Origin of the sequence: Nocardia implantans (genome assembly GCF_035544775.1) — a bacterium.
Taxonomy (GTDB): Bacteria; Actinomycetota; Actinomycetes; order Mycobacteriales; family Mycobacteriaceae; genus Nocardia; species Nocardia implantans.
Window position 1 is genome coordinate 111,257 of the sequence record NZ_JAYKYQ010000012.1, and the last position, 57,355, is coordinate 168,611.

Sequence of the window (57,355 nt, forward strand, 5' to 3'; positions counted from 1 at the left end):
CGCCGAGGATTTCCTCGCCGCCATCGACGCCACGATCAAGTACTTCAACGACGGCGACATCGTCGAAGGAACCATCGTCAAGGTCGATCGCGACGAGGTCCTGCTCGACATCGGTTACAAGACCGAAGGCGTCATCCCCTCTCGTGAACTCTCCATCAAGCACGACGTCGACCCCAACGAGGTCGTTTCCGTGGGCGATGAGGTCGAGGCCCTTGTTCTCACCAAGGAGGACAAGGAAGGCCGCCTGATCCTGTCGAAGAAGCGGGCGCAGTACGAGCGTGCGTGGGGCACCATCGAGGAGCTCAAGGAGAAGGACGAGGCCGTCAAGGGCACCGTCATCGAGGTCGTCAAGGGCGGCCTGATCCTCGACATCGGCCTGCGCGGCTTCCTGCCCGCGTCGCTGGTCGAGATGCGGCGCGTCCGCGATCTCCAGCCGTACGTCGGCAAGGAGATCGAGGCCAAGATCATCGAGCTGGACAAGAACCGCAACAACGTCGTGCTCTCCCGCCGCGCCTGGCTGGAGCAGACCCAGTCCGAGGTGCGCAGCGAGTTCCTGCACCAGCTGCAGAAGGGCCAGGTCCGCAAGGGTGTGGTCTCCTCGATCGTCAACTTCGGCGCCTTCGTCGACCTCGGCGGCGTCGACGGTCTGGTGCACGTCTCCGAGCTGTCCTGGAAGCACATCGACCACCCGTCCGAGGTCGTCGAGGTCGGCAACGAGGTCACCGTCGAGGTGCTCGACGTCGATCTGGACCGCGAGCGCGTCTCGCTGTCGCTGAAGGCGACCCAGGAAGACCCGTGGCGTCAGTTCGCCCGCACCCACGCGATCGGCCAGATCGTGCCGGGCAAGGTCACCAAGCTCGTTCCGTTCGGCGCGTTCGTCCGCGTCGAGGAGGGCATCGAGGGCCTGGTGCACATCTCCGAGCTGGCCGAGCGCCACGTGGAGGTCCCGGACCAGGTCGTGACCGTCGGCGACGACGCGATGGTCAAGGTCATCGACATCGACCTGGAGCGTCGCCGGATCTCGCTGAGCCTCAAGCAGGCCAACGAGGACTACCACGCCGAGTTCGACCCGTCGAAGTACGGCATGGCCGACAGCTACGACGAGCAGGGCAACTACATCTTCCCCGAGGGCTTCGACCCCGACACCAACGAGTGGCTCGAGGGCTTCGACAAGCAGCGCGAGGAGTGGGAAGGCCGCTACGCCGAGGCGGAGCGTCGCCACAAGATGCACACCGCGCAGATGGAGAAGATGGCGGCCGACGCCGCGGCCGAGGCCGCGAACGGCGGCGGCGCGTCGAACTACTCATCGGAGAGCGGTTCGCAGTCCTCCGCCGGCCAGGCCGAGCCCGCCGGCGGTTCGCTGGCCAGCGACGCCCAGCTGGCGGCTCTGCGCGAGAAGCTGTCCGGCAACGCCTGATCGGCACCAGCTGAACGACTGTGCCCCAACCGATTCCCGGTTGGGGCACAGTCGTTTTCGGTGAGCCCCCTTCAGGCGTTCCCGTGCCGCGACGCTTTCGTCGTGCCGCGTTGTACGCGTGGCGCGGGAGCGGGCGGCCGGGTCGCTTCGTGTGGCGCCACCATCTGAGCCGTGGTGAGCGCGACGACCTGGATCTGCTCGAGCCGCAACCCGAGCGAGGCCAGCCGGGCGACGACGCCCAGCCGATGTTCCGCCATACCGGGGCGGATCACCAGCGGTTCCCTCTCCGGTCGAGGCAGGACGTAGGCGCGACGTTCGGCGTCGAACCGCACGGGGGCGCCGTCCCGGATCGCCCGATAGGCGTCCAGATCCAGTGTGCTGTCCCGGATCGGGTCGATCAGCAGCGACATGACGGATTGCTCCGCCTGCCGCAGGAACGGCTCTTGGTCCGACGGATCCAAATGCTCGATCCGCTGGGCCACGCGGGCGCGGTAGTCCTCCGCGGCGGGACGCAGCAGAGAACGGTGCCGCTCGACCTCGGCCGCAAAGGCCACGAGTTCTTCGTGATCCACGGCGAGACGGTCGGATGTCGAAGCGAGGGCGTCGGGCATGGTGACCCCTATCTCTCGGGTTGCGGGTTTACATTGCGTCGCAACCGGATCGACGTCCGACATCCTCTATTGTGCCGGAGGGGTACGACAGAAATCGCGCCGTGCCTGCTCCTTCGGCCGCGCACCGACCTTGTTCGGCGCGACCGGTTGTCTAGTAGCCCACGGTGAAGCGGTGCTGCACGAAACGGGGCAATTCGGCCTCATCGATGAGGGCGACCGCCGCGTCCTCGGCGGAGATGTCCCCGCCGCCGGCCGGGAGCTGATCGCCGCCGATCCGGAAGCGGCCGGTGCGCTCGCCGGGGTTGATCCGCCCCGAGAAGGGCTCAGGTAGGTCCAATCGCGGTTGGACGGCCGGTCGGTGTTCAACGCGTCGCGTAGGGCACGTACCACCCGCGGGTAGTCCGCGGGAACGTCGAGGACTCCGGTGAGGGTGCGGTTCCGCGCCGCGATGCGCGACTTGGTTCGTCCGCTCGGTTTCTAGCCCGGGGTTCGGCGCGTCCCCGAAGCGGCGTCGGAGCTCAGTCATCGCCGCTCTCGCGTGCCGGTGGTGTGCTCGCGGCAGAGCCCGGCTCGGCGGGGCCGTGTGCGATGTCGTGGAAGGCGTTGCGGAGCAAGGCGGTGATGCGCTGCGGCGGCGCGTCGCGCAGACCTTCGAGTTCGAGCAGATGGCGGCCGATCACCACGCCGATGGTGAGGGCGCCGAGCAGTCCGGCGCGCAGGTCCGCCTCGTCGTCGGGGAGTTGCCCGGCCGCTTCCCGTTGCCGCGCCGTCATGGCGGCGCGTACCTCGTCGGCGGCATCGGGGTGGGTGAGCATCGAGCGGATCGCCGCCAGCGTGTTGACCGGCCGGTCCGCCAGCTTGATGGCGAGCGCGTCGAGCAGGAGTTCGGTCACCTGCTCAGGCGTCCCGGTGATCGGGTGGTCGTCGGCGAAGACCGCCACGCGCGCGAACAGGTTCTCTTTCGAGCCGAAGTACCGCATCACCAAGCTGGGGTCGGTGTCCGCCTCCGTCGCGACGGCCCGGATGGTGGTTCGGTCGTAGCCGATCTCCGCGAACAACCGGCCCGCTGCCGCCAGGATCCGGTTCTCGGTATTACGGCGTTGCTGGGCTCGGCTGGTCGGGGCATCCATAAGTGGCTCGCCGAAGCCGCTCCGTGCCGCTCAGCTCGCCGGAATCCCTGGCGCAGTGCGGATTCGGCGGAACTCCCTGACTCGAGCAGCGCGGTGCTCCGGCTGATGGCGACGGTGCCGAGCACGCCGAGCCCGAACGCGCCGCCGAGCTGTTGGGTCGTCGTCACCAGTCCGGTGGCCATCAGGCCGTTCTGCGTGAGGCCGGTGGTCGGCGACGAGACCGCGAATACCGCCGGTATGGTCGACCGCTTGGAGGCGTTGGGCTTGGTGCGCGGGGAAGTTCACCTCACCGATGGCCGCGCGCGTCTGCTGACCCTGACCGCTCGTGGGAAGAGCTTCGGGAAGCCCTGGATCGAGAGGTCTTCGGCAGCGTTCCCGCGCTGGCCGTGCTGGACGAGCCGGAGCGCAGGCAACTGTACGGGCTGCTGCGACGAGTGGCATCGGCCTGAGCGGCGACCGAGGCCTGCGAGGCAGGCTCGATCGGACGGTTAGCCGGAAGTGCGCCATGGCCGAGAATCCAAAGGCGTCGGCCGACGATGAATCGCGATGTTCCTTCGGCCGCAATGGTGGGAATCGGTTCTGGAAGCTGCATGGCTCTTTTGGCGGGAGTCGTGCGGGAATGCGGCGGTATCGCAAGCGGTATCGCTGCTGTGTTTCTCTTGTTTCGTTGGCGGTCAGGAAATGGAAACCCGGCGCGGATTGTCTGCCGTGGACGAGGCGGGAGTCGCCGGCGATCAGACGGAGTGCTCTGGTGAATATTCCCGGAGTCGCCGGGTGATGCGGACCGCTTCGAGTTCGCGTTCTCGGAAGTGGCGCTGTTTCGCGTACGGCCGACGCCGAGTTCCGGCGAAACCGATCCCACTGGCGCGCTGCGAACGATCTTGCAACTGTACTTACATTCGGCTCGGCGGATTGCCGTGCCGAGCACCGCGTCCCCCGGTGGGTACGCAAAACAGTGGCCCAGCCTTGGCTAGAGGCTGGGCCACGTCGAGCTCGGGTTCAGCTTGCGGTAGCAGGTACCCACCGGACCGCGGGTGCGGCCGGACGGTTCCGCATGGCAGCGAAACTGTGCCGCGCGGGACTGATGAACGCGGTGAACCAAGAGCGACGGTGCTCCGCGAGCGCCGCCGCGACAGCAGGGATCTGAATGCAGTGCACTCGCCCCGCCATGCCCAGGCGGTGGCGACCCGTCTGGTTGATTCTGGTGCCCAATGGTGTTCCTTTGCTTCGCTGGTGTCGGCCTGGATCGCCACGGCGAAGATTAGCGGAACGAAACTGCTCGGCAGAGTATTTTGCCCGAGTAATTGCCTCGGCGTGTCGGAAAGTTGCCGCCGACGAACCGTAAACATCCGAAATTGTTGCGAATCGGTCTCGGCGCTGTCACGGAACGGGCAAATGGCTTCCCGGGCGGTGGAATACGCGAGCGCATCGGGTAATCGGTCGGATTGCCCGGCGCCGGCCGCGGCGGCCGGTCGGGTCGGCCTGCGACGCGCTCGGGGCGGCGCGGGCCCGCGGGCGGCGCGGATGCGAGACTGGGCGAATGTTACGAATCGGCCTCACCGGAGGCATGGGAGCGGGGAAGTCGACGGTGGCTCGGGCCCTGGCCGACCTGGGCGCGGTGGTCATCGATTCCGACCTCATCGCCAGGGAGGTGGTCGAGCCGGGCACCGAAGGGCTGGCCGCGCTGGTGGAGGCGTTCGGCGCCGACATCCTCGCCGCGGACGGCAGCCTCGACCGGCCCGCCCTCGCGGCCAAGGCCTTCGGCGACGACGCGGCGCGCGCGAAGCTCAATTCGATCACCCACCCGCTCGTCGGAAAACGCACCGCGGAATTGATCGCCGCGGCGCCCGCGGACGCGATTGTGGTGCAGGATATTCCGCTTCTGGTGGAAAACGGCCTGGCGCCGTTGATGAATCTCGTGCTGATCGTCGATGTGGACGCCGAAACGCGCATTCGCCGTTTGGTGGAATTTCGCGGCGTCGCGGAAGCGGATGCGCGGGCGCGTATCTCGGCGCAGGCGACCGACGACCAGCGCCGAGCCGTCGCCGATGTGTTGCTGGACAACAGTGGAGCGCCGGGTGCGGTGGAAGCGGAGGTGCGCAGGCTGTGGACAGAGCGTCTGGTGCCGTTCGAGCGCAACCTGCGTGCGGGCACCCCCGCCCGCCGCGGTGACATCCGGCTGGTGCCCGCGGATCCCGAGTGGTCCGCGCAGGCGCAGCGGCTGATCGCCCGGCTGTGGGTGGCCTGCGGCGCCGCCGCCGCGCGGATCGACCACGTCGGTTCCACCTCCGTGCCGGGGCTGCCCGCCAAGGATGTGATCGATCTGCAGATCACGGTCGCCGACCTCGCCGCCGCCGACGGCTTGCGCGATGCCATCGCCGCCGCCGGGTTCCCGGCGCGGCCGGAGGCCACCCAGGACAACCCCAAGCCGACGCCGCAGGACCCGGCCGGCGTGAACACCGCGCTGTGGAGCAAGCGCTTCCACCAGAGCGCCGACCCCGGGCGGTTGGCCAACGTGCACGTGCGCGTCGATGGCTCCCCCGGCCAGCAGTACGCGCTGCTGCTGCGCGACTGGCTGCGCGCCGACGCCGGAGCCCGCGCGGAGTACCTCGCCGTCAAGCGCGAGGGTGAGGCCAAGGCGGCGGGGCTGACGGGCGCGGAGGCGACCGTGGCCTATCTCGGCGTCAAGGAACCCTGGTTCGATGCCGCGTATCCACGGGCGCTCGCCTGGCGGGAATCCTCGGCCGGCTAGCCGGCCGTCCTCCGCGCCGACCCGGCCCGGTGCGCGCCGATGCGGACTACAGCCACGTCAAGGTGATGTCCATCGTCTCGAGCCAGCCCTCGAAGGTGTGGCCGTTGGCGGCGATGCCGTCGATGGCGGCCGTCGCGTGCTGCACGGCCGCCTCGGCGTCGGCGAGACCGATCAGGCCCGCGGCATGCGCGGCGATCAGCTCGTCGACGTCGAGCAGCTGGGTCTCGCGTGCGGAGCGCACCACGATGTCGAGGTAGTGATCGACGGACTTCCACTTCTTCGGTGCGACCGGTGTGAAATCACCGATGTCGAGGTAGTAGTCCTGGTCGCGCCGATGCGCGGGCAGGTAGTGGAAGATGGTCGCGCGCAGGTGCAGCTTCGGCAGCAACCAGGACTCGATGTAGTGGAACTGCGGGTGATCCGAGGTGCGCGCCATGTACAGACCCCATGGCTCGACGTGGTACTTCTCGACCGGGCGCACGAAACCCTTCGGATCGGTGTTCGTCAGATCCGCGAGATTGAAGTACTCGACTTTGGGCCGGTGCACGTCGACGATGGGTGCCTGCGTCATGCATCAAGAATCTACCGCCGTCGCCGACGCGTCGAGCCGGAGGCAGTAATCCGCGGGCTACATCCAGGTGAGGATGATGCCGTTGGCGGCGAGCCAGCTCTCCACGCGGTGATCGTGGGCGGCCAGCCCGTCCAGCACGGCCGTGGCCCGTTCGAACGCGCGGTGCGCCTGCGCCGTGTCGACCAGTCCCGCGGCATGTGCCGCGAGCAGCTCGTCGACGCCGAGGAGTTCGGCGGTGCCGCCGCGGCGCACGGCGATGGACAGATACTGGTCCACCGCCTTCCAGCGCTTCTGGCCGACCCGGGTGAACTCGCCGACGTCGAGCCGGTAGACCGGTTCCCTGTGGTGTGCCGGGTTGGTCCTCGCCAGCGTCGCGCGCAACGAGAGTCCGGGCAGCAACCAGGATTCGAGGTAGTGCGAATCCGGTCCGCCGACCCGGCGTGCCATGTAGAGGCCCCACGGCTCGACGTGGAAGCGTTCGACCGGGCGGACGAAGCCCTTGGCGTCGGTGTTGCTGAGTTCGGCCAGATTGAAGAACTCCACTCTCGGCCGGTGCGGCGCCGGTCTACCGAGCGCGGCGATCGGCCCGGGTGGGGCGGCCGTGGCGGCGCCCGCGACGGAGGGAACCGCCGCGCGGATGTCCCTGGCGACGTACCCGGCGAGGCCGGTCACGGCAGGCACGGCGACGAGTAATGGAATCAGACCGCTCATGGCTCTTGTCCTTCACGTCCGAACAACCAGATCAGGGTACACCTGGGTCCGGGCGCTCGCGCGGTTCGCGATAAGCTGTTCGCCGACACGAAACCTGTTGCCGCAACGGACATTTCGGACATGTAACCGTTCGCGCCGAGCGGGCGTGACGCGACTGTGAGGACCCGGTTGCGCGTGGGCGGGCCGCCGAACTCCCTGCCGCCGAGAGCGATCGGAGCCGGCTCGGGCCGTTTGGGTCGAAAGTGATTGCGAAGGCTCGCATTCGGTGTACCCACCGAGCGGCGTCGCCTATCCCATGCCTTCTCGAAGACGTACTGGTTGCTCGTCATCTCCGGGCGGTTTCGCGTCGGCGTGAACTGCTGGCGCTCGATGACCGATCGGTAGCGGACCGTCCGTGCTGTGATCGGTTTCACATAGCTGATGTGGGTGGCATCGGCCTGCTCGTACGGGCCCGTCGTCCCCGCCGAACCTGTCGGTGGGTGGGCCTACGCTGGTGAGCATGGCATTCGCAACCGAGATTCCGGCGGAGGGCTTCGAGGACCGGGCCGCCGAGCAGCCGCTCGCGCACTCGGAGTTCCGCCCGGTCGGCGAGATCGAGCGCGTCGGCGGTCGGTTCGAGGTGGTCAGCGAGCACAAGCCCGCGGGCGACCAGCCCGCCGCGATCGCCGAGCTGGAGCGCAGGATCAAAGCGGGGGAGCGCGACGTGGTGCTGCTCGGCGCCACCGGTACGGGCAAGTCGGCCACCACGGCCTGGCTGATCGAGCGGTTGCAGCGGCCGACGCTGGTGATGGCGCCGAACAAGACGCTCGCCGCCCAGCTGGCCAACGAACTGCGCGAGATGCTGCCGAACAACGCCGTCGAGTACTTCGTCTCCTACTACGACTACTACCAACCCGAGGCGTACATCGCGCAGACCGACACCTATATCGAGAAGGACAGCTCGATCAACGACGACGTCGAGCGGTTGCGCCATTCGGCGACCTCGAGCCTGCTGTCCCGGCGCGACGTGGTGGTGGTCGCGTCGGTGTCGTGCATCTACGGCCTCGGCACGCCGCAGTCGTACCTCGATCGGTCGGTGCAGCTGCAGGTCGGCACCGAGATAGATCGGGACGCGCTGCTGCGGCTGCTGGTCGACGTGCAATACACCCGCAACGACATGGCGTTCACCCGCGGTTCGTTCCGGGTGCGCGGCGACACCGTGGAGATCATCCCGTCCTACGAGGAACTCGCCGTCCGCATCGAGTTCTTCGGCGACGAGATCGAGGCGCTGTACTACCTGCACCCGCTCACCGGCGACGTGGTCCGCCAAGTGGACATGCTGCGCATCTTCCCCGCCACTCACTACGTGGCGGGTCCGGAGCGGCTGGAGCGCGCGGTGCGCGACATCGAGGCCGAGCTGGAGGAGCGGCTCGCCGAGCTGGAGCGCCAGGGCAAGTTGCTCGAGGCGCAACGGCTGCGCATGCGCACCCAGTACGACCTGGAGATGATCCGTCAGGTCGGGTTCTGCTCCGGCATCGAGAACTACTCGCGCCACATCGACGGCCGCCCGCCCGGTTCGGCGCCCGCGACGCTGCTGGACTACTTCCCGGAGGACTTCCTGCTCGTCATCGACGAGTCGCACAACACCGTGCCGCAGATCGGCGGCATGTACGAGGGCGACATGTCGCGCAAGCGCAACCTGGTGGAATACGGCTTCCGGTTGCCGTCCGCGGTGGACAACCGGCCGCTGACCTGGGAGGAATTCGCCGACCGGATCGGGCAGACGGTGTACCTGTCGGCCACCCCGGGTCCGTACGAACTCGGGCAGACCGGCGGCGAGGTGGTCGAGCAGGTCATCCGGCCGACCGGCTTGGTCGACCCGAAGGTCGTGGTGAAGCCGACGAAGGGGCAGATCGACGATCTGATCCACGAGATCAGGCAGCGCACCGAGCGCGACGAGCGGGTGCTGGTCACCACGCTGACGAAGAAGATGGCCGAGGACCTCACCGACTACCTGCTCGGGCTCGGCGTCCGGGTGCGCTACCTGCACTCAGAGATCGACACATTGCGCCGCGTCGAGCTGCTGCGGCAGCTGCGGCTCGGCGAATACGACGTTCTGGTGGGCATCAACCTGCTGCGTGAGGGTCTCGACCTGCCCGAAGTCTCGCTGGTGGCGATCCTGGACGCGGACAAGGAAGGCTTCCTCCGCAGCACCACCGCGCTGATCCAGACGATCGGCCGCGCGGCGCGCAACGTCTCCGGCGAAGTGCACATGTACGCGGACAAGATCACCGACTCGATGCAGTTCGCCATCGACGAGACCGAGCGCCGCCGCGCGAAGCAGATCGCCTACAACGAGGAAATGGGCATCGATCCCAAGCCGCTGCGCAAGAAGATCGCCGACATCCTCGATCAGGTGTACCGCGAGGCCGACGAGACCGAGGTGGAGGTCGGCGGCTCCGGTCGCAACGCCAGCCGCGGCAGGCGCGCGCAAGGCGAGCCGGGACGGGCGGTGAGCGCGGGTGTGTACGAGGGCCGCGACGTCAAGTCGATGCCGCGCGCCGAACTCGCCGATCTGGTCAAAGAACTCACCGCGCAGATGATGAACGCGGCGCGGGAATTGCAGTTCGAGCTCGCCGGTCGGTTGCGCGACGAGATCGCGGATCTGAAGAAGGAACTGCGCGGCATGGACGCCGCCGGGTTGAGTTGACCCGGCGCGCGGCGCCACCGCCTCCGCGGGCCGTTGCTCGAACGGCCGCGGAGGCAGCCGGGCCGTCAGGCTTGGGTGGCCAGCCATTCGTTCACCCGGCGCTCGGCCTCTTCGCGCGAGACGTCCTCCACCTTGGTGAGCACCGCCCAGCGGTGACCGAAGGGATCGATGACCACGCCGAACCGGTCGCCGGTCACGAAAGTCTGCGGCTGTTCGACCTTGCGGGCGCCGTGCTCGACCGCGCGCCGCACCACCGCGTCGACGTCGGGGCAGTAGTGCACGATCGAGGTGTGCACCCACTCGCCGTTCGGCGCCAGCACGCCGTTGTCCGGGATGGGCATCCCCAACTGCAGGGTGGAGTCGCCGATCTTCAGTTCGGCGTGCGCGGGCTGGCCGTCGGGCAGGTCGTTGCGAGTGATCACCTCGGCCTCGAAAACGGCGGTGTAGAAATCGATGGCTTTGTTGCCGTCGCCGACCGCGAGGAAACAGGTGATCGAGTGGTAGCCGTCGGCGATGGGATTCACTGTGTTCGTCATGGCCACCACTTTCGCCGGTTCATGCCGCTGGGTCTTGTAAGAAAGCGACACCGTGCCCAGTAGCGCCGAACCATCCGCCGAGCCGCCGCAGGCCCGCAATCCGCCCGCGCCCGCGGACACGAAGGGCATCCTGCACCCGGACGAGCAGGCGCGGCATCGCTGGCTAGTCCGCTTACCGCCGGGCCCCGCGGTCGACCGCTACGTCGAGTGGTACTGGGCGGTGGGCTGGGATCTGCGCGGCAGGCCGCCGTACCGGGCGGAGGTCCTGTCCTATCCGAGTGTGAACGTCACCTTCGAGCGATCCGAGACGCGCACCGGCGGCTTCGTCAACGGCGTGACCACCACGAAATTCATCCGCGAACTCAGCGGCCTCGGCGAGACGTTCGGCATCCGCTTCCGCGCGGGCGGGTTCGGCGCGTTCACCGGCCTGGATGTCGGCTCGTTCCGCGATCGCGCCGTACCCGTCGCCGAGGTGCTGCCCGGCGCGGAAAGCTTGACCGAACGGGTGCTGGACGCGCCGACCGTCGAGGAGCGGCGCCGCGTCGTCGAGGAGTACCTCGCGGATCGTCCCGCGGTCGAGGACCCGACCTATCGGCTGGTGCTGCGCGTCATCGACGCGATGGCCGCCGACCAGGAACTCACCAGGGTCGACCAGATCGCCGAGCGGTTCGACGTGCCCGCCCGCACGCTGCAGCGCATGTTCCGCCGCTACGTCGGAGCCGGGCCGAAATGGGTGCTGCGGCGTTATCGGTTGCAGGACGGCGCCGATCTGCTCGCGAAAGGCCGCACCGAGGATCTCGCCGCGCTGGCCGCGGAACTGGGCTATTTCGACCAAGCCCACTTCTCCCGTGAGTTCACCGCGGAAGTGGGTATGGCACCCCTGGAATACGCCAAGAATTCGCTACGTCTCCGGAACGAGGTCACCGCCAAGGTCATCCCGACGCGGGCGTAGTTGCCGGACAGCCGACAAGGAGCTGGACATGGACGTCGTGGTGTTGATCGGACGGGTGTTGTTCGCGCTGCTGTTCCTGACTTCCGCGCTGGGGCATTTCACCCAGACCGCGGCGATGGCGGGGTATGCGCAGAGCAAAGGCGTCCCGATGGCGAAGGCCGCCGTGTTCGGATCGGGTGTGCTGTTTCTTTTGGGCGGCCTGAGCGTGCTGCTGGGCATCTGGGCCGACCTCGGTTCGCTGCTGCTGGTCGTCGCGCTGTTGCCGACCGCGCTCGTGATGCACCGGTTCTGGCAGGAGTCCGACCCGCAGACCAGGCAGGGCGAGATGATCCATTTCAACAAGGACGTCGCCCTTGCGGGCGCCTCGCTGATGCTGTTCGCGTTCTTCGCGCACGTCGACGAACTCGGATTGACCATCACCGGGCCGCTTTTCGACCTCTAGTCCGCACCTCGCGAGCTGATATTGCGCGGCCCTTTTCACCGCGGGAAGAAGAAGCCGGCGACATCGTCGGAGGGATTCTCGGCATATTCTGGGCAAACGATCGGCAGTGGCCTCGGCCGGACGGTGGGCCGGGCCCGATCGTGGCGTTCCCGCCGTGCGATTCCCGCCCCGGGCAGGGCGATCCGCGTGTGACGGACCTGGCGCTGTGATGAATATCCCAGGGCGGCAAAGCGGTTGAATGCCGTTGTGGCACATCACAGGTTTAGTTCTCCGGAATTGCGTATGCCCTGGTTGGTCCGGCCCTTTCCGGCATTCCTCGGCGAATCCGCCGCGGGAATGGTCGCAGGCCCCGAGTGTGATGTCTTGCGATTTCTGAAATTTCCACACCGATTGCCGCTATGGTCGAGCGCAGTCGCCGCGCCGACGCCCGGCCGAACCCGGACCGACCCGCCCGCGGCACCCGACCTACCGCATAGTTGGAGGAGAGCATGACCGCCTACCGGACCATTGTCGTCGGTACCGATGGCTCGGACTCGTCGTATGTCGCCGTCGAGAAGGCAGGGGCCCTTGCCGGTGTGTCCGGCGCGACCCTGGTCGTGGCCTGCGCGTACTACCCGACCGACGACCGCGACGTCGCCGCCGCGGCCGACGTACTCAAGGAGGAGGCCTACCAGGTACGCGGTTCCGCGCCGACCAACGAGATCCTGCGCATCGCCAGGGACAAGGCGATCGCGGCAGGCGCGGCCGACATCGTCGAGCGCGCCATCGTGGGCGAGCCGGTGGAATCGCTGCTGTCGCTGGTCAAGGAGGTCGACGCCGACCTGCTGGTCGTCGGTAACCGGGGCCTGAACACCCTGGCCGGACGTCTGCTCGGCTCGGTGCCCTCCGATGTGGCGCGCAAGTCGCGCTCCGACGTGCTGATCGTGCACACCGTGCGCTGACCCCGCCTCGGCCGAAAGGCTCCGTGCCGCATCGCGAATCGCGCTGTCGCACGGAGCCTTCGTCGTTCGATGCCTCCGCTTCTCAGCGCAGCCGGGAGAGCACGCCCGGCAGATCCGCGCTGTGCACGACGCCGAGCCGCTGGGTGGCGCGGGTCAGCGCGACGTACAGATCGTTGAGTCCGCGTGGCGATTCGTCGAGGATGCCCTGCGGTTCCACCAGGTACACCGCGTCGAACTCCAAGCCCTTCACCTCGTGCACGGTCAGCACCCGCACCGATTCCCCGGCGAGGTCGGCCAGCTGGGCCACCAGCGCCTGCGGCGCGATCACCGCTGTGGTGCCCGGTCCGGTCTCGGCGGCGACCAGCCGGGCGACCTCCGCGTGCACGGCGCCGGGCTCGACCCGGTGCGCGCGCGGCGCGACGCCGGTCTCGCGGACCGAGCGCGGCGCGGTCGCCGCCGGATCGATGGCGGCGAGGACGTCGGCGGCGATGTCCATGATCTCCGCGGGGGTGCGGTAGTTGACGGTGAGCTCGGTCAGCTTCCACCGGGCGGCGACATAGGGCTCCAGCATCCGCTGCCACGACGACGTGCCCGCCGGGTCGCCGGTCTGCGCCACGTCGCCGACCACGGTGACCCATCGGTTCGGGATGCGCCGCATCACCATCCGCCAGGCCATCTCCGACAGTTCCTGCGCCTCGTCCACGATCACGTGGCCGTAGGTCCAGGTGCGATCGCCCGCGGCGCGCTCCGCGGTGGTCTGGCGGGCGCGGAAGTCCTGGCGTTCGGCCAGCTGGCTGGCGTCGATCAGGTCGTAGGCCATCAGGATCTCGGGATCGAGGTCGTCCTCCAGATCCTGGGGCGCGGAGCCGGTGAGGATGTCGAGGGCGTCCTGCGCCTCGGCGATCTGGGCGCGCCAGCGGCGCCGGGCGCGTTCGCGTTCCTCGGTGTCGTCAACGCCGAGCAGTTCGGCCAGCTCGTCCAGCAGTGGCGCGTCCGCCGGACTGAACCGGCCGTCGTCCGGCCGGAGCAGTTCGGCGCGGTCGGCCGGGTCGAGCGAACTCGCGGCCCGGTCCAGCCGTTTCGGGTCGGCGAGCAGGTCGGCCAAGACCTCCTGCGGGGACAGGATCGGCCACAGTTTCGCGATCGCGGCCTGGATCTGCGGGTCGGCGCGCATCTCGTCGCGGATCTCGGTCAAATCGGCCGAACTGAGCAGACTCGGCCCGCCGGAGAGGTCGGCGCCCATGGTCGCGGCGAGCTGATCGGTCAGCGCATCGATCACCGAGGCGGCGAAGATCGGGCGGGCCAGATTGTGCGGGCGGCGCGAGGAGCGCGCGCGGCCGCGGGCCTTGGTGGCGATCTTGCGATCCAACGTCACCGGATACCCGTCGAAGCTCAACCGGATCGGTTCGGCGGGCACCTCCTGACGGTCGCGCACTGCCTGCTTGAGCACCTCGAGGATGGTCAGCGCCCCCTTGATCTCACCCGCGCGCAGCGAGTCCTCGCGGGAGGCCCGCACACCGGGATAGAGATCGCCGATGGTGGACAGCAGCACGCCGGTCTCGCCGAGTGACGGCAGCACCTGCCCGATGTAGTCGAGGAAGGTGGCGTTCGGACCGATGATCAGCACGCCGCTCTTGGCCAGCTGCTGCCGGTAGGTGTAGAGCAGATACGCCGCGCGGTGCAGCGCCACGGCGGTCTTGCCGGTGCCTGGCCCGCCCTGCACCACGAGCACGCTCTTGTGCTCGGAGCGGATGATCGCGTCCTGCTCGTGCTGGATGGTCTCGACGATGTCGTTCATGTGGCCGGTGCGCGCGGCGTTGAGCGCGGACAGCAGCGCGCTCTCGCTGCCGACACCGCCGTCGGCGTCGGTGACGCCCGCCCGGCGCGCGGCGTCGAGATCGAGATACTCGTCGTTGATCGCGGTGACCTTGCGGTTGCGCGAGCGGATGTGCCTGCGCCGGGTCACCCCGTCCGGCGCGGCGGTGGTGGCCAGGTAGAACGGCCGCGCCAGCGGGGCCCGCCAGTCCAGCAGCAGGCTCTCGTAGTCGTCCTTCTCGTCGAGGATGCCGAGCCTGCCGATGTAGCGGTACTCGTCCTGCTCCCCGTCGAGGTCGATGCGTCCGAAACACAGTCCGTGCTCCGCGGCGTCGTACTTCGCCAGGTCCTCGGAGTAGAGCTGGGTGAACGACTCGCGTTCGCTGCGGGCCTGCGGGGTGCCGCCGGTTTCCAGCAGCACGGTGCGCAGCCGGTTGCGCGCGTAGTCGCGCATCTCGTCGAGCCGCTCGTACAGTACCGACAGGTAGGCCTGCTCCTGCTCGGTTTCGCGGGTCCGCTCGGGGGCGCCGCCGCCTGCGGCACGGTCCTGAGTGAGGTCGGGCAAACTGAACTCCTTGTCACCGCGAACAGGCGCGAGCACGCCGCCGGGACCGGGCGGGTGCACGCATGGAAAGCAGAGTTGTCGAGTCTACTGGGGTTGCGACGGGCTCGCCGTAACCGCAGGTGAGGCCCCCGGCTCCGGGGTGGGGACTCGGTCGGCGGGCGGGGTGAGCTGCACCGGTGCGAAGTGCTCGACCACCGGGAACGGGTCGTAGAAGTGGTGCAGCAGGTCCTTCCAGCGCTGATATTCCGGCGAGCCGCGGAATCCGACGACGTGATCGTCGAGCTTCTCCCATTCCACGCGCAGCAGATAGCGGCCAGGCGACTCGACACCGCGCGCCAGCGACAGCGATCGGAAGCCGGGCATGCCCGCGATGAGCGGCCGCGCCGCGGCGAAGGCGGCTTCGAAATCGGCGGCGAGTTCGGGGCGAACCGGCAGCAGTACGTGCTCGATGATCACGGCGGGCTCAGGACGCGTGGGTGCTGTTGGGCCTGCGGCCCTTGGTGACGGTGCCTTCCCGCCGCCCCGGCGGCTTCGCCCGGTACATCGCCAGGTCTGCGTCGTGCAGCACCGCTTCCGGGCTGCGCCGATCGCCCACCTCGAGTTCGGTGACGCCGATCGAGGCGTTCACCTCGATCCGGTGCCCGCGCGCGATGATCGGCTCGGCCATGGTGGAGCGTAGTCGGTTCATCAGCGCCTCGATGTCGACGCGGCGGGTGCGGCCGGACAGCAGGACCAGGAACTCGTCGCCGCCGAGCCTGCCGACGATGTCGTCGCCGCGCAACGCGCGCTGCAAGCGCTGGGCGACGATCTGCAGCACGGTGTCGCCGATGGCGTGCCCGAGCGTGTCGTTGATCGCCTTGAACCCGTCCAGGTCGATGAACAGCACGGTGGACACCGGCAGCAGTTCCTCGGTGCTGGCCAGCGCGGCGGCCAGCTGGGACAGGATCAGCGAGCGATTGGCCAGGCCGGTGAGCGAGTCGTGCGTGGCCTGATATTCCAATTGTCTTCTGCTGGCGCGGAATTCGGTGATGTCGGCGAACGAGGACACCGCCGACGAGCGCGGGTCGCCCGGATTCAGCAGGCGGCTGCTGCCCGACAGCCAGCGCCGCTGGCCGTCCACCCGGTCGACGCCGAAGACATAGCCGGTGATGGTCTCGCCCGTGGCCAGCGTGCGCGCCACCGGATGGCGGCTCGGCGGCAGCGGCTGGGCGTTCGCGTCCAGCAGCACCAGCGGCAGCGACTGGATCGTGCGCCCGATGACCATGCCGTCGGGTCCCTCGGTGCCGAAGATGCGCTTGGCCGCCGGGTTCATCGACTCGATCCGGCCCTCCGGATCGATCACCACGACGCCCTCCTCCAGTTGGGACACCACCGTGGTGAAGTAGTGCTCGGCCCTGCGCTGCGCGGCCTCGGCGTGGCGCTGGGCGGTGAGGTCGTGGATGACCACCTGATAGGCGAGGTGGTCGTGCCAGGCGGTCAGCACCGACACCGTCTCCACCGGGACGGTGCCGCCGTCCACCCGCATCAAGGTCATCTCGGTCGGCACCGAGGCCGCGCCTGCGGTGGTGAGGGTGCTGATGCGGTCGAGCATCGCGGGCACGGAGGCGGGATGGACGAAGTCGGTCAGCGGACGGCCGATGATCTCCTCGGCGTCCTCCGCGGCGAGCATCCGGACGGTGGCCGGGTTGACGTAGACCACCCGGCCGCGCTCGTGCACGCAGATCCCGTCCGGAGTGTGCTCGACCAGAGAGCGGTAGCGCGCGGCCAGCTGTTCGGCGGCGTCGACCGCGGCGGCCAGCTTGTCGTCACCCACTCGAACCCCCGATCATCGACCCCATTATGGCCATTGGAACACGGGATTATTCTGGTATCGACGTGGACAAGATCACATCCTCCACGCTATTGCTTCGATCACAGTACTGGCACGTTCTCGGGCCGGATCCGGCGATCATGGCAGAAACCGGTTTCTGCGTCGAGGCGGGGCAGACGGTCCCGCCCGGCCGGTGAGCCGGTGAAGGAGAGCGATACATGCCGGGGCCCGACCCGAACACCGCCACGCGGTTCCGCGCCGATCCGCGGCGGTCCCCAGATCACATGACCATCGCCGGGATCGGCGCGATCACCGGCTACGGATGGGGACGTGAACGACTGTGGGACGGCTTGCTCAGCGGCAAGTCGGCGGCGGCGCTGCAACCCGGCTACGGTCCCGGCCGCGACGAGGACGCGTGGGTCGCGCTGGTTCCCGACGGCGGGGACGCCGAGTTGAGCGCGAGCCGGTACGGCCGGGCCGTGCACGAGGCGGCGCGAGAAGCGGTCGCCGACGCCCGCGAGCGGGGCTGGCGACCCGGCCGCACCGTCGGCCTGCTGCACGCCATCGTGCTCGGCGACGTGGCGGACTGGCGCGACTTCTATCTCGTCGACGGGGGTCGCCGCCGGTCGAGGGACTACCTGCGGTTGTTGCCGTCCACGCCGGTCTCGATGCTGATGCAGGAATTCGGCTTCCACGGCCCGGCGATGAACATCTCCGCCGCCTGCAGCTCCGCCAATGTCGCGCTCGTCACGGCGAAACTCTGGCTGGACGCGGGCATGGCCGACGACGTGCTCTTCGTGGCGACCGACCTGTCCGCGACGCCGGACATGCTGGACAGTTTCGTGCGGCTCGGCGCCGCGGTCGCCGACGCCGAACCGCTGGACGCCTGCAGGCCCTTCCAGGAGGGCAGCCGCGGGTTCAGCATGGGCGAGGCCTCGGTGGCGTTCGTGCTGACCCGTTCGGCGGATCGGCCCTATGCCGCGGTGCTCGGCGGCGCCATGTCCAACGACGCCTATCACGTGGTGTCGGTCGACCCGACGCACGAGCAGATCATCGATTGCGCTCGCCGCGCGCTCGCCGCCGCGCAGGTCACCGCCGCGGACGTGCGCTATTTCAACGCGCACGGCACCGGAACCCGCCAGTGCGACGTGGCCGAACACCATCTGCTCGAGCACGTGTTCGACGACCGCCCGCACATCTACGCGCTGAAGCCGCTGGCGGGCCACTGCCAGGGCGCGGCGGCCGCCGTCGAGATCGCGGCCGCCGCGCTGGGCTACGAGCGTGGCATCGTGCCCGCGGCCCCGATCGTCGCGCCCGCGCATCCGCGGTTGCTGGACGGCCCCGCGCCGTTCGAGGGCGGCATCACCGTGAAGCTGTCCCTCGGCATGGGCGGCAACAATTCCGCGGTGGTGCTCGCCGCCGCGTGATCGTGGCCGCGATGCCTTCGCGTTCGGTCCCGGCCGCGTCCGAATCCGGCGTGTTTCCAGTGTTTTTCGCGCGATGGGGACTTTCGGCCCTGTTCGCGGCAGCGCCCCGGTGCTGGCATGGGAGGGGACGAATCGATCTGGAAGGCGGGGCAATGCAGATGGTTTCATCGGGGCTGCGATTCGCGTCGGACGAGTGGACGACGGCCGCGGGACCGGAGGTGGCGGTCACGACGCGAGGGGAAGTGTCCGCCATGGACGTCACGCGGGCGGTGCGCGCCGTCACCCGGGTCCTGCGCAGGCATCATCTGGACGCGCCCGCCCGGGTGCGGCTCGGCGCGCCGCCCGATCCGGAGGCGCCGATGGTGGTGCAGGTCGACGTCCACCACCTGGAGTCGGTCACCCGCGTGCAGGTCACCGGGCCGCGCGGGTTCGCGGTGACCTTCGCCGCCGAGCGGCTCGACCGCCGATTGGCCCGCCTGGCCGCGGGCGAGACTCGGAGCTGGCCCGATCCGGCCCGCCCTCCGCTCGCGCGCGCCGGCGAGCCGCGTCCGATCGTTCGCCGCAAGCGGTGCGTCCTGTCCGCGTGCACGCCCGCCGAGGCGGTCGCGGTGCTGGACGCCATGGATTACGACGCTCACCTGTTCACCGACGCCGAGACCGGTGAGGACGCGGTGGTGCACTGGGCGGAGACGGGCGTGCGGCTCATCCGCCAGCGGGCGACCTGTCCGCCGATCCGGTCGCCGGAACGGGCGCGCGGCAATCCGCCGATCGTGATCGACGCGGATTCCGCGGCCTGCCTGGCCCCGGGTGATGCCGCGCACATCCTGTGCCGCAGGGGATTGCCGTTCCTGTTCTGTACCGATCCCGGCAGCGGGCGCGGTGCGCTGCTGTACCGGCGCCACGACGGCGACCTGGCGATCGTGGTGCCCGCCTGACCGTCAGGCCAGCGGTGCCGACCAGTGCACCCTGGTGCCGCCGCTCGCGGCCCGCTCCACCGTGCAGCGGCCGTCGGACATGCTCGCGCGCTGCGCGAGGTTGGCCAGGCCGCTCGGTGTCACCTGCGCGGGCAGCCCCGCGCCGTTGTCCTCGACGAGCACGGTCAGCTCGTCGCCGACGGTGATCTCGACGGCGAGCCGGTTCCCGCCGGAATGACGCACCGCGTTGCTGACCGATTCGCGCACCACGGCTTCGGCGTGGTCGGCCAGCGCCGCGCCGACCACCGACAGCGGTCCGGAGAACCGCACGCTGGTCCGGAACGCGCCGTCGGCGGTCTGCTGGCGGATCGCGTCCTCGAGCCGTCTGCGCAGCGGGTCGCCGCCGTGCAGGTCGAAGATCGACGTGCGGATCTCGTGCACGACCTCATGCAGACCGTCCATCTCCGCCGAAAGCCGTTGCCGCACTTCGGGATCTGTGGTGCGCGCCGCGGTGGCCCGCAACCCGAGCCCCACCGCGAACAGCCGCTGCACGACATGGTCGTGCAGGTCGCGCGCGATGCGGTCGCGGTCGGCGAGCACGTCGAGTTCGCGCATCCTGCGCTGGGTCTCGGCCAGTTGCATGGCCAGCGCCGCCTGATCGGTGAACGCGGCGGTCAGTTCCACCAGTTCGCCGGGGTACGGGGCAGACGCGGGCGGCCGCACCAGGATCAGCACGCCGAGGGCCAGATCCGCGGTCCGCAGCGGAAGCACGAGCGCGGGCCCCGCCGCGCCGACCGCGGCGCCGAGATCGACCGCTCCGGCGTCGGGCACCGGCACCGGAGCGTGCCGGGTGAACGCCGTGCCGGTGGCGGTACCGGCGATACGCACCCGCCGCGGCCCCGGTCCAGGACCGAACCAATGCGCCACGACGAGTTCGGTGGCCTCATCGGGCGGGGTCGCCGACGGCACCACGGCCAGCAGCGCCTGCTGCGAACCGGTCAGCGCGCGGGCGCGGGCCACCACCTGCGCGAGCACCAGGTCCGGCGCCGTGCCCGCGAGGAACTCCGTCGCGATGTCGCGCGTCGCCTCGATCCACGCCTGCCTGGTCCGCGCGGCTTCGTACAGCCTGGCGTTCTCGATGGCGATGCCTGCCGCGGCGGCCATGGCGAGCACGATGGCCTCGTCGTCCTCGGTGAACGGCTGTCCTCCCGTCTTCTCGGTGAGGTAGAGATTGCCGAAGATCTCCTCGCCGACCCGCACCGGGACGCCGAGGAAACTGCCCATCGGCGGATGGCCGGCGGGAAAGCCGACGGCCGCCGGATGTTCCGACAGATCGTCCAGCCGGATCGGGTGCGGGTGCGCGAGCAGCAACCCGAGGACGCCGTGTCCTTCGGGGGAGCGCCCGATGTGGGCGGGCATCGCGTCGTCGACGCCCTGGAAGAGGAATTCGACCAGCCGGTCGTCGTGTCCGCGGACGCCGAGCGCGCCGTAGCGGGCGGCGACCAGGTGGGTGGCGGTCCGCAGCAGGGCGCGCAGGGTGTCGAGCACCGTTGCCGGGAGGTGCGAGGCGAGGGGCGTCATAGGAGAGTGGGGGAGGCCGGTGGGTGGCGCACAGCGGGCTCAGTGTAGACGCGGGCCGGTGCGCGCGTGGCCCACTTGCGCCGAGCGGTCGCCCGGCCGGCGGTGGCGTTCCGGTGTGCTGTGCTGTGACGGCGGAGATCAGGGGAATGCCGGTTGACGTCGTGCTGTTGACCAGTGGTGCCGGGAGGGCGATGCTACGGAGGCGTCCTGGCCTGTTTCCCGGCTCATCCGTAACGTCCTGCCGCCGGGGTTCCCGTCATTCGTCCAGGTGACGGGCGGTCCGCGAAACTTGTCGGTGCCCATGCCTAGCATGGCGGCCGGGGGTATGTCTGGACGTCGAACACGAAGGAGAAGGGACGGCCTGTGGCGGAACGCCTCACTGTGCGCGGAGCTCGGGAGCACAACCTGAAGGGGGTCGATCTCGACCTGCCCCGCGACAGCCTCATCGTGTTCACCGGCCTGTCCGGCTCCGGCAAGTCCAGCCTGGCCTTCGACACGATCTTCGCGGAGGGGCAGCGGCGCTACGTCGAGTCGCTGTCGGCGTACGCGCGGCAGTTCCTCGGTCAGATGGACAAGCCCGACGTCGACTTCATCGAGGGCTTGTCGCCCGCGGTGTCCATCGACCAGAAATCGACCAACCGCAATCCGCGCTCGACCGTCGGCACCATCACCGAGGTCTACGACTATCTGCGGCTGCTCTACGCGCGAGCGGGCACGCCGCACTGCCCGGTCTGCGGCGAACTCATCGCCAAGCAGACGCCGCAGCAGATCGTCGATCAGGTGCTGGCCATGGAGGAGGGCATCCGCTTCCAGGTGCTCGCGCCGGTGGTGCGCACCCGCAAGGGCGAGTTCGTCGACCTTTTCGACCAGCTCAACACCCAGGGCTACTCCCGCGTGCGGGTGGACGGCGTGGTGTATCCGCTCACCGATCCGCCGAAGCTGAAGAAGCAGGAGAAGCACGACGTCGAGGTCGTCGTCGACCGGCTGGCGGTCAAGCCGAGTTCCAAGCAGCGCCTGACCGATTCGATCGAGACCGCGCTGCGGCTGGCCGACGGCATCGTTGTGCTCGACTTCGTCGATCGCGACGAGCACGCGCACGACCGGGAGCGCCGCTTCTCCGAGCGCCTGGCCTGCCCGAACGGCCACCCGCTCGACATCGAGGATCTGGAACCGCGCTCGTTCTCGTTCAACTCGCCCTACGGCGCCTGCCCCGACTGCACCGGCCTCGGCATCCGCAAGGAGGTCGACCCGGAGCTGGTGGTGCCCGACCCGGCGCTGAGCCTGAACGACGGCGCCATCGCGCCGTGGTCGCGCGGCCAGACCGCCGAGTACTTCACCAGGCTGCTGTCCGGCCTCGCCGATGCCATCGGCTTCTCCATGGACACCCCGTGGCAGGATCTGCCGCTCAAGGCGCGCAAGGCCGTGCTGGAGGGCAGCGCCGACCAGGTGCACGTCTCCTACACCAACCGCTACGGCCGTAAGCGCTCGTACTACGCGGACTTCGAGGGCGTGATGCCGTTCCTGCAGCGGCGCATGGAGAACACCGAGTCCGAGCAGATGAAAGAGCACTACGACGGGTACATGCGCGACATTCCGTGCCCGGTGTGCAACGGCGCCCGGCTGCGCCCGGAGATCCTCGCCGTCACCATCGCCGCGAATGGCGACAAGAAGTCCATCGCCGACGTCAGCGACCTGTCCATCGGCGAGTGCTCGGCGTTCCTGAACTCGCTCACCCTGGGCGAGCGCGAGGCGGCGATCGCCGGGCAGGTGCTGAAGGAGGTGCAGGCGCGGCTGGGCTTCCTGCTCGACGTCGGCCTGGAGTACCTCACGCTGTCGCGCGCGGCCGCCACCCTCTCCGGCGGTGAGGCGCAGCGCATCCGGCTCGCAACCCAGATCGGATCCGGCCTGGTCGGCGTGCTCTACGTGCTCGACGAGCCGTCCATCGGCCTGCACCAGCGGGACAATCGCAGGCTCATCGAAACCCTCACCCGGCTGCGCAACCTGGGCAACACGCTCATCGTGGTCGAGCACGACGAGGACACCATCCGCGCCTCGGACTGGGTGGTCGACATCGGCCCGTTCGCCGGCGAGCACGGCGGCACGGTGGTGCACAGCGGGCCCTACGAAGAATTGCTCACCGATCCGAACTCGCTCACCGGGGCGTATCTGTCGGGCCGCGAGCGCATCGAGGTGCCGCTGGTGCGCCGCCCGGTCACCAAGAAACGGCAGCTCACCGTCGTCGGAGCCAGCGAGCACAACCTCAAGGGCATCGACGTCGCCTTCCCGCTCGGGGTGCTCACCTCGGTGACCGGCGTCTCCGGGTCCGGCAAGTCGACCCTGGTCAACGACATCCTGGCGACGGTGCTGGCGAACCGGCTCAACGGCGCGCGGCAGGTGCCGGGCAGGCACACCCGGGTCAACGGGCTCGACCATCTGGACAAATTGGTGCAGGTGGACCAATCGCCGATCGGCCGCACGCCGCGGTCGAACCCGGCCACCTACACCGGCGTGTTCGACAAGATCCGCACGCTGTTCGCGGCCACCACCGAGGCGAAGGTGCGCGGGTACCAGCCGGGCCGGTTCTCGTTCAACGTCAAGGGCGGTCGCTGTGAGGCCTGCTCCGGCGACGGCACGCTGAAGATCGAGATGAACTTCCTGCCGGACGTCTACGTGCCCTGCGAGGTGTGCCACGGCGCCCGCTACAACCGCGAAACCCTCGAGGTGCACTACAAGGGCAAGACCATCGCCGAGGTGCTGGACATGTCCATCGAGGAGGCGGCCGAGTTCTTCGAACCGGTCACCTCGATCCACCGCTACCTCAAGACCCTGGTGGACGTCGGGCTCGGTTACGTGCGCCTCGGTCAGAGCGCTCCCACCCTGTCCGGTGGCGAGGCCCAGCGGGTGAAGCTCGCCGCCGAGCTGCAGAAGCGGTCCACCGGCCGCACGGTCTACATCCTCGACGAACCGACCACCGGTCTGCACTTCGAGGACATTCGCAAGCTGCTCAACGTCATCAACGGCTTGGTGGACAAGGGCAACACCGTGATCGTCATCGAGCACAACCTGGACGTCATCAAGACCTCCGACTGGGTGATCGACATGGGGCCCGAGGGCGGCTCCGGCGGCGGTACCGTGGTGGCGGAGGGCACGCCGGAGGAGGTCGCGGCCGTCGCGCACAGCTACACCGGCCAGTTCCTCAAGGAAGTGCTCGACCAGCCGCCCGCGCCGCAGAGTCCCGCGAAGAAGGCTCCGGCGAAGAAAGCCGCGGCCAAGGCCGCAAAGCGGCCGGCGAAGAAGGCCGCGGCGGTCGGCTGATCCTTTTCGTCCGAAGCGGCGTGGTCCCAAGGACCGCGCCGCTTCGTGCTCAGCGGTTGGCGATGGTGTGGATCAGTTCGGCCAGTTCCTTCGGCTTGGACCACATCGGCCAGTGCCCGGTCGGCAGGTCGACGTACTCCGCGTCGATGCGGGCCAGTTCGGCGAAGATGGGGGCTTCACCGTTGTCGCGCAGCTTCTTGACCAGATCGGCGGTCATGCTGCTGCAGATCACGGTGGCCGGGACCGAAAGGCGCGCGTCCGAATCGCTCAACCGCAGCGGGGCCGCCGCGACGGACGCGGGCTCCGGCACGGCCCGCTCCCGGAATCGTGCCAAGGCCGCCTCGTCCAGGCCCGCCAAGCTGTTGCCCGCTGCCTCCAGTTCCGGCCATTGCGGCAGGGTCCACTCGCGCGCGGCCACGTCGAGGGCCGAGTTGATGACGAAGCCGTTGGGCAGCGGCGCGCTGTCGACGTAGATCGCCCGGCGGAACAGCTCGGGCGCGCGGTCGATGGCCAGATAGGCGGGCGCCGCGCCGCCGGAGTGCGCGACGAGCACCACCGTCTCGCCCGGCGGCACGGCGTCGATGACGGCTTGCGCCTGCGTCTCCAGAGTGGCCGACAACCGGTCCGGATCGGTTTCGTCGAGACCGGGCAGCGTGAGCGCCACCACCTCGTTGCCGCGCCGCCGCAGATCGGGTGCGACCTCGTCCCACGCCCACGCACCGAGCCAGAATCCGGGAGCGAGAAGAATCCGAGTAGCCATGGGCTCACTGTGCCCTACCCGTTGGGAAATTTCCTAAACTTCGCTGTCTCCAAAGGTGTTTCGCTCACAATTCCGGACGCGCTTCGGAATTTTCTGAAGCGCTGGTCGCGTGGGTCGCCGCGAGCTGCCCGAGCGAGCCGCTCAGCAGTCCGGCGCGGCGCGCTGTTCCGCGTGCCACGGCCGACCGCGTGCGGCGGCGAATCAGTAGACCGGACCGGTGTACTTCTCGCCCGGTCCCTTGCCCGGCTCGTCGGGATGCGCGGAGGACTCACGGAAGGCGCGTTGCAGCGACTGCAAGCCCTCGCGGATCGGTCCGGCGTGCGGACCCAGGTACTCCACCGAGGCGGTCACGAGTCCGGCCAGTGCGGTGATCACCCGGCGCGCCTCGTCCAGATCGCGGCGCGGGCTGGTGTCGGGGTCCTCGTCGGCGAGCCCGAGTTTCTCCGCCGCCGAACTCATCAGCATCACGGCGGCGCGGCTGATCACCTCGACCGCGGGGATGTCGGCCAGTTCGCGTACGGAGGCGTCGAGCTCGTCAGTCATGCCTTCAGGCTAGCGACGCCGCCCGGAGCATCCGGAGGTGGCCGATCTCCGCGATGTTCTTCGTCAGCTCCGTGTTCACCCAGCCCGCCAGATGGGCGATGGTCAACCCGGCGTCAGCGGGCCACGGATAGGCGGAGGGCCGGTCCAGATCGGCCTCGTCGAGCCCGTCGAGGACCCGCTCCCATTCGATGTGCAGCTCCCGCAGGCAGGCGACGGCCGCGGAGCCGTCACCGGGCCAGTGCACGTCCTCTCGTGCGGGCGGGGTGACGCCCTCGACGTGGTCGATGGCCGTGCCCCACCACCAGCCGATGTGCCAGGTCAGCCACCCGATCGTCGGTACAGGGATCGGGTGGGGATCAACGTCGGCCCAGTCCGGCCGCCATACGCCGTCGGCGTCTGGGCGTACCGTCCAGGTGGGCTGGGCGGGTTCCCAGAGGAAATCCTCCGGTGTGAGCGTGTCGAGGTGGATCCCGGCGAGTGACCAGGTCAGGTCGAACTGCCATCGCAGCAGGTCGCGGCGTGGTGTGAGCACCGGGGGAGCGTGGCACGCCGAAGATGACCGGGCAAGGGATTTTCGACCCGATTCGGCGATAGCCGAACGGAATGTTAGACTCTCCGCTGACGACCGCCCCGGGCTTGCCCCGGGGCTGATAAGTGGAGCCCGACTCCCACCGTTGCCGACGAGTCATCGTACGGCCCAACGGTCCGGTCGCCCGCCCGTGAGGGCGGGTTTCTCGTGCCGGGGTTCTCATCGAGAACCTTTCGCGCGAGAGTCGACGCGAGTTCGCTCGTGGTCGGAGACCGGTCGACATCGGGCCCCGTCGCGGAATACCGCACCGGGGCCTTCGTGTTGAACAGGGGTTGCAGTTATTGCGCGCGGTCGTCTGACGACACCGCTTGACCTAGGAGGCCCCATCAGCACTGAGACCCGCATCAACGATCGCATCCGTGTTCCCGAGGTCCGGCTCATCGGACCTGGAGGTGAGCAGGTTGGGATCGTGCGTGTTGAAGATGCACTACGCGTCGCCCTCGAAGCCGACCTCGATCTGGTCGAGGTGGCACCGGATGCCCGTCCGCCGGTCTGCAAGATCATGGACTACGGCAAGTTCAAGTACGAGACGGCGCAGAAGGCGCGCGAGTCTCGGAAGAACCAGCAGCAGACGGTGATCAAGGAGCAGAAGCTCCGCCCGAAGATCGACGACCACGACTACGAGACCAAGAAGCGCAACGTCGTGCGCTTCCTCGAGGCCGGGTCCAAGGTCAAGGTGACGATCATGTTCCGGGGACGCGAGCAGTCCCGCCCCGAACTCGGTTTCCGGCTGCTGCAGCGGCTGGCGTCCGACGTCGCCGACCTCGGTTTCGTGGAAACCTCGGCCAAGCAGGACGGTCGCAACATGACCATGGTCCTCGCCCCCCACAAGGGCGCGAAGACCCGGGTGAAGGCGCAGCAGGAGTCGGCCCCGCGCCCGGCCCCCAGCGCCGCCCCGGCCGGTCAGCCCGTCGCGGAGCAGGCCGAGACGGCCGGCCCGCAGTAACACCGATCAGAACACCGGCGGTCCGCCCCGACCGCCGGGACGACAGATATGAGGAATCCATGCCGAAGATGAAGACGCACAGCGGCGCCTCGAAGCGATTCAAGGTGTCCGGTAAAGGCAAGCTGCTGCGCCAGCAGGCGAACCGTCGCCACCTGTTCGAGCACAAGCCCTCCCGCCGCACTCGTCGTCTGGACGGCGTGGAGGTCGTCGCCGCCGCCGACGTCCGTCGCGTGAAGAAGCTGCTCGGTCTCTGATCGCGCCTTCGCGCAGACCGGCACGCACCCGCGACCGGAGCATCTCCGTCGCCACCCCCGACCCATTTCCGGGCGCCGCCCCGCGCCCCCAGATCGAACAGGACTGACCAGTGGCACGCGTCAAAAGGGCCGTCAACGCTCAGAAGAAGCGCCGTTCCATCCTCGAGGCCTCCAAGGGCTACCGCGGCCAGCGTTCGCGGCTGTACCGCAAGGCCAAGGAGCAGCAGCTGCACTCGCTCACCTACGCCTACCGGGACCGCCGGGCGCGCAAGGGTGACTTCCGCAAGCTGTGGATCGCGCGCATCAACGCCGCCGCGCGGATCAACGACATCACCTACAACCGCTTCATCCAGGGCCTGAAGGCCGCCGGTGTGGAGGTGGACCGCAAGATCCTCGCCGAGCTCGCGGTATCGGACGCCGAGGCGTTCGCCGGTCTCGTCGCGGTCGCCAAGGCCGCCCTGCCGCAGGATGTCAACGCGCCGGCCGCCTGAGTCGCGTTCGTTGACGACCGAAAGACTTCCGGAACGACCCGTGGAAGCGCTCAGTGAGCGCAATCCGCGGGTCGTTTCCGCTGTCAAGCTCCAGCGCGGAGCGCAGCGCCGGAAGGCGGGACGATTCCTCGCCGAAGGGGCCAACGCCGTCGCCGCGGCCTTGGAGACCGCGCGCGTCCACGAGCTGTTCTATTCGCAGGCGGCCGCCGAACGCGATCACGCGCTGATCGCGGGGGCCGCCGCGGCGGGGGTGCGCACCACGCTGGTCAGTGATCGGGCGGCGCAGCATCTCGCCGAGACGGTCACGGCGCCGGGCTTGGTGGCGGTCTGCGATCTGCTCGACGTGCCACTGACCCGGATTCTCGACGCCGGACCCCGAATGCTCGCCGTTCCGGTGGAGATGGCCGAGCCGGGGAACGCGGGCACGGTCATCCGGGTCGCCGACGCCGTCGGGGCCGACGGTGTGGTGCTGGCGGGCGACACGGTCGACCCGCACAACGGCAAGTGCGTGCGAGCCAGCGCGGGCAGCATCTTCCACGTGCCGATCGCCCGGCACCGCGATGTCGCCGAGACGCTGGATTCGATCGCCGCGGCGGGCATCACGATCCTGGCGACCGCGGCGAACGGCGAAGTCGACCTCGACGACGCCGACGAACTGTTCACCCGACCGGTGGCCTGGCTGTTCGGCAACGAGGCGCACGGCCTGGACCCGGCCGTCGCGCGCCGCGCCGACCACCGCATCCGCATCCCCATCCGCGGCCGCGCCGAAAGCCTGAATCTCGCGACGGCGGCCGCGATCTGCCTCTACGCCAACTCGCGGGTGCGGTATTGATTTGCCGCGCCTTCGGCGCGGCGTGTTCGCGGCCCCGTTGTGGCTCGCGTTCGAGCGGCCGCCGCTTGCTCCTTCGTCGCGTACGCGGCGGCCGCTCGAACGCGAGCCGGGCCGCGAACGGAACAGGCTCGGTCTAGCTTAGGACGAAAACGGGGGTTGTGGTGGGCTGGGCGCGTCGGTTTTGGGGCTCGGCTTCTGTTGTGCGGTTCGTCGAGGCCGGGCGCGGGCGGCCAGGTATCACGGTCTCGCTATCGGGCCGTGTCGCGCCGCGGAGTAGCCGGGGGTCGTCAATCGCCCTCGGTGGCGAGGTCCGCGAGGATTTCCGTTGCCCATGTCGCGGGCACCGCGTCCGGGCCCGCCACTTGCATCGCGCTCATCACGGTGAGCAGCATTCCGGTGGCGAGGAAGCGGCGCGTCTCGGTTTCCGGCGCTCCGGTCAGGTCGCGGATGAGGCGGTAGATATCGCCGAAACGAGACCTGACCTGGTCGCCGATCTCCGGGTCCGCGCTGGCCGCGAAGCCGTGCAGCAGCAGTTGGAGCAGTTCGCGTTCGGCGAGGAACACCGAATAGCCGTTGGCGAGGGCGGCGAGGGCTTCCTCCGGCGGCGCGTCGGGAGCCGCCTCGGCGCGCGCGGCACGGAAGATCTCCTCGATCCGGTCGCACACGCGATGCAACGCGGCGCGGAACAGGTTCTGCTTGGTGCCGAAAAGCCGGATCACGTAGGGCTGTGACACGCCCGATCGGCGGGCGATCTCGTCGGTGCGGGTGGCGGCGTAACCGGCTTCGGCGAACGCGGAGACCGCCGCGCCCAGCACCTGCTCGCCCCGCTCGGCGGCCGTCATCCTGTTCGTTGTCGCCATGGTGCTCCGTTTTCGCTGGTCCACGCTTGCCTTGACATGTTATCAGTCGATGCATACTGTTCGGAATATTAGTTATCAGTCGATTACAACTAAGGCTGGAAATGACCGAGACACTCCCCTCCACCGCGCCTGCCGCCGTGCCGGAATCCCTCGGCGCGGGCAGGCTCGCCGCCGTGCTCGCGGCGGTCGGTATCCCGATGTTCATGGTCACGCTGGACAACCTGGTCGTGACCAACGCGCTGCCGGTGATCCGCACCGAGCTGGGCGCTTCGCTGGCCGACCTGCAATGGTTCGTCAACGCCTACACGCTGTCGTTCGCCTCTTTGCTGCTCACCGCCTCCGCCCTCGGTGACCGGCTCGGCAGGCGGCGGATCTTCCTGCTCGGCATCGCGGTGTTCACGCTGGCTTCCGCGGTCTGCGCGCTGGCGACCGGACCGGGCATGCTCATCGCGGCGCGGGCGGTACAGGGCTTCGGGGCCGCCGGCGTCATGCCGCTGTCGCTGACGCTGTTGTCGGCCGCGGTGCCGGAGAAGATGCGCAGCGCCGCCATCGGCATCTGGGGCGGGATCGCCGGCCTCGGCGTCGCGCTGGGCCCGCTCATCGGCGGCGCCGTCGTCGAGGGACTGAGCTGGCAGTGGATCTTCTGGGTCAACGTGCCGATCGGCCTGGTCGTGCTGCCGTTCACGCTGAGGGTGCTGACGGAGTCGTGGGGCGGCAGCAGGCGGGTCGACCTGCTGGGGCTGCTGCTGTCGGCGGGCGGCGTGCTCGCCGTGGTGTGGGGCGTGATCCACGGCGCCGAGGACGGCTGGACGTCTCCTGGCGTGCTGTCCGCGCTGGTCGGCGGCGCGGTGCTGCTCGGCTGCCTGATCGTCTGGGAGCTGCGCGCGCCGGAGCCGATGCTGCCGCTGCGTTTGTTCCGCTCCCGCGCGTTCCGGGTGAGCAACGTGACCGGCTTCACCTTCTCGATGGGCGTCTTCGGCTCGATCTTCCTGCTCGCCCAGTACTTCCAGATCGTGCAGGGCTACGGTCCGCTGCAATCCGGTATCCGCACCATGCCGTGGACGATGGCGCCGATGGTCGTCGCTCCGCTGGCGGGTCTGATCGTCGACAAGGTCGGCGCCCGTGCCTTGCTCACCACCGGGCAGATGGCGCTCGCCGTCGCGCTGGCCTGGATGGCCGCGGTCACCTCCGTCGACGCGAGTTATCTGTCGTTCGTGGGTCCGTTCGTGCTCGGCGGCATCGGCATGGGCCTGACCTTCGCGCCGAGCGCCACCGTGGTGATGGCCGCGGCCGCGGAGCAGGACCGCGCGATCGCCTCGGGAACCAACAACACCCTGCGGGAAATCGGTGTCGCCATGGGCGTCGCGGTGCTGGCGTCGGTGTTCGCGGCGCAGGGCTCCTACCTGGACCCGCAGAGCTATGTCGACGGACTGGTGCCCGCGGTGTGGGTCGGCGCCGCGATCGTCGCGGTCGGCGCACTGGTGTCGCGGTTGCTGCCAGCCCACGTCACCGCCGCGCGCTGACGGCCGAACTGTCGCGCGACGCCCGGCCGCAGGCTACCGCCCTGGCCGGGCGTTCCGGGGCAGCCGCCGGAACTGCTCGCTCCCGACCCGCCGCCTGCGAGGTGGTGGCGGTCTGTGCCGTTCGGGACGGGTGACGGTGCGGGACATCGTTCCCCGCCGGGGCCTGGCACGTCCGGGTGTGTGACAGCCGAGCTACCACACGGCTCGCGCGGCGCGGTGGGTAATCCGCGTGAATCCGTCAATGCCCATCGAATACGATTGCGACCAGCAGCAATGCGGGCAGGCGAGCAGCGGCGCCCGCGAATTGATCCCCAGGGGAGAGACGGAGCATCGTGGCCGACGACATCGACGCAGGCGAGCAGAACGCAGCGCTGACCGAGGAGGCACTGGCCGCGGCAGCGGCGGCCGCCGAGAAGGCGTTCGCCGCTGCCGCCGACCTGGATGCGCTCGCGGTCGCGAAAACCGAGCACCTCGGCGGCAAGGCGCCGCTGGCGCTGGCGCAACGCGCGCTGGGCAGCCTGCCCAAATCGGAGAAGGCCGACGCGGGCAAACGGGTCAACGTCGCCAGGTCCAGGGTGTCGGAGGCGTTCGAGTCCCGCCGCGCCGCCTTGCTGGCCGAGCGCGACGCCGCCGTGCTGGTCGCCGAGACCATCGACGTGACGCTGCCCGCGCGCAGGGCGGCCGTCGGCGCGCGGCATCCGATCACCGTCATCTCCGAGCAGATCGCCGACGTGTTCGTCGCCATGGGCTGGGAGGTCGCCGAAGGTCCCGAGGTGGAGACCGAGCACTTCAACTTCGACGCGCTCAACTTCCTGCCCGACCATCCGGCCCGCACCATGCAGGACACCTTCCACATCGCGCCGGAGGGCTCGCGCCAGGTGCTGCGCACGCACACCTCGCCGGTGCAGGTGCGCTCGATGCTGGAACGTGAGCTGCCGATCTATGTGGTCTGCCCCGGACGCACCTTCCGCACCGACGAACTGGACGCCACGCACACCCCGGTGTTCTCCCAGGTCGAGGGTCTGGCGGTGGACAAGGGCCTGACCATGGCGCATCTGCGCGGCACGCTGGACGCGTTCGCCCGCGCGCTGTTCGGGCCGCAGACCCGTACGCGCATGCGTCCCAACTACTTTCCGTTCACCGAGCCCTCCGCCGAGGTCGACGTGTGGTTCCCGGACAAGAAGGGCGGTGCGGGCTGGGTCGAATGGGGCGGCTGCGGCATGGTGAACCCGAAGGTGCTGATCGCCAGCGGGATCGATCCCGAGGTGTACAGCGGGTTCGCGTTCGGCATGGGCCTGGAGCGCACGCTGCAGTTCCGCAACGGCATCCCGGACATGCGCGACATCGTCGAGGGCGACGTGCGTTTCACGCTGCCCTTCGGCATCCGGTCCTGACCCCACCCTTCGATCGAGAGAGCGAAACGTCAAGTGCGAGTAGCGCAGTCCTGGCTGACCGACATCATCCAGCGCACCAACCCGGAGTGGTCGGTGACGCCGGAGGAGCTCGACGCGGGATTCGTCCGGGTCGGGCTGGAAGTCGAAGAGCTCGACAAGCTGGAGCGGATCACGGGCACGGAGGAGGGCGGCGCGCCGCTGGTGGTCGGCCGCGTCGCCGAGATCACCGAACTGACCGAGTTCAAGAAGCCGATCCGCTTCTGCAAGGTGGACATCGGCAAGCCCGAGTTGCAGGAGATCATCTGCGGCGCGCGGAATTTCCGGGTCGGTGACCTGGTGGTCGTGGTGTTGCCCGGCGGCGTGCTGCCCGGCGGATTCCGGATCACCTCGCGCAAGACCTACGGCCACGTCTCCAACGGGATGATCTGCTCGGTCGCCGAACTGGGCATCGGCAAGGACCATTCCGGCATCCTGGTGCTGGAACCGGGCACCGCGGAGCCGGGCGCGGACGCCAACGCGCTGCTCGGTCTGGACGACACGGTCGTCGAGCTGAACATCACGCCCGATCGCGGCTACTGCTTCTCGGTTCGCGGCCTGGCGCGCGAGCTGGCCTGCGGTTTCGATCTCGAGTACGCCGATCCGGCGGTGCGCACCCTGCCCGACCACGAGCAGCAAGCCTGGTCGATCCGGGTCGAGCCGGACTCCCGGTGCACCCGTTTCGCGGCACGGCGGGTCACCGGCGTAGACCCGAACGCGGTGAGTCCCTGGTGGTTGCAGCGCAGGCTGTTGCTGTCGGGCGTGCGCCCGATCTCGCCCGCGGTGGACGTCACCAACTACGTGATGCTGGAGCTGGGGCAGCCGCTGCACGCCTTCGACGCGAGCAAGGTCTCCGGTGGTCTGGTGGTCCGCTCCGCGCACCGAGGCGAGACGCTGCGCACCCTGGACGACGTGGAGCGCACGCTCGACGCCGAGGACGTGGTGATCGCCGACGATTCCGGCGTCATCTCGCTGGCCGGGGTGATGGGCGGCGCGAGCACCGAGGTCGGCGCGGAGAGCACCGACATCCTGCTCGAGGCGGCCACCTGGAACCCGTTGCTGATCTACCGCACCGCGCGCAGGCACAAGCTGGTGTCGGAGGCGGGTAAGCGGTACGAGCGGGTCGTCGATCCGGAGATCAACGTGGCCGCGCTCGATCGGGCGGCCACGCTGCTCGCCGAGATCGCCGGCGGCACGATCGAACCCGTGTTGACCGACATCCGCGTCCCGGTCCCGGCTCCCGAGCCCATCCGGATGGACATCGATCTGGCCGACCGCGTCGCGGGCGTCACCTACCCGACCGGGACATCGGCGCGCCGCCTGGCCCAGATCGGCTGCACGGTCGAGGTGGGCGTCAGCGAAGCCGGGCACGGTCAGCTGGTGGTGACCCCGCCGAGCTGGCGTCCCGACCTGGCCCAGCCCGCCGACCTGGTGGAGGAGGTGCTGCGGCTGGAGGGTCTCGAGCAGATCCCGTCCGTGCTGCCCACCGCGCCGGCCGGGCGCGGGCTCACGCCGACCCAGCGCCGTCGCCGCGCCGTCAGCCGCGCGCTGGCGTTCGCCGGGGCCGTGGAGGTCCCGCCGCCGGTGTTCCTGCCCGCCGGAGTGTTCGACACCTGGGGCCTGGACGCCGACGACCCGCGCCGCGCCACCACGAAGGTGCTGAACCCGCTCGACGTGGAACGTGCCGAGCTGGCCACCACCCTGCTGCCCGGCCTGCTGGAGGTGGCCGTCCGCAACATCTCGCGCGGCGCGCGTGACCTGGCGATCTACGGCATCGCGCAAGTCGTGCTGCCGGGGGCGAACACCAGGCCGGTCGATCCGCTGCCGGTGGACCGGCGTCCCACCGACGAGGAGATCGCCGAGCTGCTGGAATCACTGCCCGAGCAGCCGGTGCACGTGGCCGCCGTCCTGACCGGCCGCCGCGAGCCGCGCGGGCCGTGGGGGCCGGGTCGTCCGGCCGAAGCCGCCGACGCGTTCGCCCTCGCCGACGCCGTCGGTGACGCGGCCGGCGTGACCATCGAGCGCCGTCCGGCGGCTCATCTGCCCTGGCATCCCGGTCGCTGCGCCGAGCTGGTGGTGGACGGAACGGTCGTCGGCCACGCGGGTGAGTTGCATCCCGCCGTGCTGGAACGCTCCGGTCTGCCGCCGCGCACCTGTGTCGTCGAACTCGACTTGGACGCGCTGCCGCTGCGAGAATCCCGGCCGGTCCCGATCGTGTCGCCGTTCCCCGCGGTGCTCCAAGACGTCTCGGTGAGCGTCGAGAAGGCGATCCCGGCGGCCTCCGTCGAGTCCGCGCTGCGCACCGGCGGTGGCGAACTGCTGGAGGACATCGCGCTGTTCGACGTGTACGAGGGCGCTCAGGCGGGTGAGGGGCGCAAGTCGCTCACCTACGCCCTGCGTTTCCGGGCCACCGACCGGACGCTCACCGAGGACGAGGCCAGTGCCGCGCGCGACGCGGCGGTCGCGGCGGCGGCCGACGCGGTAGGCGCGGTGCTGCGGGGCTGACGTGCGACACCCGGCCCGTCCGATCCTCAACGCGCTGACCTATCTGCCGGAGCGGACAGTGCTGCAGACTCCGGCGGTACTCGGCATGGAGTACACCGACCTGTCGCTGCCCACCTCGGACGGTGAGACGGTGCACGCGTGGTGGATGCCTGCCCGCGATCCGGTCGGGCACATCCTGTTCGCGCACGGCAACGCGGGCAATCTCGGCGACCGGGTGCCGATCTTCGCGCTGCTCACCGAGGCCGGTTTCGACGTGCTGGCCTTCGACTACCGCGGATACGGGCGCAGCACCGGGAAACCGACCGAGCACGGTACCTACCTGGACGCGCGGGCGGCGCGCAGCGCGTTGCTGGCGCAACCCGGTGTCGATCCGAATCGCGTGCTGTACCTGGGCAAGTCCCTCGGCGGCGGTGTCGTGCTCGAACTGGCGCAGCACCATCCGCCTGCCGGAGTGATGCTGATGTCCACGTTCAGCGGCCTGCGGGACGCGGCGCGCTCGGTGTATCCGTTCCTGCCCGCGCCGCTGGTGCCGAACGCCTATCCGAACGAACGCCGCATTCGCGCGCTGCGCTCCCCGGTGCTGATCATGCACGGCGATCAGGACGAATTGCTGCCGCTGCGGCACGCGCGGCGGCTCTACGCCGCGGCGCGCGAGCCGAAACGGCTGGTCGTCTTCCCTGGTGCCGGGCACAACGATCTGATCGTCGTCGGCGGCTCGGCCTGGTACGACCTGGTGCGCGAGTGGGCGGGCGCGCGCGTGCGGTCGTGAACGGCCGGTGGCGGTCGAGCGTGCGTAGCCTGGCGGTATGAGCGACAACAGCGATATCGCGAGCCGGCTGGCCGGACTGTCCGACGCGGAGCTGGCCGGTGTGCTGCTGGCCGCCACCGCGGGGCGTCCCGGGTTCGCGGCGGTCCACGCGGCGCTGGTCGGCCTGCTGGAAACCGGCGATGCGGCAGGGGGCGGCGATGTGACTCCTACCACCCCACCCGGCGAGCCCGTGCTCGCACCGCCGACGCCGGATGCGTCGGGCCAGGTGGGCGGCAGTTCCACGGTACCGGCGGTACCGGTACCGCCGCCGGGTATGCCGGAGTCCGCCGGCGGCGGCGGATATTCGGCTTCCGGTGTTCCTACTTTCGAGTCAGTTCGCGATAAGGTCGAGCATCGCTACGGGGCCGCGCAGGGGATGGGCGAACTCGACCGGCAGACTCCGGCGGGCCGCAGCGTTGACGAACAATGGCAGGCACGTGAGCAGGCCGCGCGTGAGCGCCTGGACCGGATCCGGAAATCGTTGCACGGCAACGACCCCGACCCGCACCAGTCGTGATCCGCGCCGGGCGCGCCGGACGATGGGTGGAATTCGATGAGCGAGCCGCGTGAGATCGCCGAACGGTTACTGGACGCCCAGGTGGCGTTCTTGCTCGCCGAGGTGACCGGCGAGCGTTTCGCGGAGGTGGTCGCGCGCGACACCGAGGCGGTGCTCGGTGTCGCCGACACGCTCGTCCTCCGCGACGTCGTGGAGCTCGGGCAGGCCAAGCAGACCGTCCGCACCGTAGTCGAGTTGATCGGCGGCAGTCCGGTTTTCGCCGACATGGTCGGGGTGTTCGCCGACTCGATCTACGACCACATCGCCGCCAACAACGACTACACGCTCGGCGAGGTGGTCGAGCGCGAGCCGGTGGAGGCGCTGCTGGAGAAGATCTTCGGCATGCACCAGGCCCAGGAGCGCATCCTGGACCGGCTCACCGAGAGCCCGCTGGTGGCCACCGTCGCCTCGAAGTTCGTGGACAAGCTGATCAACGATTTCATGCAGGCCAACCGGGAGCGCGCGGAGAAGATCCCCGGTGTGTCCTCGCTGATGTCGTTGGGCCAGTCCGCGGCCAATCGCGCGAAGAAGGCCGCCGACGGCACGTTCGTCGGCGACCTTGCGGGCAAGGGGGCGCTGTTCGCGCTCAAGCGCACCAACAACGCCATCCGCGAGATGCTGCGCGACGCTCCGGTGCACGCCGCCGCGATGGAGTTCTGGGATCTGCACGCCGACGAACCGGTCAGCGGCCTGCGCGACTACCTCAGCCAGAAGGACCTCAACGAGCTGGTGCTGCTGTGCTACGAGATCGCCGTCACCACCAGGGAGAAGGAGTACTTCGGCCTGCTGCTCGACGAGTGCGTGGAGGTGTTCTTCACCAAGTACGGCGATTACACCGTGGCGGCCATGCTGCCCGAACTCGGCCTGACCGGCGACGACATCGTCAAGGAGATCCTGCGGTACGGACCGGCGGTCATCGAGGGCGCGAAGCGCGACGGCGTTCTCGCCGGGCTGATCCGCGAGCGCCTCGCACCCTTCTACACCTCCGACGAGGTGCTGGGCATCCTGGCTGGTAGCTGACCGCTACTTCGGCAGGGCCGGGACGATCGCCTGGCCGATGGTGGCGAGGCGATCGCAGGGGTTCTGGTCCGCGGTCTTGTTGACCAAGGTCAGTTGCAGCAGGCCCTGCCGGGCGGGGAACAGCACGTCGCACATCTGGTCTTTGGCGGCGTCGTCGACGCGGAACTGGCGTCCCGGCCGTCCGGCGATGGTGACGTCCTGGAAGTCGACATTGCCCGGCTTCCGCTCGAACTCGGCCACGGACATGCCGTTGGAGAACACGCCGAGGGTGAAGTCGGCGCCCTTCCATCCGCAGATCTCCCAGCCGGGCTGCTTCACACCGCCGACGCCGACCTGTTTGCTGGCCGGGTCGAGTCCGGCGCTCGTCAGCGCGGCGTCGGGGATGCCGGTGCAGGGATCGAAGAGCTGCGTGGCTGTGCTCGCGGCTTGCGTCGTGGTCGCCGCGGGCGAACCGCCGGACTCGTCGCCGCAGGCGGCCAATCCCAACGCGAGTGCGATCGTCAAGGGAACCAACGTAATTCGGTGCGCCATCCAGCCCTCTTGCCCTTCGGGTGTGTCGCGCCGGACTGTATCAGAGCCGGCCCGGGAGGTTTCGCGGCGGGCGAAGGCGGGTATGAGGCAACGGAACTGGGCTTCCGCTCGCGTGCTGCGGATGCCGGTTTTGTCATGCTCGTAACCCCTCGTTGCCAGTGTGTTTAGAAGTCCGCACAGTGTCCGTTTTGCCCGATTCTCGCGTTGACGAAGGGTGGGGCCTGTGACAGTTTCCCCTTGATTTCCGCGTGCTCGCTGCGGCGCAGGCGTGGCGGCTGATCGGAGGAGCAAGGGTGGAGCGGTCACCTGGACGACCGGAGAATTCCGGCGGCACACCGGCTGTCGCGCTCCGCACCCTCGACGGTGAACGCCAAGTGTCCGGCAGCGCGATAGTGCGTCCGCGAACCATCCGCGGGCAGCTGGCCCGCATCCTCGTGGTGTCGCTCGTTCTGGTACTCGCGTTGCTGGGCGGGATGGTGGCGAGCGAGCTGGACGCCTACCGGAAGAGCGAGAACACGGTGGCGGGGGTGGCGCTGGCGCTGACGGTGCAGGATCTGGTGCACGAGACACAGCGCGAGCGCGGCCTGACCAATGGTCTGCTCGGCGGCGACCAACGCCTGCGGCAGCCGGTGGACGATCAGCGCGGCGCGGTCGACCGCGCCATGCAGGCCCTGCGGCAGGCGGTGGCGGACGGACCGCCCGGCGCGGAGCGGGTGCGAGCCGCCACACGGCCGCTCACCGACCTGGACGCGACGAGGTCCAGGATCGACGAGCGCCGCACGTCCCGGCAGGCGGCGTTCCAGTACTACACCGACGCCATCGACGCGCTGAACCACCTGTTCCTCGGTCTCGACCAGGCCGCAGACCCGGTGGTCCGGCACGGGCTGCAAGCGCTGTACGCGCTGGGTGAGGCGAAGGAGCAGACGGCGCGCGAGCGCGGCTTCCTGAACGGCGTCTTCGCCGCCGACGCCTTCGGCCCTGGCGAGTACGTGCAGTTCCTCGACATCCGCGCGGCCAAGCTGGCCGGTCTGTCCGCGTTCGCCCGCGACGCGACCGGGGCACAGCAGGCGCGCCTGGACGCCGTGCTGGACGGCGCCGACGCGGTCGCGGCCGCTGAGGCGGAGAACATCGCGATCGCCTCCAGCGCCGGGCCGCTGGCGCGCCCGGTCGATCCGATCGCCTGGTGGGCACGGATGACCGCGGTCATCGACGAGCAGCGCACGGTGCAGCAGTCGGTCGGCGCCGACGTGCGGCAGCGCGCGGAAGTGTTGCTCCGCGCCGCCGCCGTGACCCTCGGCGCGTTCGTGCTGGCCGCGCTGGCGGCGATCGCGGTGGAGGTGGCTCTCGTCGTCGCCGCGGTGCGCGCGATCGTCCGGCCGCTGGCCACGCTGGCCGCGGATGCCGACGACGTGTCCGGTCGGCGGCTGCCCGAGGTGATCTCGGCCTGGCGCACCGGCGACGACACCCGGCCGCCGGACCCACCCGCCCCGGTGCGGACGCCGCACGGTGCGAGCGTCGAGATCGCGGCCGTGGCCCGCGCGCTGGATCGGGTGCAGTCCACCGCCTTCGACCTCGCGTCGGAGCAGGCGCTGGTGCGCCGCAACACCACCGAGTCGATGGTCAGCCTGGCTCGCCGCAATCAGAATCTCGTCCGCCGCCAGCTCGGCCTGATCAGCGAATTCGAGCGCGAGGAACTCGATCCCAAGGCGCTGTCGAACCTGTTCGAGCTCGACCATCTGGCCACCAGGATGCGCCGCAACGCCGAGAGCCTGCTCGTGCTGGTCGGCGAGGCGGGCCCGCGCCGCTGGGCCGAACCGATCCCGCTGAGCGACGTGATCCGCGCGGGGCTGTCCGAGGTCGACGACTACCGCAGGGTGGCGCTGCGGCGGATGGACGAGGTGCTCATCACCGGCGCGGCGGCCAGCGAGCTGGCCCACATGCTCGCGGAGTTGATCGAGAACGGGCTCGCGTTCTCGCCACCGGATGTCGAGGTGGAGATCTACGGCCGCGCCGGGCCGAACGGGTACCTGCTCGCGGTGGTCGACCACGGCGTCGGCATGCCCGCCGAGCACTTGGCCCAAGCCAACGCGCGGTTGCGCGGCGAGCAGGACTTCGTCGTCGCGCCCACCCGTCATCTCGGCCACTACGTGGTCGGCAGGCTCGCCGAGCGGCTCGGCATCGGCGTGGAACTCAGCGTCTCCCCGGTCAGCGGCATCGTCGCGCGCCTGACCCTGCCGCCCGGCATGCTCGACACCGAGCCGCAACTCCGCGACGAGTCCATCGGACAAGCCCCCTGCGGGCGGGCCACCGAATCCGCCTCCCGAACCGCCACGGAGCGCGATTCCGCTGCGATGGGTTCAAGTGCGCCGCGGCCCGGTACGGCCACCGCGGCCACCGCGGCCACCGCGTCGGCCACTGCGGCCACCGCGGCTGATGGGTCGATCGCCGGGGCTGATGGGTGGACCGCCGGGGCTGATGGGCGGACCACCGCGGCTGACGGGCCGATCGCCGGGGCTGATGGGCGGACCACCGGGGCTGATGGGCGGACCACCGGGGCTGACGGGCGGACCACCGCGGCTGACGGGCCGATCGCCGGGGCTGATGGGCCGATCGCCGGATCGGCGCCCTACACCCAGCTCGTCGTGTCGCGATCCGGGTCGGCGGCGAGCGCAGGACTCGTCGAATCCCGCCGCGCGGGAGGACGATCCGATCCAGCGCCGGACCAACCCGCGGCGCGGCACACCAAGAACGGCTTGGTGAAACGAAACAAGAAGGCCCGGGCAGCGTCGGCTCGCGTGCGGCCCGACGCGGAGCCCCGGCCGGAGCAGGCGCCCGTGGTCGAGCGCTCGCCCGAGGAGATCCGCGGCATGCTGTCCGCCTTCCGGGCGGGACATCAGCGCGGCGCGCCCGCACGACACGCCGCTCCCGCGCGGAACGACCGCGTCCACGCCGCCGCCGCGGCGTCCGAATTCCAGCCCGCGACCATGACAGAGGAGATCCGGTGACCACCCCCATATCGAGCGCCGACCCGCACACGTTCAATTGGATGCTGGCCAACTTCGTTCGCGCGACCGACGGTGTGCGCGAGGCGGTCGCGGTGTCCTCCGACGGCCTGCTCATCGCCATGTCCGACGGCTTGGACCGCGCCTCCGCCGACCGGCTCGCCGCGATGGTGTCCGGGCTGTCCGGGCTGGCCCGCAGCGCCTCGCGCAGTTACTCCTTCGACGGCCTGAAGCTGATCATGATCGAGATGAAACGCGGGTTCCTGCTGGTCTCCGCCATGGGGGACGGCAGCTGTCTGGGCGTGATCGCCGACAGCGGTTGCGACGTCGGCCTGGTCGGCTACGAGATGGCGGTGCTCGCCGAGCGCGCGGGCGCGCTGCTCGACCCCGCGCTCATCGCCGAACTGCGCGGGTCGCTGCGGCGATGAGACACGAGCCCGCTTTCGGAGCAGACCGTTTCGTGCGCCCCTTCGTGGTCACCGCCGGGCGCACCACACCGCTGCTGGACGGACTGCGCATCGAGACGATGGTGTGGGCCGATCCGGCCGCGCTGTCCGCGCCGCTGCGCTTCGAGCAGCGCACTCTCGTGCGGCTGTGCCAGCGGCCGCATTCCATCGCCGAGATCGGCGTCGCGCTCGGCGTCCCGATCGGCGTCGCCAAGGTCGTGGTCAGCGATCTCGCCGCCACCGGGTACGTCTCCGTGCGCTCCGCCGACCAGCTCACCGCCGCCGCCATCGAGAGGATCAGGGACCTTGTCCGGGCACTCTGACATGCGAACCCCGACCATGCCGTCCTCGGTGAAAATCGTGGTCAGCGGCGGTTTCGGGGTAGGGAAGACGACGTTCATCGGAGCCATCTCCGAAATCGAGCCGCTGGTGACCGAGGCGGCGATGACCGAGATGGCCGTCGGCGTGGACGACGCGGGACATCGGGTCGACAAGACGCAGACCACCGTCGCCCTGGATTTCGGGCGCATCACCCTGGACAGCTCGCTGCAGCTGTACCTGTTCGGCACGCCGGGCCAGGACCGTTTCGTCTTCCTGTGGGACGACTTGGTCGACGGTGCGCTCGGCGCGGTGATCGTGGTGGACACCGGCCGCGTCGACGACTGCTACCCGGTGCTGGACTACTTCGAAGGGCGCGGCACGCCTTTCGTCGTCGCGGTCAACCGCTTCGACGGCGGCACCCGCTTCGACCTCGCCGAGGTGCGCGAGGCGCTCGAACTCGACGACTGGATCCCGGTGCTGGAATGCGATGCCAGGCAACGTGATTCGGTCAAGGAGGTACTGGTCTCGCTGCTCGAACAGGTGCTGTCGCACCGAGCGGATCACCTCACGGCCCTGGACGCGGGCTGAGTCGTCGGCCGGTGCCGTGCCCTGGCGCGCACCCGCCGGAAGGCGCGCGCGCGTCACCTCGCCGGATGCGGCGTTCGTCGCCGACCCGCGCGACGGATGGCGGCAGTGCGCCGAGCGCCGATGAATTCGCCGCGCGCGCCTCGTCTGTACTGTCGCCCGGCCCTGACGAAGAAAAGGAGCATCATCATGAGCAACGGCGCGGACCTCGCCCTCACCCACATCGGCGTGCTGGTCGCCGACCAGGACAAGGCCCTGGAGTTCTACCGTGACGTCATCGGCCTCGAAGTGCGTGCGGACCTGCCGTTCGCCGGGGGCCGCTGGCTGACCGTCGGCCCGGCGAAGCAGCCCGGCATCGAGTTCATCCTGGAGACCCCCGAGATGGTGCCGGACGAGGCGGCCGGTGCCGCCGCGCGGGCGCGGCTGGCCAGCGGCGCGCAGGGCACGTTGATCTTCATCACCGATGCCGTCGACGCCACGTTCGCCCGGCTGCGCGACGCAGGCGTCGAGGTGACGCAGGAGCCGATCACGCAGCCGTACGGCGTCCGTGACTGCGGATTCCGCGACCCGTGGGGCAACCACCTGCGCTTCTCCGAACTGCCCGGCTGAGCCGGGCGCGGCCGGTGTGGGCCGCGTCGCATTCCCCGGCGGGCCGGAGGGCAATACTGTCTGATCATGGGTGAAACGATGAGCGAGACCCAGCAGGACGCCATCCGGCCGCTGCGCGACGACATCCGGTTTCTCGGTGGCGTGCTCGGTGACACCATTCGCGACCACGAGGGGCCGGAGGTCTTCGACCTCATCGAACGGGTGCGCATCGAGGCGTTCCGGGTGCGTCGCGAGGAGGTCGGGCGCAGCGCCGTCGCGCAGATGCTGGACGGCGTGGACATCGCGGTGGCCCTTCCGCTCATCCGCGCCTTCAGCTACTTCGTGCTGCTGGCCAATCTGGCCGAGGACATCCAGCGCGACCGCCGCCGCGTCGCGCACGAGACGGCGGGCGAACCGCCGCAGGACTCGTCGCTGGCGGCCACCTACCGCAAGCTGGACGCCGCGGCGCTGGACGGAACCCGCGTCGCGGACCTGCTGTCGGACGCGCTGGTGTCGCCGGTGATCACCGCGCACCCGACCGAGACGCGCCGCCGCACCGTCTTCGACGCGCAGGCCCGGATCACCGAGTTGATGCGCCTGCGCCAGCGCTACGCCGAGAACGAGCGCGAGCGGGCCGATCTGGAGCGGCGCATCCGCCGCCAGGTGCTGAGCCTGTGGCGTACCGCGCTCATCCGCTTGGCCCGCCTGCGTATCCAGGACGAGATCTCGGTGGGTCTGCGCTACTACGACCTGACCCTGTTCGACGTGATCCCGGCGATCAACGCCGAGGTGCGCGCCGCGCTGCGCTCCCGCTGGCCGGGAGTCGAGCTGCTGCCGCGCCCGATGCTGCGTCCCGGCTCCTGGATCGGCGGCGACCGCGACGGCAACCCGTTCGTCACGGCCGAGGTGGTGCGGCAGGCCGCCTACCGTGCCGCGGGTGTCGCGTTCGAGCGCTACCTGCGCGACCTGGTGGAACTGGAGAAGACACTGTCGTTGTCGGCCCGGCTGGTGGCCGTGACGCCCGAGGTCGCCGCGCTCGCCGAGAGCGGTTACCCCGATCCGGCCACGCACGCCGACGAGCCGTATCGCCGTGCGCTGCACCACATCCGGGCCAGGCTGACCGCCACCGCGCTGGCCGCGCTCGGCGAGGTCCCCGCGAACGGACTGGACGAAGGGGCCAGGCCATACCCGGCTCCGCAGGCCGTGCTCGACGACCTGGACGCGATCGATGTCTCGCTGCGGCGCAGCGGCGACGGCCTGCTCGCCGACGACCGGCTCGCCGCGCTGCGGCACGCCGTGGAGACATTCGGCTTCCATTTGCAGAGCCTGGATCTGCGCCAGAACTCCGAGGTGCACGAACAGGTCGTCGCCGAACTGCTGGCCTGGGCCGGGGTGCATGCCGACTACGCGAGCCTGCCGGAGCCGGATCGGGTGGAACTGCTCGCCGCCGAGCTGCGCACCCGCCGCCCGCTGCTCGGCCCGCACGCCCGGTTGAGCGAACTGGCCGACAAGGAACTCGGCATCGTCAGCGCCGCCCGCGAGGTGGTGGACACCCTCGGCCCGGAGGCCGTGCCGAACTACATCATCAGCATGTGCACGTCGGTCAGCGATCTGCTCGAGGCCGCCCTGTTGCTGAAGGAAGGCGGACTGCTCGACCCGGGGGAGCCGGACGGGCCGCCGAGCTGCCCGGTGGGCATCGTCCCGCTGTTCGAGACCATCGAGGACCTCGGCGCTGGCGCGGCCACACTGTCGGCGGCGCTGGAGGTGCCGGTCTATCGCGATCTGGTGGCCGCGCGGGGAATGCGCCAAGAAGTGATGCTCGGCTACTCCGACTCCAACAAGGACGGCGGGTATCTGGCGGCGAACTGGGCGCTGTACCGGGCCGAGCTGGATCTGGTCGAGGTCGCCCGCAAGACCGGCATCCGGTTGCGGCTGTTCCACGGCCGTGGCGGCACCGTCGGTCGCGGCGGCGGCCGCAGCTACGACGCGATCCTCGCCCAGCCCGCCGGTGCGGTGCGCGGCTCGCTGCGGCTCACCGAGCAGGGGGAGGTGATCGCCGCGAAGTACGCCGAACCCGGTGCGGCGCACCGCAATCTGGAATCGCTGATCGCGGGCACCCTGGAGTCGACGCTGCTGGACGTGGAGGGCTTGGGCGCCGACGCCGAGCCGTCCTACGGCATCATGGACGACTTGGCCGCCCGCGCCCGCGCCGCGTACGCGCGGCTGGTGCACGAGACCCCCGGATTCGTCGAATACTTCCGGCAGTCGACGCCGGTCGCCGAAGTGGGTGATCTGAACATCGGCAGCAGACCCGCCTCTCGCAAGCCGACGAATTCGGTCGCGGACCTGCGCGCCATCCCCTGGGTGATGTCGTGGAGCCAGTCGCGGGTGATGCTGCCGGGCTGGTACGGCACCGGCTCCGCGCTGGAGGAGTGGATCGGCGGCGACCCGGAGCGGCTGGCGACCTTGGCCGATCTGTACCGCCGCTGGCCGTTCTTCCGCACGGTGCTGTCCAACCTGGCGCAGGTGATGGCCAAGAGCGATCTGGACATCGCCGCCCGCTACGCCGAACTCGTGGAGGATGTGGCCCTGCGGGAGCACATCTTCGGCATGATCCGCGACGAACACGCCAGAACCGTCCGCATGCACGCCGCGATCACCGGCAACGACCACCTGCTGGCCGACAACCCGTCGCTGGCCGAGTCCATCCACAACCGCTTCCCCTACCTGGAGCCGCTGAACCAGATGCAGGTGGAACTGCTGCGCAGGCTGCGCGCCGGGGACGATTCCGAACTGGTCAAACGCGGCATCCTGCTCACCATGAACGGCCTGGCCACCGCCCTGCGCAACTCGGGTTAGCCGCCCGAGGGGCGCGGTCGGGTAGGAAGAACGTCGTGTCGATCGACGAAGCAGCCGTGGCGGCGCTGGCGGACCGCAGGATCGGTCCCGAGCACAAGGGCATGCCACCCGCGTTCTGGGGCCGGACCGTGCGGGAGATCCGCGCCGCCGCGCCGGTGCTCGACCAGTTGGAGACGCCGGTGCTCACCGTCGACCGCGCTGCCCTGGCCGAGAACATCGCGGTGATGGCCGAGTGGGTGCGCGCGGCAGGCGTGCGGCTGGCGCCGCACGGCAAGACCACGATGGCGCCGCAGGTGTGGGCGGATCAGCTGGCCGCAGGGTCATGGGGCATCACTCTGGCCACCGTCTGGCAGACGCAAGTGGCGCGGTCCTTCGGTGTCGCGCGGGTGCTGCTGGCCAACGCGCTGGTCGATCCGGTCGGATTGCGGTGGGTCGCGGCGGAATCGGCGCGCGATTCGTCTTTCGAGTTCTACTGCTGGGCCGACAGCGTCGAAACGGTCGCGCTGATGGACGCGCATCTGCGCGGCGCACCGGAGGCGCCGCGGATCCGGGTGCTCGTGGAACTCGGTGGCCCGCACGGCAGAACCGGCGCGCGCACGGTGGAACAGGCGCATGCGGTGGCGCGCGCGATCGAGGGGGCGTCGCGGCTGACGCTCGCCGGTGTGGGCGGCTACGAGGGTGCCCTCGCGCACGACCGCACCGCGACCGGCATCCGCGCGGTGCGCGACTACCTCGGCGAACTCGCCCGGCTGCACCGGGAACTCGCCGCGGCCGGGCGATATCGCGGTCCGGCCGTCGTCACCGCGGGCGGCAGCGCCTACCCGGAACTCGCGCTCGAATACCTCGCCCCGCTGTCCGACGAGCAGGGCGGCCGGGGCGTGGCGACGACGGTCGTGCTGCGCTCGGGCGCGTATGTCATCCACGACGACGGCTTCTACGCGAGCATGTCACCGCTGGCGGGTCCAGGGTCTGCGCGGCCGCTGCGTTCGGCGATGCACGGCTGGGCCCGTACCCTCTCGCGCCCGGAACCCGGCCTCGCTCTGCTGGACGCTGGCAAACGCGATCTCCCTTTCGACGAAGGGATGCCGATTCCGCAACGCATCGCCGGATCTGGAGGCGGTGTGCTCGACGCGGACGCGACGGTCTCGGCGCTCAACGACCAGCACGCCTTCCTCCGCCTGGCGGGCGGCTCGGCCACCGAGTTGCCCATCGGCGCGGTCGTGCGGCTCGGTCTGTCCCATCCGTGCACCGCCTTCGACAAATGGCGGCTCATCCCGGTGATCGATGACGCCGACGCTCCCACGCCGCGAGTGGTGGATCTGCTGCACACGTTCTTCTGACGAGCGGCGCCGCGCCCATCGCCACGGATCGGGTGACGCTGATCGCACGCGCGACCACGGCGCTAGTCGTTCGAAGCGATGAGTGCGCGCACCAACCGGTCCAGCACGGGGCGCGGATCGAAATCCGGTGTCGGATCGACCAATTGGTGCAAAATGATGCCCTCGAGCTGGCCTACCAAGATCTGTGTCGTCGCCCGATCCCCGCCGACGCTCGCCAGCAGGCTCGCGGCCCATTCGCCCAGCCTGCGGTGGCCGCGTCGCACCGTCTCGTGCAATGCGGGCGAGGTCTGTGCTTCCAGGAACAGCGCGTAGCGCGCCAGTGTCCGCGTGCGGTCGGTCCGCACCGCGTGGACGACGTAAGCGGCCGTGCCGTCGATGAGTTCTTCGACGGTGCCGGGGCCCGGTTGCCGGGTGAGCGCCTCCCAATCCGCGTAGTCGCGTGCCTCGAGGCGCTCGGCGATGCCGGCCAGCAGCGCCGCACGGGTGCGGAAGTAATTGGACGCCGATCCGGCGGGCATGCCCGCAACCTCGTCGACCGCGCGGTGGGTCACGGCGCGGATGCCGCGGGAGCCGAGCAGGTCGATCGCGGCGTCCAAGACGAGTTCGCGCTTGCTGGACATCCAGTGATACTACAGCAGTAGTGATATGGGTTACAGTACGGCGCCACGACACTACATCGGTAGTAGCGTTCGGGTGAGCTGCTCGCCGAGCGGTCCGGAGAAAGGGGAAGCGATGTCCGAGGCGGTCATCGTGGGCGGTGGCATCGGTGGTCTGGCGACCGCGGTGGCTTTCCTGCGGCAGGGCTGGCGCGTCGAAGTGCTGGAGCGGGCCGCCGAGATCGCCGCGGTCGGCGCGGGATTGTCCCTGTGGCCCAACGCTCTTCGCGCTCTCGACGCGCTCGGCCTCGGCGACCGGGTGCGCGCTCGGGCCGTCGAGGAGGGCGCTGCGGCCATTCGCGACCGCGCGGGACGCCGGCTGGCCGGGATCGACGCCGAGAAGCTCCGCGCCACCTACGGCAGCCCGATCATGCTGCACCGCGCCGACCTGGTGGACATCCTGCGGTCCGCCATCCCGGCGGAGGCAGTGCGCACCGGTGTGACCGTGACCGAAGCGCAGGCCGGCGGCACGGTGGTGCACTCGGCCGGGACATCCAGCGGGGACGTGGTCGTCGGCGCCGACGGCATTCGGAGCGCGGTGCGTCGCGCCGTGTGCGGTGAGATACGGCCCCGCTACGGCGGTTACACCGCCTGGCGTGTGGTCGTCACGCCCCGTGATCCGGTCACCGATATGGGTGAAAGTTGGGGTTGCGGTGAGCGTTTCGGCTACGCGCCGCTCGCGGACGGACGGGTCTACTGCTACGCCACCGCGAACGTGCCCGCGGGTGCGGCGGGCGGGGCTGCCGAACTGCGCGCGCGGTTCGGGGGATGGCACGAGCCGATCCCCGCCCTGCTCGCCGCGGCCGAGGACACCGAGGTGCTGCGGCACGACCTCTACGATCTGCCCGCGCTGAAAACCTTCGTGACCGGCCGGATCGCGCTGGTCGGCGACGCGGCGCACGCGATGATGCCCAACCTCGGGCAGGGCGCCTGCCAGGCGCTGGAGGACGCCGTCGTGCTGGCCGAGGTGGCGACCAGCGGTGGCGGTGACCTGAGCGCATACGACCGCGAACGCAGGCCGCGCACCCGGATGATCGCGTCCCGCTCGCGCCGGATCGGCACGGTGGCGCAGCTGTCGTTCCCGCCCTTGGTCGCTGTACGGGACGCGGTGCTGCGGGCGACCCCCGACTCGGTGCAACTCAGGTCGTTCGCGCCGGTCCTGGATTGGCGCTGCTAGCTCGCTACGGTGCGAAGTCGCGTACCGCGCGCTCGCAGCGGGCGGCCTGGGCGCGGAGCGCGTCGAGGAGTTCCGGTGGGCCGGCGAGCACGGTGAAGTCGAGATCGACCGAGGTGATCATCCAGACCAGTTGTTCGGGCGTCTCGCTGCCGACGTGCAGGCGGCAGCTGTGCTCGTCGACGGCTTCCACGACGCCCGCACCGGGCCAGACGCGTCCGGCGGCGTCGTCGGCCGATCGGTGCAGCAGCACCGTCGCCTGATACGGCCACGAGTGGGCCGACAGCCGCATCGAAAGATATGCCACGACATCGCCTTCCGGCGGCTCCCGGGGCGTGAAGCGCGGCCCGGTCGGAATCCGCGGGGTCATCCGGTCCACCCGGAACGTGCGCCAGTCGGCGCGGTCGACATCCCAGGCGACCAGGTACCAATGCCTGCTGAAGTGCACGAGGGTGTGCGGCTCGACGGTGCGCGGGCCGAGGGCGCCGCTGTGGGCGCGATAGTCGAACCGGAGCCGTTCGTGGCGCTGGCACGTTTCGGCGATGGCCATGAGCGTGTCCGGCTGGATCTCCGAGGCGGGCCCGTCGACTCGCAGGGTCGCGCCGCGCAGGGTGCGGACCCGGTGCCGCAGGCGCGGCGGCAGCACCTGCTCCAATTTGGTGAGCGCGCGCAGCGACGCCTCCTCCAACCCGGTCACGGTGCCGCCGCGAAGCCCGACCGCCACCGCCACCGCCTCGTCGTCGTCGAGCAACAGCGGCGGCAGCGCTGCTCCCGCGCCGAGTCGGTACCCCGCGGCGCCGCGGACGGCATGGATCGGATAACCGAGATCACGCAGCCGATCGATGTCCCTGCGCACCGTGCGCCCGGTGACGCCGAGCCGTTCGGCGAGTTCGGCACCCGTCCGGTCCGGACGGGTTTGCAGCAGAGTCAGCAGTTGAAGCAGGCGGGCCGACGTTTCCAGCATGTCCGCCAGCATGCCCGGAAGTTAGGAACGATCCCGTCCTAAGCGCTTCCTACGGTGGCCGCTATGACAACCGAACACGACATTCGTCCTTTCCGCATCGACATCCCGCAGGAGCGGATCGATGATCTGCACAGGCGCCTCGCCGATACCATGTGGCCGAGCGACCTGCCCGGCGCCGGATGGAGCAAGGGCATGCGCGTGTCCTACTTGCGACCGCTGGCCGAATACTGGCGTAGCGAATTCGACTGGCACGCCGTGGAAGCGGAGCTGAACGAGCTGCCGCAGTTCGTCACCGGCATCGCTGGACAACAGGTGCATTTCCTGCACGTCCGCTCGCCGGAACCGGATGCGCTGCCGCTGGTGCTCGGTCACGGCTGGCCCGCGTCGTTCACCGAGTTCTCGAAGGTGCTCGGACCGCTGAGCGATCCCCGCGCGCACGGCGGCGATCCGGCCGACGCGTTCCACCTGGTTGTTCCCTCGCTGCCGGGTTTCGCGTTCTCCGGAGTCTCGCCCGAGCCGGGCGCGGGCTCGACCGAGCGGTTCGCGGAGGTGGTCGCGGCACTCATGGCGCGTCTGGGCTACGACCGATACGGCGTCCAGGGCGGCGACGCGGGGTATTTCGTCGCCGCTCACCTCGGCCATATCGACCGCGAGCACTTGGTGGGCCTGCACGTGAACGGCCCGATCACGATTCCATCCTGGGACGGCGACGCCGAAAACTCCGGCGCCACGGACGAAGACCTGGCTCAGGCGGAATGGTCCGCGGCGGATCAGGCGAAGCTGGACACGATGACCGGTCCGGACAGCTATGCCCGCTACGATTACGCGACCGTGCAGGCGAACCGCCCGCAGACGCTGGCGATCGGCATCCAGGACTCACCCGCCGGGCTGCTGGCTTGGATCGCCGACCTGTTCCGGCAGTACACCAACCCGGCGATCGAGTTGCCCGACGACGCGGTGGGCCGGGACGCGCTGCTGACCAACGTCAGCCTGTACTGGTTCACCGGAACCTTCGCCTCCTCGCTGCGGCTCTACAGCGAATCCGCGGTATGGGGCGCGCCGATGCGGAAGTCCGATGTGCCGACCGCGGCGGCGATCTTCCCCGGCGACATGTCCGTCCGCAAACTCGCCGAAGACGCGCACGACATCGTCCGGTGGACCGAGTTCGACCGCGGCGGGCATTTCGCGGCGATGGAGGCGCCGGACCTGCTGATCGCGGACGTGCGCGAGTTCTTCCGCACACTGCGCTGACGGGCGCCCCGCCTCCTACGGTGATCTACTTCCGGGAGTAGCGCGCGTGCATGGCGGTGGCGGTCGCCGCGAGCCGCGCGCGCAGCTCGGGTGGTTCCAGCACCTCGACGTGCTCGCCGAGCGGCAGCAGGCCGTGGGCGAGCACGTCGTAGGACTCCGACGGAACGACCACCTCGACCCACCCCTCGGCATCGGGCGGTCCGGCCGAGGCCAGTGCCTCCGCGACCGCCGCCGGATCGTTCGTCAGCCGCAGCAATCGCAGGTGGGTGGCGGCGATCCGGCAGCGCGCCCGCACCCGCAGCATCGAGCGCGCGAAGTCGTCGGCGGCTTCGGACCAATGCGCTCTTAGATCGAATCCCACTGGGCGGGTGAAGGTTTCGCCGGTCGGTTCGGCGGCGACGATCCGGCCGACCCGGTAGGAGCGCGGTGTGCTCCCGCTGCGCGCGACCAGGTACCAGGTGCCCGCCTTGAGCACCAGACCGAGTGGGTCGAGTACGCGCTCGACCACCTTGTCGGTGCGGCGGTAGCGCACCAGTAACCTGCGGTCGTGCCAGAGCGCGTCGGCGATGGTCGCGAGCATCGGCGTCTCGTCCGGCTGGTGGAACCAGCCCGGTACGTCGACGAGCACCCGCTCGGCGATGCGCGTCGCCCGCCCGCGCAGTTCCGGCGGCAGCGCGGCGAGCACCTTCAACTGCGCGGTGGCCAGCACGGTGCCCAGCCCGAGATCGGCGGCGGCGCCGGGCAGACCGGTCAGCAGCACCGCGTCGGCCTCGTCGGTGGTGAGGCCGGTCAGGCGGGTGCGGAAGCCGTCCACCAAGCGCACACCGCCGGCCCGGCCCGGCTCGGTGTAGACCGGGACACCAGCCGCCGAGAGGGCCTCGACATCGCGATAGACGGTGCGCACCGACACCTCCAGTTCCCTGGCCAGTTCGGGCGCGGTGAGCCCGCCCCTGGTCTGCAACAGCAACAGCAGTTGCACCAATCGACTCGCCCGCACGCAGGCGACACTAGCCGGAAACGTGGACAGAAGATGTCAGGTTCGGGCCGTACCGTCCTCGCCATGACCACTTGGAGCCGATTCACCGACGAAGCGCCGCACATCGCCGAGATCTTCGTGCGCAGGCACCGCGCGGCGGGCAATCTCTGCATGCTCGGCACCATCCGTTCCGACGGATCGCCGCGGATCAGTCCGATCGAGCCGCGCGTCTTCGAGGGGTCGCTGGTGATCGCGGGGATGCCGGGCACGACCAAGTTCCGCGATCTGGCCCGCGATCCGCGTTTCTGCCTGCACACCGCCACGGTGGACACGAACGTGTCCGACGGCGACGCCAAACTCTTCGGCGCCGTCGTCGACCTTCCCGACCGTGACGTGCACGTCCGCTTCGCCCAGCACCTGTTCGACGAGACCGGCTTCGACATCAGGGGCCGGGAGTTCGACCACTTCTACGTCGCCGATCTGACCGGAGCGTCCACGGTGGAGGTCGCGGGCGACCACCTCGACATCACCATCTGGAAGCCGGGCGAGGGCGAGCGCGTGGTCCGCAAACACTGACCCGGCCCCTCCGGCGGCACGGCGACGATCTCCTCGCTGCCGTGTCGTCACTCGCCGCGGCACGGCTTCCGTTCGCCGAGTCCGGCGCGGCGCCGGGTCAGGAAATCCCGTTCGGCGGCGTTCTCGGTGCGCGCGATGGCGGCGTCGTAGGCTGCGACGGCTTCCTCGGTGCGCCCCAACCGGGCCAGCAGGTCGGCGCGAATGGCGTGGAACAAGTGGTAGCCAGCCAGCGGCAGGGCGTCCACCAGCGCCAACGCCGTCGCCGGGCCGTGCACTTCGGCGACCGCCACCGCGCGGTTGAGTGCGACGACCGGACTCGGCGTCAGCGCGGCGAGTTGGTCGTAGAGCCGCAGGATCTGGGTCCAGTCGGTGGCCGCTGCGGTGGGCGCGTCGGCGTGCACCCCGTTGATCGCCGCCTGCACCTGATACGGCCCCGGCCGGTTGCGGCGCAGGCACTGCCGGACGAGCGCGTGCCCTTCGGCGATGAGGCCGCGGTCCCACCGGCCGCGATCCTGTTCCGCGAGCGGGACGAAAGAGCCGTCGGCACCCGTGCGGGCGGCCCGGCGCGACTCGCTCAGCAACATGAGCGCGAGCAAGCCGGTCACCTCGGGTTCGTCCGGCATCAGTTCCGCCAGTAAGCGACCGAGCCGGATCGCCTCGGCACACAAGTCGGCCCGGATCAGCCGCGCGCCGGACGAGGCCGTGTGCCCCTCGGTGAAGATCAGGTACACCACGGCCAGCACCGCGCGCAGCCGGGCGGGCAGCTCGGCGTCGGCGGGCACCCGGTAGGGAATGCGGGCGTCGCGGATCTTGCCTTTGGCGCGCGTCAAGCGCTGCGCCATGGTCTTTTCCGGGACCAAGAAGACGCGGGCGATTTCGGCGGTGCCGAGCCCGCCGAGCAACCGGAGGGTCAGTGCCACCTGCGCCTGCTGTGCGAGCGCCGGGTGGCAGCAGGTGAAGATCAACCGGAGACGGTCGTCGCGCACGGCGCTCACGGGCTGCTCCGGTTCGTCCTGGGCGTGCAGGAGCGCCGCTTGCGCGTGCCGGTCCGCGCGAGCGGCCTCGCGGCGCAGGCGGTCGATCGCCCGGTTGCGCGCGGTGGTGATGATCCAGCCGGGCGGGCTCGGCGGCAGACCGTCGGCGGGCCAGCGCTGGACGGCGGCGGTGAACGCGTCCTGCACCGCGTCCTCGGCGACGCCGATGTCGCCGAAGACGCGGACCAGGCTCGCGACCGCACGGCCGTAGTGCTCGGCGAACACCGCTTCGATCGCGCGTCCGGTCACCGGCTCGCTCATCTACGCGTCTTGGATCGGACGGACCTCGATCGGCAGGGTGACCACCGCGGCGAGCCTGCGGCCCCACTCCAGCGCCTCGTCCAGGTCGGCGGCGCGGATGACGGTGAACCCGCCGATGTGCTCCTTGCCCTCGACGTACGGGCCGTCGGTGATCAGCAGGTCGTCGCCTTCGGCGCGCAGCACGGTGGCGGTGCTCGGCGCGTGCAGGCCCGCGGCGAACACCCAGGCTCCGGCCGCGCGCATCTCGTCGTTCAGCGCCGCGAGATCCCGCATGATCTCGTCGAGGTCGTCCGGTACGCCTTCGTCGGGCTGGTAGATGCTGAGCAGGTAGTGCTTCACCGCGTCGTCCTTTCTCCATCGCGCCGGTAGGTGGTGATGACCACACCGGTACCGGTCACCACGGTCTCGACCGACCGCAGGCCGACCGGCTCCACCCCGTCGAACAGGCGGCGGCCGGTGCCGAGCACCAGTGGGTGGATCAGCAAGAGGTACTCGTCGATCAGATCGTGGCGCAGCAGCGAGCGCACCAGCTCGCCGCTGCCGAGCACCACCAGGTTCCGGTCCGGCTGTCGTCGCCGCAATTCCGGCACCGCCGTCGCCGCGTCGCCGCCGAGCCAGGTCGAGTTCTGCCAGGCCAGCGGCCCGCTGCCGGTACGGGATGCGACGATCTTCTCGGTCTTGTCCAGCGCTTCGGCCATCGGATCGCCGGTCTGCCGCGGCCAGTATCCCGCGAAATCCTCATAGGTGCGCCTGCCGAGCAGCAGCGCGCCCCGATTGGCCGCCATGTGCCTGCCCATGACCTGCGCCTGCTCCGGGTCGGCGTGCCGGTGCGCCCAGCCGCCGTGGGGGAATCCGTCCCTGGTGTCCTCGTCCGCCCGGCCCGGCGCCTGCATGACGCCGTCCAAGGTCAGGTGCTCCACCGCGATGATCCTGCTCATCTCCGCTCCTTCCGCGACCGGCGCGGCGCCGGTCTCACCACCTACACGAACGGGCCGGCGGTGAATCGACAGCGGCACGGGAAATTCCTCCGGTGATTTCCGGGGTGGTCAGGAGCGGATAGGCGCGGGCAGAAGACGTTGGACGTCGGAATAGCCGATGATGCCCGGCGCGACGGGCGCGTCGTTCCGCACGGCCCGGGCGACGTCCACGGCGGCCGACAGCGCCGCACGGTAGAGCAGCGACCCGGTGCTGATCCGGCGCACACCCAGGTCGGCCAGTGCCGCGACGCCGGGGCCGCCGGCCGAGTAGAGGACGTTGACCGGCAACTCGGTGGCCGCCACGACCCGCTCGATGCGCGCCGGGTCCGTCAGGCCGGGCACGAAGACGCCGTCGGCCCCGGCCGCGGCGTACCGTCGCACGCGCTCGTGCGTGGAGCCGTGCTCGAGACCGAGCCAGTAAGTGTCGACGCGGGCGTTGACGAACAGCTCCGGGGTGCGGTCCTTGATCGCGCCGATCAGCGCGGCTTGGCGCTGCGGGTCGGCCAGCGCGGAACCGGCACGGCTGTCCTCGAGATTGACGCCCGCGATCCCGCAGGCGGCGAGTTGCGCGGCGAGATCGGCGACCGCCTCGGACCGCTCGTCGAACCCGCCCTCGATGTCGACGGTGACCGGGATGGGCAGCCGCGCCAGGCGACGGGCCGCGGCGAACGTCTCCGCCTTCGTGGCTCCCGCCCCGTCGGCGAGCCCGGCAGCGGCGGCCACGCCCAGGCTGGTGGTGCCGATCGCCGGGAAACCCTCGTTGGCGAGCAGTGCCGCCGAGGCGAAATCCCAGGCGTTCGGCAGCACGAGGGGAAGGTCGCGGTGATGCAGGTCGCGGAAGATCCGGCATTTGGCCGGCGACGAAGACGAAGTCATGGCCGCGACCGTAGCCACGGGACGTTTCGGCGCCCGCCGAAACGTCGGCGGACCATGATGAGGTCATGTCCGACCGAGGAGCCGAACTGGCGGCTCTGGCCGCTTTGCTCGCCGACCGCACCCGCGCCGGGATCTGCCTGGCGCTGGTGGACGGACGCGCCTGGACCGCGGGCGAGCTCGCGCGCCACACCGGTGTCGCGCCGTCCACCGCGACCGAGCACCTGGACCGACTGCGCGACGGCGGGCTGGTGGTCGAGCACCGGCAGGGCAGGCACCGCTATGTGCGGCTGGCCGGGCCGCAGGTCGCGGACCTGCTCGAGGCCATGGTCGCCCACCTCGGCCCGCAGGTTGCCCCGGTCACCGGGCTGCGCACCGCGACCGTCGCCGCCGCGCTGGCCCGTGGCCGCACCTGCTACGACCATCTCGCGGGCCGGTTGGGTGTGGCGGTCACCGATGCCATGACCGCGCGCGGCCTGTTGCGCGCCGAGGACGGCTTCGCGCTGACCGAGTCCGGTTCTGCCTGGCTCACCGAATCGATGGGCATCGACCCGGTGGCGCTGCGGGCCACACGGCGGGCGATCGTCCGGCCGTGTCTGGACTGGACCGAACGCCGTGTCCATCTGGGCGGCGCGGCGGGCGCGCAGCTCTGCCGCCGCATGATCGAGCTGGCGTGGCTGGAGCGCGTCGGCAGCGGACGCGCCGTCCGGGTGACGGCTTCGGGGGAGGCCGGGCTGTCCGACGCTCTCGGCATCGACGCCGACCTGCTGCGCTGACCTGCGGCGGGCCCTCGCCGCGCAGCATGCGCGACCGATACAGCGAGTCCGCCGTTTCGGGTGACGACGCGGCGGGTATCTGCTGGTCGTGACCGCGCCCGGCGACCAGGCTGTGAATGAGCTTGCATAGTCATGCATAATCATCACATGGTTGATTCCTCGGGCGGGCCCGTCGTGCGGGTCGCGGTAGCCGGTGCCAGCGGGTACGCGGGCGGCGAAGTGTTGCGTCTGCTGCTGGGGCATCCGGCCTACCGAACCGGGCGCCTCGTCATCGGGGCGCTGACCGCGGGCTCCAACGCGGGCACCACGCTGGGGGAGTTGCAGCCGCATCTGCTGCCGCTGGCCGATCGGGTGCTCGCGCCGACCACGGCCGCCGAACTGGCCGGGCACGACGTGGTCTTCCTCGGCCTGCCCCACGGTCAGTCCGCGGCCATCGCCGCCGAGTTGCCCGAGTCCACCGTGATCATCGACTGCGGCGCCGACTTCCGGCTCACCGACCCTCAGGCCTGGGAGAAATACTACGGCAGCCCGCACGCGGGCAGCTGGCCCTATGGTTTGCCGGAGCTGCCCGGCGGCCGGGAGAAGCTGCGCGCGGCGACGCGGATCGCGGTTCCGGGCTGCTATCCCACCGTCGCCAGCCTCGCACTGGCTCCCGCCGTGGCCGCGGGCATCGTGGAGCCCACCGTGCACGTGGTCGCGGTGAGCGGCACCTCGGGTGCGGGCCGCAAGCCGGACATCGGTCTGCTGGGCTCGGAGGTGATGGGTTCGGCGCGGGCCTACGGCATCGCGGGCGCGCACCGGCACACGCCGGAGATCGCGCAGAACCTCACGGCGGCAGGCGGCACGGACGTCACGGTGTCGTTCACGCC

At 70.0% G+C, this 57,355-nt stretch carries 52 protein-coding genes and 1 pseudogene (2 of these 53 cut by a window edge); 31 read left to right on the forward strand and 22 right to left on the reverse strand.

Annotated elements, in window-relative coordinates:
• Positions 1-1,417, forward strand: partial view of a 30S ribosomal protein S1 gene (gene rpsA, locus U3653_RS26420; protein WP_195082765.1) — the 3' portion only. 50 nt of this gene lie to the left of the window's left edge; 1,417 of the gene's 1,467 nt are visible here — the last part of the coding sequence; its start codon lies beyond the left edge, outside the window; the stop codon is at positions 1,415-1,417.
• A gap of 71 nt (positions 1,418-1,488) precedes the next feature.
• Here rpsA and U3653_RS26425 read toward each other — a convergent pair whose 3' ends face one another.
• The 3 genes from U3653_RS26425 to U3653_RS26435 form a co-directional block, all read right to left on the reverse strand.
• Entirely contained in the window at positions 1,489-1,989 is a 501-nt protein-coding gene (locus tag U3653_RS26425) for a hypothetical protein (protein ID WP_195082766.1), read from the reverse strand.
• 190 nt (positions 1,990-2,179) lie between these two features.
• Positions 2,180-2,365, reverse strand: coding sequence for an NAD(P)-dependent oxidoreductase (locus tag U3653_RS26430; RefSeq protein WP_323124488.1), 186 nt, complete (start codon positions 2,363-2,365; stop codon positions 2,180-2,182).
• Positions 2,366-2,546: 181 nt separating this feature from the next.
• Positions 2,547-3,158 (reverse strand): TetR/AcrR family transcriptional regulator, encoded by a 612-nt coding sequence (locus U3653_RS26435; RefSeq protein WP_195082767.1) that lies wholly within the window; start codon positions 3,156-3,158, stop codon positions 2,547-2,549.
• 1,540 nt (positions 3,159-4,698) lie between these two features.
• On the opposite strand from U3653_RS26435, the gene coaE reads away from it, so the two are divergent.
• Entirely contained in the window at positions 4,699-5,910 is a 1,212-nt protein-coding gene (gene coaE / locus U3653_RS26440; protein ID WP_195082768.1) for a dephospho-CoA kinase, read from the forward strand.
• A gap of 46 nt (positions 5,911-5,956) precedes the next feature.
• Here the strand turns inward: coaE and U3653_RS26445 are convergent, their stop codons facing one another.
• Together U3653_RS26445 and U3653_RS26450 are read right to left on the reverse strand one after the other, a co-directional pair.
• Positions 5,957-6,481, reverse strand: coding sequence for a ribonuclease FAU-1 family protein (locus U3653_RS26445; RefSeq protein WP_067808328.1), 525 nt, complete (start codon positions 6,479-6,481; stop codon positions 5,957-5,959).
• 57 nt (positions 6,482-6,538) lie between these two features.
• A complete protein-coding gene (locus U3653_RS26450; RefSeq protein WP_323124487.1) occupies positions 6,539-7,192 on the reverse strand; it encodes a ribonuclease FAU-1 family protein in 654 nt (217 codons plus the stop codon).
• Positions 7,193-7,691: 499 nt separating this feature from the next.
• Here U3653_RS26450 and uvrB point away from each other — a divergent pair, with 499 nt between their 5' ends.
• Positions 7,692-9,881, forward strand: coding sequence for an excinuclease ABC subunit UvrB (gene uvrB, locus U3653_RS26455; protein WP_323124486.1), 2,190 nt, complete (start codon positions 7,692-7,694; stop codon positions 9,879-9,881).
• 65 nt (positions 9,882-9,946) lie between these two features.
• Here uvrB and U3653_RS26460 read toward each other — a convergent pair whose 3' ends face one another.
• Positions 9,947-10,417, reverse strand: coding sequence for a VOC family protein (locus tag U3653_RS26460; RefSeq protein ID WP_195082769.1), 471 nt, complete (start codon positions 10,415-10,417; stop codon positions 9,947-9,949).
• 52 nt (positions 10,418-10,469) lie between these two features.
• Here U3653_RS26460 and U3653_RS26465 point away from each other — a divergent pair, with 52 nt between their 5' ends.
• From U3653_RS26465 to U3653_RS26475, 3 genes are all read left to right on the forward strand, one after another.
• Positions 10,470-11,369 (forward strand): DUF6597 domain-containing transcriptional factor, encoded by a 900-nt coding sequence (locus tag U3653_RS26465; protein ID WP_195082770.1) that lies wholly within the window; start codon positions 10,470-10,472, stop codon positions 11,367-11,369.
• Between the two features lie 28 nt (positions 11,370-11,397).
• A complete protein-coding gene (locus tag U3653_RS26470; RefSeq protein ID WP_195082771.1) occupies positions 11,398-11,811 on the forward strand; it encodes a DoxX family protein in 414 nt (137 codons plus the stop codon).
• Positions 11,812-12,299: 488 nt separating this feature from the next.
• Complete coding sequence (locus U3653_RS26475; protein ID WP_067808321.1) at positions 12,300-12,752, forward strand: universal stress protein; 453 nt, start codon at positions 12,300-12,302, stop codon at positions 12,750-12,752.
• An 82-nt stretch (positions 12,753-12,834) separates the two neighbouring features.
• Here the strand turns inward: U3653_RS26475 and U3653_RS26480 are convergent, their stop codons facing one another.
• The 3 genes and pseudogenes from U3653_RS26480 to U3653_RS26490 form a co-directional block, all read right to left on the reverse strand.
• Positions 12,835-15,132 carry a HelD family protein gene (locus tag U3653_RS26480; RefSeq protein ID WP_195082772.1) on the reverse strand — a complete coding sequence of 766 codons (2,298 nt, stop codon included), beginning with the start codon at positions 15,130-15,132 and terminating at the stop codon, positions 12,835-12,837.
• A 171-nt stretch (positions 15,133-15,303) separates the two neighbouring features.
• Positions 15,304-15,588 (reverse strand): annotated as a pseudogene (locus U3653_RS26485) (antibiotic biosynthesis monooxygenase family protein); the annotation flags it as partial.
• A gap of 7 nt (positions 15,589-15,595) precedes the next feature.
• Positions 15,596-16,945, reverse strand: coding sequence for a diguanylate cyclase domain-containing protein (locus tag U3653_RS26490; RefSeq protein ID WP_195082774.1), 1,350 nt, complete (start codon positions 16,943-16,945; stop codon positions 15,596-15,598).
• Positions 16,946-17,226: 281 nt separating this feature from the next.
• Here U3653_RS26490 and U3653_RS26495 point away from each other — a divergent pair, with 281 nt between their 5' ends.
• Positions 17,227-18,369 (forward strand): beta-ketoacyl synthase N-terminal-like domain-containing protein, encoded by a 1,143-nt coding sequence (locus tag U3653_RS26495; protein WP_195082844.1) that lies wholly within the window; start codon positions 17,227-17,229, stop codon positions 18,367-18,369.
• Positions 18,370-18,521: 152 nt separating this feature from the next.
• On the forward strand, positions 18,522-19,304 hold the full coding sequence (locus U3653_RS26500) for a sigma 54 modulation/S30EA ribosomal C-terminal domain-containing protein (RefSeq protein WP_323124485.1): 783 nt from the start codon (positions 18,522-18,524) through the stop codon (positions 19,302-19,304).
• Positions 19,305-19,307: 3 nt separating this feature from the next.
• Here the strand turns inward: U3653_RS26500 and U3653_RS26505 are convergent, their stop codons facing one another.
• Complete coding sequence (locus U3653_RS26505; protein ID WP_195082775.1) at positions 19,308-20,864, reverse strand: sensor histidine kinase; 1,557 nt, start codon at positions 20,862-20,864, stop codon at positions 19,308-19,310.
• 363 nt (positions 20,865-21,227) lie between these two features.
• Between U3653_RS26505 and uvrA the strand changes: the two genes are divergently transcribed.
• Entirely contained in the window at positions 21,228-24,179 is a 2,952-nt protein-coding gene (gene uvrA, locus U3653_RS26510; RefSeq protein WP_195082776.1) for an excinuclease ABC subunit UvrA, read from the forward strand.
• A gap of 49 nt (positions 24,180-24,228) precedes the next feature.
• Here the strand turns inward: uvrA and U3653_RS26515 are convergent, their stop codons facing one another.
• From U3653_RS26515 to U3653_RS26525, 3 genes are all read right to left on the reverse strand, one after another.
• The gene (locus tag U3653_RS26515; RefSeq protein ID WP_195082777.1) at positions 24,229-24,939 is read right to left on the reverse strand and encodes an alpha/beta fold hydrolase; all 711 of its coding nucleotides are present in this window, start codon (positions 24,937-24,939) and stop codon (positions 24,229-24,231) included.
• 201 nt (positions 24,940-25,140) lie between these two features.
• Entirely contained in the window at positions 25,141-25,482 is a 342-nt protein-coding gene (locus U3653_RS26520; protein ID WP_039797319.1) for a DUF1844 domain-containing protein, read from the reverse strand.
• Positions 25,483-25,486: 4 nt separating this feature from the next.
• Positions 25,487-26,014 carry a DinB family protein gene (locus tag U3653_RS26525; protein ID WP_195082778.1) on the reverse strand — a complete coding sequence of 176 codons (528 nt, stop codon included), beginning with the start codon at positions 26,012-26,014 and terminating at the stop codon, positions 25,487-25,489.
• A gap of 337 nt (positions 26,015-26,351) precedes the next feature.
• On the opposite strand from U3653_RS26525, the gene infC reads away from it, so the two are divergent.
• The 4 genes from infC (at position 26,352) to U3653_RS26545 (ending at position 28,594) form a co-directional block, all read left to right on the forward strand.
• On the forward strand, positions 26,352-27,017 hold the full coding sequence (infC, locus tag U3653_RS26530) for a translation initiation factor IF-3 (protein WP_397071319.1): 666 nt from the start codon (positions 26,352-26,354) through the stop codon (positions 27,015-27,017).
• Positions 27,018-27,076: 59 nt separating this feature from the next.
• Positions 27,077-27,271, forward strand: a complete 195-nt coding sequence (gene rpmI / locus U3653_RS26535; RefSeq protein WP_063022449.1) for a 50S ribosomal protein L35 — start codon at positions 27,077-27,079, stop codon at positions 27,269-27,271.
• 110 nt (positions 27,272-27,381) lie between these two features.
• Positions 27,382-27,762, forward strand: a complete 381-nt coding sequence (gene rplT / locus U3653_RS26540; RefSeq protein WP_039797323.1) for a 50S ribosomal protein L20 — start codon at positions 27,382-27,384, stop codon at positions 27,760-27,762.
• Positions 27,763-27,802: 40 nt separating this feature from the next.
• The gene (locus U3653_RS26545; protein WP_195082779.1) at positions 27,803-28,594 is read left to right on the forward strand and encodes a TrmH family RNA methyltransferase; all 792 of its coding nucleotides are present in this window, start codon (positions 27,803-27,805) and stop codon (positions 28,592-28,594) included.
• Between the two features lie 287 nt (positions 28,595-28,881).
• Here U3653_RS26545 and U3653_RS26550 read toward each other — a convergent pair whose 3' ends face one another.
• The gene (locus tag U3653_RS26550; RefSeq protein ID WP_323124484.1) at positions 28,882-29,454 is read right to left on the reverse strand and encodes a TetR/AcrR family transcriptional regulator; all 573 of its coding nucleotides are present in this window, start codon (positions 29,452-29,454) and stop codon (positions 28,882-28,884) included.
• 101 nt (positions 29,455-29,555) lie between these two features.
• Between U3653_RS26550 and U3653_RS26555 the strand changes: the two genes are divergently transcribed.
• The 6 genes from U3653_RS26555 (at position 29,556) to U3653_RS26580 (ending at position 37,296) form a co-directional block, all read left to right on the forward strand.
• On the forward strand, positions 29,556-30,977 hold the full coding sequence (locus U3653_RS26555) for an MFS transporter (RefSeq protein ID WP_195082780.1): 1,422 nt from the start codon (positions 29,556-29,558) through the stop codon (positions 30,975-30,977).
• 332 nt (positions 30,978-31,309) lie between these two features.
• On the forward strand, positions 31,310-32,371 hold the full coding sequence (pheS, locus tag U3653_RS26560; RefSeq protein ID WP_067808284.1) for a phenylalanine--tRNA ligase subunit alpha: 1,062 nt from the start codon (positions 31,310-31,312) through the stop codon (positions 32,369-32,371).
• Positions 32,372-32,404: 33 nt separating this feature from the next.
• Complete coding sequence (gene pheT / locus U3653_RS26565) at positions 32,405-34,912, forward strand: phenylalanine--tRNA ligase subunit beta (protein ID WP_195082781.1); 2,508 nt, start codon at positions 32,405-32,407, stop codon at positions 34,910-34,912.
• Position 34,913: 1 nt separating this feature from the next.
• A complete protein-coding gene (locus U3653_RS26570) occupies positions 34,914-35,681 on the forward strand; it encodes an alpha/beta hydrolase (RefSeq protein ID WP_195082782.1) in 768 nt (255 codons plus the stop codon).
• 37 nt (positions 35,682-35,718) lie between these two features.
• Positions 35,719-36,237 (forward strand): PspA/IM30 family protein, encoded by a 519-nt coding sequence (locus U3653_RS26575; protein ID WP_195082783.1) that lies wholly within the window; start codon positions 35,719-35,721, stop codon positions 36,235-36,237.
• A gap of 36 nt (positions 36,238-36,273) precedes the next feature.
• Positions 36,274-37,296 (forward strand): hypothetical protein, encoded by a 1,023-nt coding sequence (locus U3653_RS26580; RefSeq protein WP_195082784.1) that lies wholly within the window; start codon positions 36,274-36,276, stop codon positions 37,294-37,296.
• A gap of 3 nt (positions 37,297-37,299) precedes the next feature.
• Here the strand turns inward: U3653_RS26580 and U3653_RS26585 are convergent, their stop codons facing one another.
• Positions 37,300-37,800, reverse strand: coding sequence for a DUF3558 domain-containing protein (locus tag U3653_RS26585; protein WP_195082785.1), 501 nt, complete (start codon positions 37,798-37,800; stop codon positions 37,300-37,302).
• A 320-nt stretch (positions 37,801-38,120) separates the two neighbouring features.
• Between U3653_RS26585 and U3653_RS26590 the strand changes: the two genes are divergently transcribed.
• The 7 genes from U3653_RS26590 to U3653_RS26620 all read left to right on the forward strand — a co-directional run bounded on the left by U3653_RS26590 (position 38,121) and on the right by U3653_RS26620 (position 46,968).
• On the forward strand, positions 38,121-40,832 hold the full coding sequence (locus tag U3653_RS26590) for a sensor histidine kinase (protein ID WP_323124483.1): 2,712 nt from the start codon (positions 38,121-38,123) through the stop codon (positions 40,830-40,832).
• Positions 40,829-41,257 (forward strand): roadblock/LC7 domain-containing protein, encoded by a 429-nt coding sequence (locus U3653_RS26595; RefSeq protein WP_435406586.1) that lies wholly within the window; start codon positions 40,829-40,831, stop codon positions 41,255-41,257. The genes U3653_RS26590 and U3653_RS26595 overlap by 4 nt, the downstream gene beginning before the upstream one ends.
• Positions 41,254-41,598, forward strand: a complete 345-nt coding sequence (locus U3653_RS26600) for a DUF742 domain-containing protein (RefSeq protein ID WP_195082786.1) — start codon at positions 41,254-41,256, stop codon at positions 41,596-41,598. The genes U3653_RS26595 and U3653_RS26600 overlap by 4 nt, the downstream gene beginning before the upstream one ends.
• A 16-nt stretch (positions 41,599-41,614) precedes the next feature.
• On the forward strand, positions 41,615-42,184 hold the full coding sequence (locus tag U3653_RS26605; protein WP_195082850.1) for a GTP-binding protein: 570 nt from the start codon (positions 41,615-41,617) through the stop codon (positions 42,182-42,184).
• A gap of 186 nt (positions 42,185-42,370) precedes the next feature.
• Positions 42,371-42,790, forward strand: coding sequence for a VOC family protein (locus tag U3653_RS26610; protein ID WP_195082787.1), 420 nt, complete (start codon positions 42,371-42,373; stop codon positions 42,788-42,790).
• 78 nt (positions 42,791-42,868) lie between these two features.
• Positions 42,869-45,628: a phosphoenolpyruvate carboxylase gene (ppc, locus tag U3653_RS26615; protein WP_195082851.1), complete on the forward strand. Its 2,760-nt coding sequence runs from the start codon at positions 42,869-42,871 to the stop codon at positions 45,626-45,628.
• A gap of 41 nt (positions 45,629-45,669) precedes the next feature.
• A complete protein-coding gene (locus tag U3653_RS26620) occupies positions 45,670-46,968 on the forward strand; it encodes a type III PLP-dependent enzyme domain-containing protein (protein WP_435406588.1) in 1,299 nt (432 codons plus the stop codon).
• Between the two features lie 62 nt (positions 46,969-47,030).
• Here the strand turns inward: U3653_RS26620 and U3653_RS26625 are convergent, their stop codons facing one another.
• Positions 47,031-47,588: a TetR/AcrR family transcriptional regulator gene (locus tag U3653_RS26625; protein ID WP_195082788.1), complete on the reverse strand. Its 558-nt coding sequence runs from the start codon at positions 47,586-47,588 to the stop codon at positions 47,031-47,033.
• Between the two features lie 112 nt (positions 47,589-47,700).
• On the opposite strand from U3653_RS26625, the gene U3653_RS26630 reads away from it, so the two are divergent.
• A complete protein-coding gene (locus tag U3653_RS26630; protein WP_195082789.1) occupies positions 47,701-48,801 on the forward strand; it encodes an FAD-dependent monooxygenase in 1,101 nt (366 codons plus the stop codon).
• Between the two features lie 4 nt (positions 48,802-48,805).
• On the opposite strand, the gene U3653_RS26635 is transcribed toward U3653_RS26630, so the two are convergent.
• On the reverse strand, positions 48,806-49,762 hold the full coding sequence (locus U3653_RS26635) for a helix-turn-helix transcriptional regulator (RefSeq protein WP_195082853.1): 957 nt from the start codon (positions 49,760-49,762) through the stop codon (positions 48,806-48,808).
• Between the two features lie 63 nt (positions 49,763-49,825).
• On the opposite strand from U3653_RS26635, the gene U3653_RS26640 reads away from it, so the two are divergent.
• Positions 49,826-51,013, forward strand: coding sequence for an epoxide hydrolase family protein (locus U3653_RS26640; protein ID WP_195082790.1), 1,188 nt, complete (start codon positions 49,826-49,828; stop codon positions 51,011-51,013).
• A gap of 25 nt (positions 51,014-51,038) precedes the next feature.
• On the opposite strand, the gene U3653_RS26645 is transcribed toward U3653_RS26640, so the two are convergent.
• Complete coding sequence (locus tag U3653_RS26645) at positions 51,039-52,010, reverse strand: helix-turn-helix transcriptional regulator (protein WP_195082791.1); 972 nt, start codon at positions 52,008-52,010, stop codon at positions 51,039-51,041.
• Positions 52,011-52,073: 63 nt separating this feature from the next.
• On the opposite strand from U3653_RS26645, the gene U3653_RS26650 reads away from it, so the two are divergent.
• Positions 52,074-52,565, forward strand: a complete 492-nt coding sequence (locus U3653_RS26650; RefSeq protein ID WP_195082792.1) for a pyridoxamine 5'-phosphate oxidase family protein — start codon at positions 52,074-52,076, stop codon at positions 52,563-52,565.
• Between the two features lie 47 nt (positions 52,566-52,612).
• Here U3653_RS26650 and U3653_RS26655 read toward each other — a convergent pair whose 3' ends face one another.
• The 4 genes from U3653_RS26655 to U3653_RS26670 all read right to left on the reverse strand — a co-directional run bounded on the left by U3653_RS26655 (position 52,613) and on the right by U3653_RS26670 (position 55,713).
• The gene (locus tag U3653_RS26655) at positions 52,613-53,860 is read right to left on the reverse strand and encodes an RNA polymerase sigma factor (RefSeq protein ID WP_195082793.1); all 1,248 of its coding nucleotides are present in this window, start codon (positions 53,858-53,860) and stop codon (positions 52,613-52,615) included.
• Positions 53,861-54,199 carry a YciI family protein gene (locus tag U3653_RS26660; RefSeq protein ID WP_195082794.1) on the reverse strand — a complete coding sequence of 113 codons (339 nt, stop codon included), beginning with the start codon at positions 54,197-54,199 and terminating at the stop codon, positions 53,861-53,863. It lies immediately after the preceding gene.
• On the reverse strand, positions 54,196-54,798 hold the full coding sequence (locus U3653_RS26665; protein ID WP_195082795.1) for a dihydrofolate reductase family protein: 603 nt from the start codon (positions 54,796-54,798) through the stop codon (positions 54,196-54,198). The genes U3653_RS26660 and U3653_RS26665 overlap by 4 nt, the downstream gene beginning before the upstream one ends.
• A 108-nt stretch (positions 54,799-54,906) precedes the next feature.
• Positions 54,907-55,713: an isocitrate lyase/PEP mutase family protein gene (locus tag U3653_RS26670; RefSeq protein WP_195082796.1), complete on the reverse strand. Its 807-nt coding sequence runs from the start codon at positions 55,711-55,713 to the stop codon at positions 54,907-54,909.
• Between the two features lie 65 nt (positions 55,714-55,778).
• Here U3653_RS26670 and U3653_RS26675 point away from each other — a divergent pair, with 65 nt between their 5' ends.
• Entirely contained in the window at positions 55,779-56,486 is a 708-nt protein-coding gene (locus U3653_RS26675) for an ArsR/SmtB family transcription factor (protein WP_195082797.1), read from the forward strand.
• A 147-nt stretch (positions 56,487-56,633) separates the two neighbouring features.
• On the forward strand, positions 56,634-57,355 hold the 5' portion of the coding sequence (gene argC, locus U3653_RS26680; RefSeq protein ID WP_195082798.1) for an N-acetyl-gamma-glutamyl-phosphate reductase. It continues 337 nt past the right edge of the window; 722 of the gene's 1,059 nt are visible here — the first part of the coding sequence; the start codon lies at positions 56,634-56,636; its stop codon lies beyond the right edge, outside the window.

Bases quoted from the DNA above. Each gene is read 5' to 3' on its own strand.
- U3653_RS26520 (WP_039797319.1), bottom strand. From the start codon at position 25,482: ATGACTGACGAGCTCGACGCCTCCGTACGCGAACTGGCCGACATCCCC.
- U3653_RS26640 (WP_195082790.1), top strand. From the start codon at position 49,826: ATGACAACCGAACACGACATTCGTCCTTTCCGCATCGACATCCCGCAG.
- U3653_RS26655 (WP_195082793.1), bottom strand. From the start codon at position 53,860: ATGAGCGAGCCGGTGACCGGACGCGCGATCGAAGCGGTGTTCGCCGAG.
- U3653_RS26435 (WP_195082767.1), bottom strand. From the start codon at position 3,158: ATGGATGCCCCGACCAGCCGAGCCCAGCAACGCCGTAATACCGAGAAC.
- U3653_RS26605 (WP_195082850.1), top strand. From the start codon at position 41,615: ATGCCGTCCTCGGTGAAAATCGTGGTCAGCGGCGGTTTCGGGGTAGGG.
- U3653_RS26475 (WP_067808321.1), top strand. From the start codon at position 12,300: ATGACCGCCTACCGGACCATTGTCGTCGGTACCGATGGCTCGGACTCG.
- U3653_RS26495 (WP_195082844.1), top strand. From the start codon at position 17,227: ATGACCATCGCCGGGATCGGCGCGATCACCGGCTACGGATGGGGACGT.
- uvrB (WP_323124486.1), top strand. From the start codon at position 7,692: ATGGCATTCGCAACCGAGATTCCGGCGGAGGGCTTCGAGGACCGGGCC.
- U3653_RS26505 (WP_195082775.1), bottom strand. From the start codon at position 20,864: ATGACGCCCCTCGCCTCGCACCTCCCGGCAACGGTGCTCGACACCCTG.
- U3653_RS26500 (WP_323124485.1), top strand. From the start codon at position 18,522: ATGCAGATGGTTTCATCGGGGCTGCGATTCGCGTCGGACGAGTGGACG.
- U3653_RS26650 (WP_195082792.1), top strand. From the start codon at position 52,074: ATGACCACTTGGAGCCGATTCACCGACGAAGCGCCGCACATCGCCGAG.
- U3653_RS26670 (WP_195082796.1), bottom strand. From the start codon at position 55,713: ATGACTTCGTCTTCGTCGCCGGCCAAATGCCGGATCTTCCGCGACCTG.
- U3653_RS26625 (WP_195082788.1), bottom strand. From the start codon at position 47,588: ATGTCCAGCAAGCGCGAACTCGTCTTGGACGCCGCGATCGACCTGCTC.
- U3653_RS26555 (WP_195082780.1), top strand. From the start codon at position 29,556: ATGACCGAGACACTCCCCTCCACCGCGCCTGCCGCCGTGCCGGAATCC.
- U3653_RS26635 (WP_195082853.1), bottom strand. From the start codon at position 49,762: ATGCTGGAAACGTCGGCCCGCCTGCTTCAACTGCTGACTCTGCTGCAA.
- U3653_RS26610 (WP_195082787.1), top strand. From the start codon at position 42,371: ATGAGCAACGGCGCGGACCTCGCCCTCACCCACATCGGCGTGCTGGTC.
- U3653_RS26580 (WP_195082784.1), top strand. From the start codon at position 36,274: ATGAGCGAGCCGCGTGAGATCGCCGAACGGTTACTGGACGCCCAGGTG.
- U3653_RS26630 (WP_195082789.1), top strand. From the start codon at position 47,701: ATGTCCGAGGCGGTCATCGTGGGCGGTGGCATCGGTGGTCTGGCGACC.
- U3653_RS26600 (WP_195082786.1), top strand. From the start codon at position 41,254: ATGAGACACGAGCCCGCTTTCGGAGCAGACCGTTTCGTGCGCCCCTTC.
- U3653_RS26550 (WP_323124484.1), bottom strand. From the start codon at position 29,454: ATGGCGACAACGAACAGGATGACGGCCGCCGAGCGGGGCGAGCAGGTG.
- U3653_RS26575 (WP_195082783.1), top strand. From the start codon at position 35,719: ATGAGCGACAACAGCGATATCGCGAGCCGGCTGGCCGGACTGTCCGAC.
- U3653_RS26665 (WP_195082795.1), bottom strand. From the start codon at position 54,798: ATGAGCAGGATCATCGCGGTGGAGCACCTGACCTTGGACGGCGTCATG.
- U3653_RS26515 (WP_195082777.1), bottom strand. From the start codon at position 24,939: ATGGCTACTCGGATTCTTCTCGCTCCCGGATTCTGGCTCGGTGCGTGG.
- coaE (WP_195082768.1), top strand. From the start codon at position 4,699: ATGTTACGAATCGGCCTCACCGGAGGCATGGGAGCGGGGAAGTCGACG.
- U3653_RS26675 (WP_195082797.1), top strand. From the start codon at position 55,779: ATGTCCGACCGAGGAGCCGAACTGGCGGCTCTGGCCGCTTTGCTCGCC.
- U3653_RS26445 (WP_067808328.1), bottom strand. From the start codon at position 6,481: ATGACGCAGGCACCCATCGTCGACGTGCACCGGCCCAAAGTCGAGTAC.
- U3653_RS26450 (WP_323124487.1), bottom strand. From the start codon at position 7,192: ATGAGCGGTCTGATTCCATTACTCGTCGCCGTGCCTGCCGTGACCGGC.
- ppc (WP_195082851.1), top strand. From the start codon at position 42,869: ATGAGCGAGACCCAGCAGGACGCCATCCGGCCGCTGCGCGACGACATC.
- U3653_RS26470 (WP_195082771.1), top strand. From the start codon at position 11,398: ATGGACGTCGTGGTGTTGATCGGACGGGTGTTGTTCGCGCTGCTGTTC.
- U3653_RS26460 (WP_195082769.1), bottom strand. From the start codon at position 10,417: ATGACGAACACAGTGAATCCCATCGCCGACGGCTACCACTCGATCACC.
- rpmI (WP_063022449.1), top strand. From the start codon at position 27,077: ATGCCGAAGATGAAGACGCACAGCGGCGCCTCGAAGCGATTCAAGGTG.